The organism is Tardiphaga sp. 285_C5_N1_2 (assembly GCF_052076065.1).
Lineage (GTDB): Bacteria > Pseudomonadota > Alphaproteobacteria > Rhizobiales > Xanthobacteraceae > Tardiphaga > Tardiphaga robiniae.
Map to the genome: position 1 here is coordinate 4199398 of NZ_CP197241.1, position 57671 is coordinate 4257068.

General features: G+C 61.2%; 49 protein-coding genes and 4 pseudogenes (2 of these 53 only partly in view). 11 read left to right on the forward strand and 42 right to left on the reverse strand.

Annotation, left to right across the window (positions count from 1 at the left end; genetic code table 11):
* Positions 1–758: the 3' portion of a MurR/RpiR family transcriptional regulator gene (locus tag AB7951_RS19925; protein WP_439063207.1), read on the forward strand. The gene continues 85 nt to the left of window position 1, outside the view; 758 of the gene's 843 nt are visible here — the last part of the coding sequence; the start codon falls outside the window, past its left edge; the stop codon is at positions 756–758.
* Between the two features lie 32 nt (positions 759–790).
* On the forward strand, positions 791–1603 hold the full coding sequence (locus tag AB7951_RS19930; protein ID WP_441256030.1) for an SDR family NAD(P)-dependent oxidoreductase: 813 nt from the start codon (positions 791–793) through the stop codon (positions 1601–1603).
* 155 nt (positions 1604–1758) lie between these two features.
* On the opposite strand, the gene tcuB is transcribed toward AB7951_RS19930, so the two are convergent.
* The 8 genes from tcuB to AB7951_RS19970 all read right to left on the reverse strand — a co-directional run bounded on the left by tcuB (position 1759) and on the right by AB7951_RS19970 (position 9640).
* Complete coding sequence (gene tcuB / locus AB7951_RS19935; protein WP_439063205.1) at positions 1759–2970, reverse strand: tricarballylate utilization 4Fe-4S protein TcuB; 1212 nt, start codon at positions 2968–2970, stop codon at positions 1759–1761.
* A complete protein-coding gene (gene tcuA / locus AB7951_RS19940; RefSeq protein ID WP_439063204.1) occupies positions 2954–4402 on the reverse strand; it encodes an FAD-dependent tricarballylate dehydrogenase TcuA in 1449 nt (482 codons plus the stop codon). Before tcuA ends, tcuB begins: the two co-directional genes overlap by 17 nt.
* Before the next feature lie 44 nt (positions 4403–4446).
* The gene (locus AB7951_RS19945) at positions 4447–5199 is read right to left on the reverse strand and encodes an IclR family transcriptional regulator (protein WP_439063203.1); all 753 of its coding nucleotides are present in this window, start codon (positions 5197–5199) and stop codon (positions 4447–4449) included.
* Positions 5200–5211: 12 nt separating this feature from the next.
* Entirely contained in the window at positions 5212–6099 is an 888-nt protein-coding gene (locus AB7951_RS19950; protein WP_439082830.1) for an NAD(P)-dependent oxidoreductase, read from the reverse strand.
* Between the two features lie 80 nt (positions 6100–6179).
* A complete protein-coding gene (locus AB7951_RS19955) occupies positions 6180–7391 on the reverse strand; it encodes an ABC transporter substrate-binding protein (protein ID WP_439082831.1) in 1212 nt (403 codons plus the stop codon).
* Between the two features lie 26 nt (positions 7392–7417).
* Positions 7418–8263 carry an alpha/beta fold hydrolase gene (locus AB7951_RS19960; RefSeq protein WP_439082832.1) on the reverse strand — a complete coding sequence of 282 codons (846 nt, stop codon included), beginning with the start codon at positions 8261–8263 and terminating at the stop codon, positions 7418–7420.
* Positions 8260–8655 (reverse strand): hypothetical protein, encoded by a 396-nt coding sequence (locus AB7951_RS19965; protein ID WP_439063199.1) that lies wholly within the window; start codon positions 8653–8655, stop codon positions 8260–8262. Before AB7951_RS19965 ends, AB7951_RS19960 begins: the two co-directional genes overlap by 4 nt.
* The gene (locus AB7951_RS19970) at positions 8642–9640 is read right to left on the reverse strand and encodes a Bug family tripartite tricarboxylate transporter substrate binding protein (RefSeq protein ID WP_439063198.1); all 999 of its coding nucleotides are present in this window, start codon (positions 9638–9640) and stop codon (positions 8642–8644) included. Before AB7951_RS19970 ends, AB7951_RS19965 begins: the two co-directional genes overlap by 14 nt.
* Positions 9641–9909: 269 nt before the next feature.
* Here AB7951_RS19970 and AB7951_RS19975 point away from each other — a divergent pair, with 269 nt between their 5' ends.
* Positions 9910–11334, forward strand: a complete 1425-nt coding sequence (locus tag AB7951_RS19975) for an NAD-dependent succinate-semialdehyde dehydrogenase (RefSeq protein ID WP_439063197.1) — start codon at positions 9910–9912, stop codon at positions 11332–11334.
* A 519-nt stretch (positions 11335–11853) separates the two neighbouring features.
* On the opposite strand, the gene AB7951_RS19980 is transcribed toward AB7951_RS19975, so the two are convergent.
* The 16 genes and pseudogenes from AB7951_RS19980 to AB7951_RS20055 all read right to left on the reverse strand — a co-directional run bounded on the left by AB7951_RS19980 (position 11854) and on the right by AB7951_RS20055 (position 27242).
* Positions 11854–12777, reverse strand: a complete 924-nt coding sequence (locus tag AB7951_RS19980; RefSeq protein ID WP_441256031.1) for a helix-turn-helix domain-containing protein — start codon at positions 12775–12777, stop codon at positions 11854–11856.
* Between the two features lie 262 nt (positions 12778–13039).
* Entirely contained in the window at positions 13040–13681 is a 642-nt protein-coding gene (locus AB7951_RS19985) for a response regulator transcription factor (RefSeq protein ID WP_439063195.1), read from the reverse strand.
* Entirely contained in the window at positions 13678–14820 is a 1143-nt protein-coding gene (locus AB7951_RS19990; RefSeq protein ID WP_439063194.1) for a sensor histidine kinase, read from the reverse strand. Before AB7951_RS19990 ends, AB7951_RS19985 begins: the two co-directional genes overlap by 4 nt.
* Positions 14817–15971 carry a sensor histidine kinase gene (locus AB7951_RS19995; RefSeq protein ID WP_439063193.1) on the reverse strand — a complete coding sequence of 385 codons (1155 nt, stop codon included), beginning with the start codon at positions 15969–15971 and terminating at the stop codon, positions 14817–14819. The genes AB7951_RS19990 and AB7951_RS19995 overlap by 4 nt, the downstream gene beginning before the upstream one ends.
* A gap of 125 nt (positions 15972–16096) precedes the next feature.
* Positions 16097–17527, reverse strand: coding sequence for an alginate export family protein (locus AB7951_RS20000; RefSeq protein ID WP_439063192.1), 1431 nt, complete (start codon positions 17525–17527; stop codon positions 16097–16099).
* Positions 17493–18398, reverse strand: coding sequence for a glyoxalase (locus tag AB7951_RS20005; RefSeq protein ID WP_439063191.1), 906 nt, complete (start codon positions 18396–18398; stop codon positions 17493–17495). The genes AB7951_RS20000 and AB7951_RS20005 overlap by 35 nt, the downstream gene beginning before the upstream one ends.
* 20 nt (positions 18399–18418) lie before the next feature.
* Positions 18419–20053 (reverse strand): MFS transporter, encoded by a 1635-nt coding sequence (locus AB7951_RS20010; RefSeq protein WP_441256032.1) that lies wholly within the window; start codon positions 20051–20053, stop codon positions 18419–18421.
* Complete coding sequence (locus AB7951_RS20015; RefSeq protein WP_439062584.1) at positions 20050–20472, reverse strand: DoxX family protein; 423 nt, start codon at positions 20470–20472, stop codon at positions 20050–20052. Before AB7951_RS20015 ends, AB7951_RS20010 begins: the two co-directional genes overlap by 4 nt.
* Positions 20469–22355, reverse strand: coding sequence for an amidohydrolase (locus AB7951_RS20020; protein ID WP_439063189.1), 1887 nt, complete (start codon positions 22353–22355; stop codon positions 20469–20471). Before AB7951_RS20020 ends, AB7951_RS20015 begins: the two co-directional genes overlap by 4 nt.
* Positions 22356–22418: 63 nt before the next feature.
* Positions 22419–22709 carry a XapX domain-containing protein gene (locus AB7951_RS20025; protein ID WP_089267974.1) on the reverse strand — a complete coding sequence of 97 codons (291 nt, stop codon included), beginning with the start codon at positions 22707–22709 and terminating at the stop codon, positions 22419–22421.
* A 31-nt stretch (positions 22710–22740) separates the two neighbouring features.
* A complete protein-coding gene (locus tag AB7951_RS20030; protein WP_089267975.1) occupies positions 22741–23388 on the reverse strand; it encodes a hydrolase in 648 nt (215 codons plus the stop codon).
* A 436-nt stretch (positions 23389–23824) separates the two neighbouring features.
* Entirely contained in the window at positions 23825–24421 is a 597-nt protein-coding gene (locus AB7951_RS20035; RefSeq protein ID WP_439063188.1) for a tyrosine-type recombinase/integrase, read from the reverse strand.
* Between the two features lie 276 nt (positions 24422–24697).
* Positions 24698–25025 (reverse strand): annotated as a pseudogene (locus AB7951_RS20040) (CopG family transcriptional regulator); the annotation flags it as partial.
* A 4-nt stretch (positions 25026–25029) separates the two neighbouring features.
* Positions 25030–25768, reverse strand: a pseudogene (locus tag AB7951_RS20045) (type IV secretory system conjugative DNA transfer family protein); the annotation flags it as partial.
* Positions 25769–26293, reverse strand: a pseudogene (locus tag AB7951_RS20050) (type VI secretion protein); the annotation flags it as partial. It abuts the pseudogene before it with no gap.
* Between the two features lie 253 nt (positions 26294–26546).
* Positions 26547–27242, reverse strand: coding sequence for a lytic transglycosylase domain-containing protein (locus AB7951_RS20055; protein WP_441256124.1), 696 nt, complete (start codon positions 27240–27242; stop codon positions 26547–26549).
* Between the two features lie 222 nt (positions 27243–27464).
* Between AB7951_RS20055 and AB7951_RS20060 the strand changes: the two genes are divergently transcribed.
* Positions 27465–28496, forward strand: a complete 1032-nt coding sequence (locus tag AB7951_RS20060) for an IS110 family transposase (protein ID WP_441256125.1) — start codon at positions 27465–27467, stop codon at positions 28494–28496.
* Positions 28497–29008: 512 nt separating this feature from the next.
* Here AB7951_RS20060 and AB7951_RS20065 read toward each other — a convergent pair.
* The 3 genes and pseudogenes from AB7951_RS20065 to AB7951_RS20075 all read right to left on the reverse strand — a co-directional run bounded on the left by AB7951_RS20065 (position 29009) and on the right by AB7951_RS20075 (position 31762).
* A complete protein-coding gene (locus tag AB7951_RS20065; protein ID WP_441256033.1) occupies positions 29009–29521 on the reverse strand; it encodes a S26 family signal peptidase in 513 nt (170 codons plus the stop codon).
* Positions 29518–29918 (reverse strand): annotated as a pseudogene (locus tag AB7951_RS20070) (DUF2840 domain-containing protein). The gene AB7951_RS20065 and the pseudogene AB7951_RS20070 overlap by 4 nt, the downstream one beginning before the upstream one ends.
* A 512-nt stretch (positions 29919–30430) precedes the next feature.
* Positions 30431–31762, reverse strand: a complete 1332-nt coding sequence (locus AB7951_RS20075) for a tyrosine-type recombinase/integrase (RefSeq protein ID WP_439082839.1) — start codon at positions 31760–31762, stop codon at positions 30431–30433.
* 611 nt (positions 31763–32373) lie between these two features.
* On the opposite strand from AB7951_RS20075, the gene AB7951_RS20080 reads away from it, so the two are divergent.
* The 4 genes from AB7951_RS20080 to nadC are packed head-to-tail and all read left to right on the forward strand — an operon-like array spanning position 32374 to position 36797.
* Complete coding sequence (locus tag AB7951_RS20080) at positions 32374–33354, forward strand: NrtR DNA-binding winged helix domain-containing protein (protein WP_120288848.1); 981 nt, start codon at positions 32374–32376, stop codon at positions 33352–33354.
* 52 nt (positions 33355–33406) lie between these two features.
* Entirely contained in the window at positions 33407–34390 is a 984-nt protein-coding gene (gene nadA / locus AB7951_RS20085) for a quinolinate synthase NadA (RefSeq protein ID WP_441256034.1), read from the forward strand.
* On the forward strand, positions 34387–35916 hold the full coding sequence (locus AB7951_RS20090) for an L-aspartate oxidase (protein WP_120288846.1): 1530 nt from the start codon (positions 34387–34389) through the stop codon (positions 35914–35916). Before nadA ends, AB7951_RS20090 begins: the two co-directional genes overlap by 4 nt.
* A gap of 14 nt (positions 35917–35930) precedes the next feature.
* Positions 35931–36797: a carboxylating nicotinate-nucleotide diphosphorylase gene (nadC, locus tag AB7951_RS20095; protein WP_120288845.1), complete on the forward strand. Its 867-nt coding sequence runs from the start codon at positions 35931–35933 to the stop codon at positions 36795–36797.
* 212 nt (positions 36798–37009) lie between these two features.
* Here nadC and AB7951_RS20100 read toward each other — a convergent pair whose 3' ends face one another.
* From AB7951_RS20100 to AB7951_RS20160, 13 genes are all read right to left on the reverse strand, one after another.
* Positions 37010–37663, reverse strand: a complete 654-nt coding sequence (locus tag AB7951_RS20100) for a Crp/Fnr family transcriptional regulator (RefSeq protein WP_120288844.1) — start codon at positions 37661–37663, stop codon at positions 37010–37012.
* Between the two features lie 85 nt (positions 37664–37748).
* Entirely contained in the window at positions 37749–39743 is a 1995-nt protein-coding gene (locus AB7951_RS20105) for a S8 family serine peptidase (protein ID WP_441256035.1), read from the reverse strand.
* 47 nt (positions 39744–39790) lie between these two features.
* The gene (locus tag AB7951_RS20110) at positions 39791–40975 is read right to left on the reverse strand and encodes a phosphatase PAP2 family protein (protein WP_147421619.1); all 1185 of its coding nucleotides are present in this window, start codon (positions 40973–40975) and stop codon (positions 39791–39793) included.
* An 18-nt stretch (positions 40976–40993) separates the two neighbouring features.
* Positions 40994–42733 (reverse strand): adenylate/guanylate cyclase domain-containing protein, encoded by a 1740-nt coding sequence (locus AB7951_RS20115; RefSeq protein WP_231077732.1) that lies wholly within the window; start codon positions 42731–42733, stop codon positions 40994–40996.
* 197 nt (positions 42734–42930) lie between these two features.
* The gene (locus AB7951_RS20120; protein WP_147421618.1) at positions 42931–43266 is read right to left on the reverse strand and encodes a hypothetical protein; all 336 of its coding nucleotides are present in this window, start codon (positions 43264–43266) and stop codon (positions 42931–42933) included.
* Between the two features lie 146 nt (positions 43267–43412).
* Entirely contained in the window at positions 43413–44375 is a 963-nt protein-coding gene (locus AB7951_RS20125) for a hypothetical protein (RefSeq protein ID WP_120288839.1), read from the reverse strand.
* Between the two features lie 41 nt (positions 44376–44416).
* Positions 44417–47728, reverse strand: coding sequence for a carboxyl transferase domain-containing protein (locus AB7951_RS20130; RefSeq protein ID WP_120288838.1), 3312 nt, complete (start codon positions 47726–47728; stop codon positions 44417–44419).
* A 73-nt stretch (positions 47729–47801) separates the two neighbouring features.
* Positions 47802–49517, reverse strand: a complete 1716-nt coding sequence (locus AB7951_RS20135) for an AMP-binding protein (RefSeq protein WP_120288837.1) — start codon at positions 49515–49517, stop codon at positions 47802–47804.
* A 39-nt stretch (positions 49518–49556) separates the two neighbouring features.
* Positions 49557–50432, reverse strand: a complete 876-nt coding sequence (locus tag AB7951_RS20140) for an ABC transporter permease (protein ID WP_120288836.1) — start codon at positions 50430–50432, stop codon at positions 49557–49559.
* Positions 50429–51385, reverse strand: coding sequence for an ABC transporter permease (locus AB7951_RS20145; protein ID WP_068737345.1), 957 nt, complete (start codon positions 51383–51385; stop codon positions 50429–50431). Before AB7951_RS20145 ends, AB7951_RS20140 begins: the two co-directional genes overlap by 4 nt.
* A gap of 63 nt (positions 51386–51448) precedes the next feature.
* Entirely contained in the window at positions 51449–53002 is a 1554-nt protein-coding gene (locus tag AB7951_RS20150; protein ID WP_120288835.1) for an ABC transporter substrate-binding protein, read from the reverse strand.
* 19 nt (positions 53003–53021) lie between these two features.
* Positions 53022–54053 carry an oligopeptide/dipeptide ABC transporter ATP-binding protein gene (locus tag AB7951_RS20155; RefSeq protein ID WP_120289235.1) on the reverse strand — a complete coding sequence of 344 codons (1032 nt, stop codon included), beginning with the start codon at positions 54051–54053 and terminating at the stop codon, positions 53022–53024.
* An 8-nt stretch (positions 54054–54061) separates the two neighbouring features.
* Positions 54062–55120 carry an ABC transporter ATP-binding protein gene (locus AB7951_RS20160; RefSeq protein WP_199712038.1) on the reverse strand — a complete coding sequence of 353 codons (1059 nt, stop codon included), beginning with the start codon at positions 55118–55120 and terminating at the stop codon, positions 54062–54064.
* Between the two features lie 349 nt (positions 55121–55469).
* Here AB7951_RS20160 and AB7951_RS20165 point away from each other — a divergent pair, with 349 nt between their 5' ends.
* Positions 55470–56270, forward strand: coding sequence for a GntR family transcriptional regulator (locus AB7951_RS20165; RefSeq protein ID WP_120288833.1), 801 nt, complete (start codon positions 55470–55472; stop codon positions 56268–56270).
* Between the two features lie 80 nt (positions 56271–56350).
* The gene (locus tag AB7951_RS20170) at positions 56351–56593 is read left to right on the forward strand and encodes a hypothetical protein (RefSeq protein WP_120288832.1); all 243 of its coding nucleotides are present in this window, start codon (positions 56351–56353) and stop codon (positions 56591–56593) included.
* Positions 56594–56831: 238 nt separating this feature from the next.
* Here the strand turns inward: AB7951_RS20170 and AB7951_RS20175 are convergent, their stop codons facing one another.
* Complete coding sequence (locus AB7951_RS20175) at positions 56832–57068, reverse strand: hypothetical protein (protein WP_093761042.1); 237 nt, start codon at positions 57066–57068, stop codon at positions 56832–56834.
* Between the two features lie 111 nt (positions 57069–57179).
* Positions 57180–57359, reverse strand: a complete 180-nt coding sequence (locus AB7951_RS20180; RefSeq protein WP_093761044.1) for a hypothetical protein — start codon at positions 57357–57359, stop codon at positions 57180–57182.
* Positions 57360–57659: 300 nt separating this feature from the next.
* On the opposite strand from AB7951_RS20180, the gene AB7951_RS20185 reads away from it, so the two are divergent.
* On the forward strand, positions 57660–57671 hold the beginning of the coding sequence (locus tag AB7951_RS20185) for an aldehyde dehydrogenase (RefSeq protein ID WP_158596775.1). 1491 nt of this gene lie beyond the right edge of the window; only the first 12 of its 1503 coding nucleotides appear in the window; it begins with the start codon at positions 57660–57662; its stop codon lies beyond the right edge, outside the window.

A 57671-nucleotide genomic window follows, 5' to 3' on the forward strand; every position in this document is an offset into this window, starting at 1 on the left:
ATCGTCTCCGGGTGATCGCTGAGTTTGCACTCGAACATCCCACCGAGATGGCGCTCGGGACCGTGGCGGAAGTTTCACAGCGTGCGAAGGTGCAGCCGTCCGCCATTGTGAGATTTGCGCGCGCACTGGGCTATGGCGGCTTCACGGAATTGCAACAGGTGTTCCGTTCAAGGCTCGTCGCCAGCGTGCCACCGAGCTACAAGGAGCGCATCACCGGGCTGCGACGCGATGGCCGCTTTCAGGGTGCGAACAATCCACAGGCGGTTCTGACCCGCTTCGCGTCAGAAGGCATGGTCTCGTTAGAAAGCCTGCAGGACCGCGTCAGGCAGGCAGATCTTGCGCGCGCGATCGAACTGCTCGGCGCCGCAGAGACGATCTATGTCCTGGGCCTCGGCGGCTCTTTCCCGGTCGCAGCGCATCTGACCTATGTTCTGCGCAAACTTGGGCGCCGCGTCGTTATCCTCGACGGACTTGGCAGCGCGCTTGGCGACCAGGCCGCCTCGGCGACCCCTGCCGATGCGCTCGTTGCCATCAGCTTCAGGGTCTACAATCCCGACACAGCGCGACTGTTTCCGGAACTCGTAGCCCGCCGCTTGCCTGTTATCTCGATCACGGACAGCTTGCTCAGCCCGATTGTCGAGGGCGCCAGCGTCGTCTTCGAAATTCCGGACATGCCGGAAGCCGCACTCCGCACGATGGTTGCTCCCATGTGTCTCGCCCAGACACTGGCCGTCGGTCTCACGCTTACACTCGACTGAAGACAACTCTCATTAACTGACAGGATGAAGTCATGTCCGCTCGTATGCTGGAAGGCCAGGTCGCACTCGTCACGGGTGCAGGTCGCGGGCTTGGCCGCGCCTTTGCCGAACGTCTCGCAGCCCTCGGTTGCCATATCGCGATTCACGGCATGCGCGAGCACGGTCCTTCCGAATTTGGTGGCACCGAGACGCTTACGGATGTCGCTCGATCGATAGCGGACAAACATGACGTCCGCACTTTCAAGGTGCTCGGCGATCTTACTATATCGGAGGACATCGAGCGGGTCATTCAAGTCACCGAGACCAGTCTCGGCCCCATCGATATCCTCGTACACAATGCCGGCGGCGACATCGCGGCTGCAGGCGGAAAGCCAAACCCGAACGATGTCGTGAGTATCAAGGCAGAGGATGTGCGGGCCGTCATCGACCGTAATCTTCTAAGCACAATCTTAGTCTGCCAGCAGGTGGCGCGGGGCATGATGAACCGGCGCCGGGGACGCATTATCAACATCGGCTCAGTCGCGGCATTCAAAGGGCGCACGAATTCATCGATCTACGCAACGGCAAAAGCCGGCGCGATGCATTTTACGCGGTGTCTCGCCGACCAGATGCGGACCTGTGATGTCACCGTCAACACGATCGCCCCCGGCGACACACGCACGGAACGGTTTATGGCAACACGCACCGTCGATCCGGCGCGGCTGATTCAGGAAGGGTCGCTCGACCGGATTGCCACCATAGACGAGGTTGCGCGCGTCATTGAGTTATTTGCCGGACCTATGGGAGCGTTCGTATCGGGGCAGGTCCTTCGCGTCGACGGCGGCAGCCAGCTCTGGCCGGCATGAGCCTCAAACTCCCAATTCAGTGACCATTTGGAATGCAGGAACCGAATCCTCTTCGTTGTTATTTGCAAGCCGCTGCGCAATCTCGCCATGAAACCTGCGGCTCCTTTTTCACCAGAGTCCGCTTAGCGCCAGAAGCCGACATTCAGAGATTCTGCCTACTCTCCGCCAAGCCCCAGCCGGTTTGGCATGCGCTTCTCAATGTTGAACTTGAGCAGGGCCGCGGAGCGGAAAATGCCGTGGGCGAATTTGCCGTAAGGCAGCGTCAGGAACAGCGCCATTACGGTGCCGAGATGGATCGCGAGCCACAGCGCCATGAAGCGGGTATCGCGCAGCAGCAGCAGCGCGAAGCCGGTGGCGCTGACTAGCAGCAGCAGCATGATGAAGCCGCGGTCCATGGCGTTCTGTTTGACGTCGGCGCGCAGCGCGTCGCGCTTCAGGTTCAGCCACAGCAGGCCGGCCGGCCCGACGATCAGGCCGGTGCCGCCGAGTGAGCCGAGAATCACCGGCGCGCTGGTGAAGGCATAGGGTGCGTGCAGATTCCACAGATAGTGATAGAGCGTCGCCACGCAGGTCGCCGCGAAGCACAGCAGGAAGCCATAGAGCGTGAAATGGTGGAAGCGCCGCCGCCACGGCGTGAAGGCATCATCGTCCTCGTTGCAGCCCTCGCCATGGCCGCCGCCGAGATACTTCAGCCGCGCGACGTCGTGGACGGCTTCGGCCACCGCAGGAACGCGCGCCTGCGCGGCCGCCTTGATGTCGGCGGGATTGCCGTCCTTCGTCGGCGAGACCTCGCGCCAGAATTTGACCACGCCGATGGCGAGCGCCAGCATTGCGAACAGGAACACAGTGCCGAACAACAGCGCCAGGAAGTTGTGTGGGAAGATCGCATAGAACTGGCCCGCCAGCGGCTCATGGATAAGCCGGCCGTTCATCGCAACAGCAAGGATCATGAACAGCGCCAGACCACCCGACAGCGCGAACGCCACCGTCAGCCCGGCGCGCTCGTAGAGCCGGCCGAACGCGCGCGGCCACGCATAGTCCTGATAGGTGCGCACCCGCACCTTCGCCATCGCCTGCGGAACATTGACTGCAAACTCATGCGGCGGCGCATATTGGCACGCATAAAGGCACGAGCCGCAGTTGTGACAGAGATTCGCAAGGTAATGCGTATCGGCCGCGTTGAATTCGAGCCGACGCGTCATCGCCGGGAAGACGGCGCAGAATCCTTCGCAATAACGGCATGCGTTGCAGATCTGCATGACGCGGGCGATCTCCGCCTCGCCCACAGTCATCGCATCGGCAAAGTTCACGCCGCCTTCGCAGGCGCCGCCGGCGACGGGCGCTTCCAACTCAGTGACCGGCGGCATAGCGAAGCTCCTCTTGGAATGTCGGGTGGCGATGCCCGGTCGCAGCCGCCGCATTGACACCGGCGATGCGGCCGAACGCGGTGCCGATGCTCATGCCGACACCGGCGGTATAGCCCTTGCCGAGCACATTGCCGGCCACCATCTCGCCGGCGGCAAACAGGTTGCTGCTCGCAACGCCGTTGAAGCGGCAGGCCGCCGTCGCATCGGTCTTCATGCCGAGATAAGTGAAAGTGATGCCGGGTTTGAGCGGATAGGCGTAGAACGGCGGCGTGTCGATCACCCGCGCCCAGTGGGTCTTTGCGGGCGTGAGCCCGTCGGTACGGCAATCATCCAATGCGGTGTGATCGAACGTGCCGGGACGGCAGGCCGCATTATAGGCTGACAGCGTCTCGACGAAGATCGCGGGATCGACGCCGATCTTCGTGGCAAGTTCGTCCAGCGTATTGGCCTTGGTGCCATCGAACACCGGCGGCATGAAGCGACCGACCGCCTTCTGGTCGATGATCGACCACGCGGTCTGGCCCGGCTGTTGCGCGACAAGACGGCCCCAGATCGCATAGCGCTTCGGCCAGAAATCCTCGCCCTCGTCATAGAAGCGCTTGGCTTCGCGATTGACGACGACACCGAGCGAGACGCAATCGATGCGCGTGCAGATGCCGCCGTCATAGAGCGGCGCGCGCGCGTCGATGGCGACGCAATGCGCCTGGGTCGGATCTCCGATGCTGTCGGCACCGGCATCGATCATGAACTTGAGCAACACACCCTGATTGAAGCGAGTGCCGCGGATCAAGAAGTTCTCCGCGGTCCATTCGCCGCGCTCATTCTGGCCCCAGGCTTCACGCTGCCATTCCAGATTGGACTCGAAGCCGCCGCAGCCGAGCACACAGCTTTTTGCAGTGATGCGCTCGCCGGACTCGGTAATGGCAGCTATAAACTGGCCATCCTTCAGCTCGAGACTCTTCACAGGCGTGTCGTAACGGATTGCGACCCCGAGGGCCTCGGCTGATCGGTAATAGGCATTCACCAGCGCCTTGCCGCCGCCCATGAAGAACGCATTGGTACGCGCCACATGCAGCGCACCGGATAAAGGTGGCTGGAAATGCACGCCGTGCTTGCGCATCCATGGCCGGCAGCGCGACGAATGGCGGATCACCATCCGCGCCAGTGGCTCGTCAGTCAGGCCGCCTGTGACCTTCAAGAGATCCTGCCAATACTCTTCCTCGGGATAGGCCTCGACCAGCACGTCCTGCGGATCGTCATGCATGCAGCGCAGGTTGCGCACATGCATCGAATTGCCGCCGCGCCACGCCTGTGGCGCGGATTCCAGCATCAGCACCGATGCGCCTGCCTCGCGCGCCATTAGCGCCGAGCACAAAGCTGCATTGCCGCCACCGATGACGAGCACGTCCGATGGGGATGAAGATGTTGCCATGGATCAGGCCATTCCTGCGCAGCTTCGCGCCCCGTGTAAAATTGTCAGCGTCGATAGGCCGGCCATTCGCCACCCAGATTCATTGTGAGCTTTTTGGCAATGGGGCCCAGTACGCGTTTCATCTCGGCGATCTCTGCTGCGCCGAAGCGCTCGCGCGGCCCCGACAGCGAGATCACGCCGACGAGCATGCCGCGCGGGCCGAACACAGGTGCAGCCACCGCCGCGCAGCTCGGATCGCGTTCGCCGAGCGAGACATCAAAACCAGTGGCGCGAATGGCGTCATAGCGTTTTCCGGTGCTGCCGGCGTAAGCGAGAATGATGTGTCCGGCCGCGCCGCGCAGTAGTGCATAGCTGTGACCGGCCTCGACGCGGTCGAGCGTCGCGTGACGCGAATTCACCCGAAACAGGCAGACGCGGTTGTCGGCATCCTGCCGCACATGGAACGAGGCGCTCTCGGTGCCGCGATCGACCAGCTCCTGCAACGCCGGCACCACATGATGGCCGAGCGCATTCTTGCGGGTGAAAGCGACGCCAAGGCGAAATGCGGTCGGCCCGAGGTCGTAGCTACCATCCGGCAGCCGCGTGACATAACCGGTCGGGATCAGCGAGCTCAAAAGGCGCAGGATGGTGCTCTTGTAGAAGCCGGTACGAACAGCGAGTTCGGCCAGCATCATCGGTTGGTCAGCGGTTTCGAGCGCCGCCACAATGGACAAAGCCCGCTCGACGGCTGCGACGCCCTCGCCGGCTTCTCGCACCGGGACGTCCGTCGTTGCAGGTTTGGTCGCAGGCTTCTTCATGGGAGCTTCCGATCAGGCCGTACGCGACGCCTTGATGACGCGCGCCAAAACCGGCCAGTAGAGGTCGCCATCACCGGCGTCAATCGCCTCGCCCAGGATCTTGTCGGCAAGTTCCGCGCCTTGCAGCTTGATGTTCACCGACTTGGCAAGATCGAGCGCGTAGGAGATGTCCTTGCGAGCATATTCAGTCGAGAAGGCCCGCTCCGGGAAGGTGTCGGGCAGCATCGCCTTCATGCCGTGATTGCGCAGCGCAAAGCTGTCAGCCGAGCCCTTGGCGAGCGTCTCGAACACCAGCTTGGGATCGAGCCCGGCCCGTTTGGCCGTTTCCAGCGCCTCGCCGAGCGCGACGACGGTTTCCATCAGCACCATATTGTTGAGGATCTTGACCACCTGGCCGGCGCCGATATCGCCGCAATGGGTGATGTCGGTGGCGAAAGTGGCGATCAGGGGCTGCAGCTTGGCGAAGATCGCCGCGCTGGCGCCGACCATGACGCTCAGCGTGCCCTCTTCCGCGGCCTGTCGCGTCCGCGCGATCGGCGCATCGGCATAGGCCGCGCCCCTGGCGGCGAAGCGCTCGGCGAGTTCGCGGCTGGCTTCGACCGGCGAGGTGCCGAGATCGACGACGGTGTGGCGCGCACCGGCACGCGCGAGCAGCCCGTCATCGCCCTCGCACACGGCCTGCACATGCTTGCCGCTGGGCAGCGCCATGAAGATGACGTCGCACTGCTTGGCGAGTTCGGCCAGCGAGTTTGCGCGCTTGACGCCTGCTTCCGCGAGACGCTGCAGCGGCGCATCGGCGCGGTCGAAGCCGAAAACCGGCACGCCCGACTTGCGGGCCAGATTGCGGCACATCGGCTCGCCCATCACGCCAAGACCGATAAAACCAATGGCAGTCACCATGCCGGACTCCTTCGTCTTCATTCCAAGAGAGATCGAGAAGCGGGCGCAGCCAGGGCTGCACCCGCGATGTCGTGGTTCGCCTAGCCCTTGACCAGCGGGCAGTTGCCTTCGCTCATCGGCCGGAACGCCTGTTCGCCGGGTGACGTCGTGATGACCTTGTAGTAATCGAACTTGTACTTCGATTCTTCCGGCTTCTTCACCTGCACCAGATACATGTTGTGCAACACGCGGCCATCGGGACGCACAGTGACGTTCTTGTTGTACATGTCGTTGACCTTCATCTCGTGCATCATCTTGGCGACCACGGCCGGGTCCTTGGTGCCCGCGGCCTTCACGGCGGCGAGATAGTGATGCACGCCGCTATACACACCGGCCTGCACCATGCTGGGGACCCTGTTGTTGGTCATCGCGAAATAGCGCTTTGTCCAGGCGCGGGTCTCGTCATTGAGGTCCCAGTAGAACGAGGTCGTGACCTGAAGGCCCTGCGTCGCCTTGAGACCGAGCGCATTGACGTCGGTGATGAACACGAGGAGACCAGCAAGCTGCTGGCCGCTCTCGACGATGCCGAACTCGCCGGCCTGCTTGATCGCGGTCTGCACGTCGGCCCCCGAGGTGGCGAGACCGACGACCTTGGCCTTGGAGCCCTGCGCTTGCAGCAGGAACGAGGCCATGTCGGTGGTCCCCAGCGGATGTGCGGAGGAACCGATCACCTTGCCGCCGGCGCCCTCGATGAACTTCGTCGCATCACGCTGCAAGGCATGGCCGAAAGCATAGTCGGCCGAGATGAAGTACCAGGTGTTGCCACCGGCCTTGGTGATGGCCTCAGAGGTCAGCTTCGACAGCGCATAGGTGTCGTAGTTGAAATGGAAGCTCACCGGCGAGCAGGCCTTGCCGGTGAAGTCCGACGATCCCGGGCCGCTGATGGTGAAGATCTTGCCCTTCTGCTTTGCCACTTCGAGGATGGCGAAGCCGGCCGACGATGCGGCACCGTCGGCGATCATGTCGACGTTTTCGGTATCGAACCAGCGGCGCGCGGTGGCCGCAGCGACGTCCGGCTTGTTCTGGTGATCGGCGGTGACCACCTCGATCTTCTGCCCGAGAATCTCGCCGCCGAAATCCTCGGCCGCGAGCTTGGCAGCCGCCACCGAGCCGACGCCGCCATTGTCGGCGAACACGCCTGACTGGTCGTTCAGCACGCCGATCTTGATGGTCTCGGCAGCGCTGGCGACCTGCGCCGACAGCAAGAGTGCGGCGGATAGATAAAGACTTTTCGTGAATGCCCTGGTTGTCATGTGATGCCCTCTCCTCAGATTTTCTGTTATTGTTGGATTTTCTCAAGCACCGGCGCGATGTAACGCCGGAATTGCGCGGGATTCTCGCTCATCGGGAAATGGCCCAGCTGCTCCATTACGGTGACTTCCGCGCCCGCGATGCCGGAGGCCGTTCGCACGGTGTCTTCGGGCATGCAGGAGAAGTCGTACTCGCCGGTGAGCAGATAGAGCGGACAGATCTTGGTATCGATCGCCTTGGTGCGACCGCGCAGGTCGCCGTCGACGCGATAGAAATACAGATCGCCCTTGAACACGCCGGGGCCGCCCTGCTTGTAGGCCCACAGGGTCTCCATCCGCGCCTCCGCAGGAGACTGCGGCGCAACGAGACCGGATACCAGCGCGGCACAGACTTCGCCGCCATGGATATCCGGCCGATTAAGCCAGGTGGTGTCGTACCACGGCGCCTGGAAGTCCGCGGCTTCGAGGCCGATCAGGGCGCGGAATTCGCTGGCGTGATCGATGGCGAGATTGAGCACGATCCGGCCGCCGATCGAACAGCCCATCACGACGGGCTTGTCGAGATCGAGCGCCGCACTGAATGCGCGGATCGTCTGCGTATAGCGCGCGGTGGTGAGCTGATATTCGCTGCCGTCCCAATTCGCTGGCGGATTCGACTTGCCATGCCAGGGCATGTCGAAGGCAATGATGCGGAAGTGTTTGGTGAACTGTTCATCCGCAAGGAGATAGCGCCATTGCCGGTTGTCCGAGCCGGCGGTGTGCAGGCAGACCAGCGGAATGCCTTGGCCGGCTTCCTCGAAATAGATCCGGTGCGTGGTGCCGTCGATATCGACATGCACGTAACGCCCGATCATGGGTTCGATATATCCGGTCATGATGCAGCTCCCGACTTGCGCGGCAGTGCCAGCAGATCCTTGAAATACTGCAAATTGGTCATGAAGGGCTTGATGTCACCTTCGAGCTTGGCTTCGCCGCGCTTGGTCAGCGACAGAAGATCGTGCCACCCCGCCTTCGGCATCGGCTGCCAGAATGCGGTCCAGGCGTCAGGCGTCGCGCGATAGCCGAAAGTCCACGACCGCATCAGCACCGGCGCCGACACCATGTCGATGATGCGGCCGGCGCGAATGGCTACGTGGAACGCCTGCGTGGTCGAACCGAGCAGACAATCGACGTCGAGGAAGCGCCCGCGCTGGATCAGCGCAGCGTCGCGTTCGAGCAACGCCGGAATTTGCGAGAATGCCTCGCTGACCGGATCAGATCTTTTCAAGACCGGACTCCTTGATGATGCGGCCCCACAGTTCCGTCTGCTTGCTAACGTGGTCGGCAAGACCTTCCGGCGTGCTGGTATCCGGCTCGAGACCGATATCGGCGAAGAATTTTTTCGCCTCGTCGGTCGCCATGACCTGCAGGAAAGCCTTGTTGAGCTTCTGCACGATGTCGGCCGGCACATTCTTCGGCGCGAACAATCCGCTCCAGGCAGCGAAGTCGTAGCCGGGCAGACCGACCGTGGCCATCGGTGCCACCTCCGGTAGCGACGCGACCTTCTGCGGTGTCGTCACGCCGAGCGCGCGGAGGCTGCCATTGTTGATGAACTCACGCGTCACGGCCACGTCGGTAATGATGAATTCGATGCGGCCTCCGAGCAGATCGGTGATCGCCTGCGGCGTGCCGGGATAGGAGATGCGTACCGCGTCGATGCTCGCCATGGATCTCACGAGCTGCGCCGCCGCCATACTGCCGGTATTGCCGCTGCCATAGCTCAGCTTGCCTGGATTGGCCTTGGCGTAAGCGATGAATTCCTTGAGGTCCTTCGCCGGAAAATCCTTGGCAACCACCATCACCAGTGGATTGCGCGTCAACCGCGCGATTGGCGTGAAGTCGGCGACGGGATCGAATGGCATCTTGTTGTAGAGATGCACATTGGCCGAATGGGTCGAATTGGTCGCGAGATACAGCGTATAGCCGTCGCCCGGCGCGCGCGCGACTTCGGCCGCGCCGATATTGGCATTGGCGCCCGGCTTGTTGTCGACGAGGATCTTCTGGCCCAGCACTGCGCCGACTTTTTCGGCGAGGAAGCGCGCTTCCACGTCGGTGGCGCTCCCGGCCGGGAACGGCACCAGCAACCGGATCATCTTGCTCGGATAGGCGTCCTGCGCCTGCGCCGGTGTGAACACCGCTGTCGTCACCGCCAGCATGCCTGCCATCGCGACGCGCCGCGTGAGCGACCACGCCGCAGCCCACTGCTCTCTCATGTTTCAACTCCCAATCGATATTCTTGATGATTTTGTTGTTCAGCGCGCCCGACGCATGATCACCGACACGCAAGTGGCGCGCGCCGCGGCATCTGCCGCTGCGTTCACCGCCATCTCGTGGCATCCAATCGTACGCATCTTCGATCTCATCCAATTGCAGCACGTTCTGTCTGACAGAACAGTTGTTCTATTATATCAACATATGATTGGATGCCGCGCAAGTGAGGCGGAGTCAACCGCTTCCGACGACCAAGAAAGTGGACTTCGACATGGCCTATCCCAACATCGAGCTTTACGTGGACGGACAGTGGCGCCGGGCTCCCGGCGCACCGATCATCAATCCCGCCGATGAGAGCGTGCTCGGCACCGTGCCGCACGCGACCAGAGCCGATCTCGATGACGCACTGGATGCGGCGGTGCGCGGCTTCAATGTCTGGCGCAAGACGGCACCGAACGGGCGCGCGCAAATCATTCTGAAGGCTGCGGCGTTAATCCGCTCGCGCGTCGACGAGATGGCGACGGCGATGGTGCTCGAACAAGGCAAGCCGCTCGATCAGGCGAAGCTCGAAATCCTGCGCGGCTGCGAGATCATCGAATGGGATGCAACCGAAGGCATGCGCATGTATGGCCGCGTGATCCCGGCCGGTCCCGGTCTGCAACACACCGTGTATCGCCAGCCGATCGGCCCCGTTGCAGCATTCTCGCCGTGGAATTTCCCAATGAGCTCACCGGCGCGCAAGGTTGCCGGCGCGCTGGCGTCCGGCTGCTCGATCATCCTGAAAGCATCGGAAGAAACCCCGGCCGGCGCGGTGCAGCTGGTGCGCGCGTTCCATGATGCAGGCCTGCCCGCGGGCGTGCTCAATCTGGTGTTCGGCGATCCCGCCGAAATCTCCGGCTATCTGGTGCCGCATCAGGCGATCCGGCTTATCACCTTCACCGGCTCGGTGCCAGTCGGCAAACATCTGGCCGCCATGGCCGGTCAGCACATGAAGCCGGCGATCATGGAGCTCGGCGGCCACGGCCCGGTCATCATCTGCGACGACGCCGATCCGGTGACTACCGCAGCAGCATCGGTCGTCACCAAGTCGCGCAATGCGGGCCAGGTCTGCGTCGCGCCGACGCGCTTCTTCGTGCACGAGAAGAACTACGAGATCTTCGCAAAGAGTCTTGCCGAAGGCGCTGCCAAGCTGAAGATCGGCAACGGCATGGATCCGTCGACCCAACTCGGTCCGCTGGCGAATGGCCGTCGTATCGAGGCGATGGAGCGGCTGGTGTCGGATGCGACGGCGCGCGGAGCCCGCGTACTCGCCGGCGGCCAGCGCGTCGGCAATCGCGGCTATTACTTCCCGCTGACCGTGCTGGCGGACGTGCCGGACGATGCATTGGCGATGAACGAGGAGCCGTTCGGTCCGCTCGCTCTCGTCAATCCGGTGCGCGATCTCGACGAAGGCATCGCCAAGGCCAATGCATTGCCGTTCGGCCTTGCCGCCTATGCCTTCACGAAGTCAGCCGACAACGTGCAGCGGATCTCCAACGACGTGGAAACCGGTAACCTCACCATCAACCACTTCGTCGCATCCACAGCGGAGACGCCGTTCGGCGGCGTCAAGGACTCAGGCTATGGCCGCGAAGGCGGTACCGAGGGCCTCGCCTGCTACACGGTGACGAAGAACGTGTCGCATAAATTTGCGTGAGACATTCGTGGAGGCTGGGAAGCACTCTGGTTCTTCAAACGACTTTTGAAGAACCAGAGTCGCACGGGTGCAATCTACCGACACGATCTGCTCTCGTGCGATTGGTTTAAGCGACGGTACCGCTCCCAAAAATACATCGTCCGCGAAGTGGATCAGTGGCGAGAAGTTGTCATGCAAACGGAAGCTTCGGCGAGCGCCGGGCCTGCGAGTGGGGAAAGGTCACCCCAGCCTGCGCGCCTGAGCTCGCACCGAGATCGTAGACCTGTAGAACGCTACGGCCGCGCGTGCAGGTGACACGCCGGCCGCGGCCATCCTTCCGGATCTTGATGCCTACGCGCCGCCCCCGACGATCGTGGCGCTCGCGACAACCATATAAAGAAGCAGGTTTAAGAGCATCCACGCCTCCGCACCGCCCCCCAAGCGGAACTTCCGAAAAACTCATCCATGTCCGCTTTGCGCCAGGAGCTGACATTGTCGGTAGCGCGTAACATGGACGCGCGGCACGCCACCTCACTCAAACTATTTCTTACATTCAGAAAATCGCACTGGAGAACCTGCATTGCCAGTTGCGCGGCGCCATGCCCCCGGCGGCAGTCCAGTCGCGGCGGAAAAGACGCGGGTGAAGTGGCTTTGATCGGCAAAGCCACAGGCCAGTGCGACATCGGCCAACGGCGTATCGGTCTTCATCAGAAGACCTCGGGCCTGCTCGACGCGCTGGGACAGTATCCACTGGTGAGGCGCCTTGCCCGTCGCTTTCTTGAAGCCGCGAATGAAATAGCCGCGCGACAAGCCGCAGGCCTGGGCAACATCAGCAACGCGCACATTACTGGCAGCGTTGTTGCTCAGCATTTCGATGGCGAGCGCCAGTTGTGGCCGCGATAACGCCGCGCCTTGCGACGTGGGTTCGAGACTGGTCGCATTGTTGTATCGCTCGATCAGATGAATACCGATCGTCGTTCCAAGCTGGTCGAGGAACAACGGACTCGCCTCGCTACTCTTCTGCAGAAAGGGCTCGACCACGCTGACGAGTCGCAACAAGACCGGATCAGTGTCACCGGCGTGGCACGCTAGGTCGACCGCGCCGCGCCACCCATGCTCCTGCGCCAGTTCGATCAAGAACGGCCGCGACACCTCCATCAGGAGAAAATCGAACGCGCCGCGCAGATCGGCACGATAATCATCCGCTAGGTTTCGGATATAAATCGAGCCTTCCTCGAACTCCTGGCCCGTGGCGTGATGCTCGTGAAAAACACGCCGCCGATGACCACGACCTTGCGAGATGCCGATCAGGAAACCGCGATCGTCGGCTGCGGTCGCGACCTGCCCGAGATGCGGATAGTCGCTCCCTTTGCGGAAAAACTTGATCCCGGCGCCGCGCAGCTCCTGATCCTGGTGGAGTTTGCTGGCGGGACAGCCGAACACATCGATCTTCGATTTCGGCATCGGCGAAACAGGCAACGGTTCAAGCATGTGGACCGGTCCCGCATATGATGCACCATCGGGAATTCGAGTACCCGCCATCATACACCCCCATCGCTGCACGCTGCAGATCGCCCGGACGTTCTCATACGTCCCAACGAACTACCTCAGATTTCAGTTTTGCCACGCACATGGTTGCACATGGCTGCGGCTCAATAATTTCCAGAATGCGGAATTTTATGCGGACAGACAATTGGAGCATGGTGGAGGCTGACTAGACCTTGGTCTAGGCGAGCGACGGCGGCTCATATCCCAACTGGTCGGCCATCCGCACGATGTCAGCGAGCGAGTTCGCCCGCATCTTGCGCATCATCGTGCCGCGATGGAGCTTGATCGTGGCCTCGCTCAGGTCCAGCGCAGCCGCAATCTGCTTGTTCATCAAGCCGGCGGCGACATACGCGAACACCTCGCGCTCCCTGACCGTCAAGGTGTCGAAATCCGCCTTGAGGCCAGCGATTTTCTCGGCCGCCTGCTTCGTCACACGGTCGCGTTTCACGGCCGCCTCAACCGCAGCAAGAAGATCCATCGCGCGAACGGGCTTGGTCAGGAATTCGATGGCGCCGGCCTTCATTGCCCGCACCGACATCGGCACATCGGCAAAGCCACTGATGACGATCACCGGCGTTGTGACATGCAGGGCAGCCAGATCATCGAGAAAATCGAGACCGTTACGACCGGGCAGATGCACATCGAGAACGATACAGCCAAATTTGTCCCGGTCGTCTTTGGCTAGGAACTCCTGCGCCGAGGCAAAGCACTCGACCTGAAGACCGACAGAGCGCAGCATGCCATCCAGGGCCTCGCGAATACCCTTGTCATCGTCAATGACGGCGACAACTGCGGTAACTGGCTCCGAAGTTGCGATCACGGTGTCACCTGCAGCGTACGTGGCGGCAGCGTGAAGCGAAAGCGCGTGCCGGTAGGCACGCGTGGCTCCGCCCAGAGCCTTCCGCCATGGGCATCGATGATGGAACGGCAGATCGACAGCCCCATGCCAATGCCATCCCGTTTGGTCGTGAAGAACGGATTGAAGATCATATCGAGGTGATCGGGATCGATACCCACCCCCGCATCTTCGACGGTGACGCAGACCTCTCCCAACGGATCCATCGCCGACACGACAGTCACACGCCGTTGTTGATTCTCCGATGAATTGATGGCATCGGCCGCGTTGGACACCAGGTTCAACATCACCTGTTGCAACTGCACCCGATCACCACCGATCGATGGCTGGTCGGGCTGAAGATTGACTTCCAGCGCAATCCCCTGCCGCGACAGTTCCGGCTGCACGATGGAGAGGACGCTTTCGATCATATCGTTCAGGGCGAGCTCTTCGAACACCACCGGCGCGTTGCGCGCAATCGCGCGGACGCGCTGGATGATCGCTCCGGCGCGATGCCCCTCCGCGATGGCTCGCTCCGCGGCGGCGCGGGCCTCGCCGACATTGGCCTTCTCGCCCTTGAGCCATTGCACGCAGGCCTCGGCATTCATGACAACGGCCATCAGCGGCTGATTGACTTCATGCGCAATGGACGCGGTGAGCTGCCCCATCGTGGTGATCCGCGACATGCGCGCCAGCTCCGCATGCGCCACCTGAAGCGCCGCCGTGCTCTCGCGCAGCTTGCGGTCGGCGCGGTCCTTGTACAGGGCCATTTCGATCACGGTGCGCAGTTGCAGATCCTCGAACGGCTTGAGCAGATAGCCGAATGGCTCGGCTTGACTGGCGCGCCTGACCGTCTCGTCATCGGCATAGGCCGTGAGGAACACTACCGGAATTTGGCATCTGCCGCGGATCTGTCGGGCGGCATCGATGCCGTCTATATCGCCTTCCAGACGGATGTCCATCAGCACCAGATCGGGGCGATTGCTGATCGCAAGCTCAACGGCCGCCTCGCCGCGGGCCGTCACCCCGATCACGGAATGACCGATCCGGCCGAGTTGCTCGCTGATATCGCGGGCAACGATGCGATCGTCCTCAACCACCATCACGCGAGCGCGCGTTGTCATGGCGCAAGCCTCGCGCTACGGCCAGCCTGGAATGTAAGGGTGCAAGTGGTGCCGCCGGTGCGATCGACAGAGAACGTCCCATGCAACTGCTCGACGAGATCGCGCACCAGCTGCAGACCGAGTGATCTGGTTTCGATGAAGTCGAACTGCTCCGGCATCCCGATGCCGTCATCCGCGACGGTCAGAATACATGTCCCGTTTGCGCTGCGGCCGAACCTGACCTTGATATATCCGCTGCGTTTGCCGGGAAAGGCGTGTTTGAACGCATTGGATACGAGCTCGTTGATGATGAGGCCGCAGGAGACAGCGCGATCCATATCAAGCGTGACGTCATCGCTTTCGGCCGTGATCTCGACGCGAACCCGCCCATAGGCGCGGCGCAGATGCGTGCACAGACTGAGCACATGGGTCTGCATCTGGATCTCAGCGAAGTTGCCGGCGCGATACAGATTTTCATGCACCAGCGCCATCGACCGCACACGGTTGCGGCTATCCGCAAACAGCGCCGCGGTGATCGGGTCGGTGATGCGCGACGCCTGCAGGTTCAGGAGACTACTGATAAGCTGCAGGTTGTTCTTGACGCGGTGATGCACTTCCTTGAGCAGCGCTTCCTTTTCGTTCAGCGATGCTTCCAGTCTTTCCCGTGCAGCGTTTCCGGTTGTGATGTCCATCATCGCGCGGCGGAGCTCGAGCTGGTTCATGATCTGCCGCGCGAGCGCCTGCAGCGTGAAGCGCTGGCGTGTCGACAGACCATCCGGGCGCGGCGTGTGATCCAACACACAAACGGTACCGATCGGCAGTCCGTTCTGTGTTTCCAGCAGCGCGCTGGCATAAAAGCGGAGCCTGGGACCCCCGCTCACCAATGGATTATGCTGGAAGCGTGTATCCGAAGACAGATCGGGGATCACGAAAAGATCCGTCTGGCGGATCGCCTGCGCGCAGATCGAATGATCGAGCGGCAGTTCCCGATCGCCGTGCCCGATACCGGTAAGGGTCCAGTGCCGGTCGCCATCTATCAGATTGATGGCCGCGATCGGCGCATCGCAGATATCCGACGCGATCTGCACGAAGTCTGCGAAATCCACATCAGATGCAGAATCGAGAATATCGTATCGATGCAAGGCCGCGATGCGATCGCGTTCATTCCACATGTCAGGCACTTATGTCGGCATCATCCGAACCATCACGCCAAAACGGGACCGATGGCGGGCGAGCGTGTAACCTATTCCGCCGCGGCACAAAATGAAACCACGCCTCATGGCCTCCGGACGTCCGGTTACCACCCATATTTGAGCTCCAAACCCAGATAATTGCTGTCGTGCCCGCCGGCGTTCCGCACCGTGTCGCCAATGGCGTAATGCACCGCCTCGACGGCTCCGGTCAGGTTGGCGTTGAAGACGTAATCCGCTCGAAGCTGCGAATAGACCCCCGTCCAGCGGCTGCCCTGCCCAGCCGTGCCCGCGACGGCAACGTTGGGCTGAACATAAACGGCATCGGCAACCGTCTGGCGCCACTGCATGCCGAGCCCGGCGGTCACCGTCAGATTGGCAATGGGCTTCACCGTCAGTGTCGGCTTGAGATGGATCAGGTTGGCGTAGCCGGTATAGCCTGCCAGCGAGAAATAGTAGCCGTTCGGGAACAGCGGATTGAACGTAGCGATCGTGTTGTCACCCGCACGCCCGTCACCTGACGCCGCATCCGCCTGCAAGCCGATCCTTGGCGTCCATGCGGCGTTAGAGAATGTGTAACCGGTGCGGCCGCCCAGTGCCCAGGCCTCGATCTCCTTAGGCCCGACATGCCCTGTCTGCCCCATCGCCTCGAGATCCCAATCGAAGCCATTGGCATTACCGGCAAAGCGGACGTCGAAGATGTGCCGCGTCTCTTCGCCCAGGGCGTCGAGATAACGCGCAGACGACCGCTCGAACAGGGAGTAGTAGCCGGAGAGTTCGTTGTCGCCGAACACCTTGCGTTCGATACGCGCAGTGCTGAAGCGGAAATTCTGGCCGGAGAAGTCGTCGAACACATCGCCAAAGCGATATTGCACCGGCTGGCTGACAAAGCCGATGAAACGCCACAACCCGGTCTCGTAATCCGCCCACACCGCATCGAAGGACTGCCGCACATTCGGCCCGTCGCGCGAGGACACAAAGCGTTGCAGATCGAAGGCAAAATCCTGCCGGCCGACGCGCGCCTTGAAGATGCCATCACCCAGCGCACCGCTATAGGCGATAAATGCCAGTCTCAGATCGAGCTGGTTCTGGTCGACCGGCGAGACGCTCGCCTTGTCAATGGTGCGGACATCCTCCAGCTGCGTGAAGATCTGCCAGTTCTCGTTCAGCCGGATGTCGACATGCATCTGCAGCCGTTGCAGCAGATAGGAATCGCCGCGCGTATTGCCGACGCCGAAATTCGGAGCGTCGTTGAACTCAAATCGCTCGCGCAGACTAGCACCTAGCGAGATATAGCTTTTCGGATCGGTGACAAAGAGCGGGATATATTTCAGAGCGTCGAATGGCTCGGTGCGCAACGCCGAAGTGGCGAGCGCAGACCAGTCTTCCTGCCAGCGATTGGTTAGAAGCTTCGGGCGCGCTGGCGTTAGCGCTGAATCGTCCGCATGCGCAGGCGGCAGCAGGACCGCGCTAAAGGCCAGCGCGGTCGCGGCTATCCAAGCCTTACTTGCCGACGGCAGAGTGAATCTCGGCAACATAGCCTCCGGGGAATTTTACCAGCGCTGCGCGGCGCGCATCCGCGACATAGGGCTCGACCAGCACCGTGGCACCGACCGTCTTCGCCTTGGCCAGCGTCTCGTCGAGCGACGGCACTTCATAGCCGGTCAGCTCATGGCCATAAGGATAAGGAAGCACGCCGTCGGTCACCAGCACAGTCATCTTGCCGAACTTCGACGTGATGCGAACCCGACGGTAGGTATCGTTGGGTCGGCCGATCTCGATGCCCGGCGCCTTCGCCGTGTCGGAGACAACGTTGCCTTTCGAGAAAGCGACAAAGCTCTTCACGAACTGATCGGCCCGGCCGGCCGGAACGTAGACGCGGTTTTCCGGGACCGTCTGCAGTTCCGGATAGGACGGCGCCGTCGTGTGCCAATAGAGCTGCATGTTGATGCCGCCCGGCCATTGCACAACGACGTCGCGGCCGATCGGATCGGGAAACGTCTTGACCAGCACGTCGGCGCCCGCGCCTTGCGCGGCTCTGACGGCGGCATCGATATCTGTAACGAGATAGCCGGTGCGCTCATGGCCGAATGGATAGGGAATCGGAGTCTTGAAGCCAAACACCGAGACCGACCCTGCCGGGGTCAGCAGAAGCTGCGACGTCGTGCTGCTCGGCGTCGGCGTCATTGTCGCAACTACCTGTTTGGTGCTCTTGCCACCAAAAGTCGCGATGAAGCTTTCGACAAAGCGATCGACCTCGTCCGGCGCAACATAGACGTGCGTCGTGTCATATTGCGCGCCGACGGCAAAGCCGACCTTCGCCGGCGCCTCGCGCGACCATGCATCTTGCGGCGCGGCCGATAGCAACGCGATGGAAAGAATGGCGGCGGTGAATTTGAACAAACGCATCATGGCAGTCCTTGTGGCGACTAGTGCTGATTGACCAGTTCGGGCTTCGACGTCGGGTTTTTCAGATCCAGCGTCAGAAAATGCCGGACCACGGGGGCGTCGGGCCCGATGTGATATTGCGTCATCTCGCGCTGCACATCGGCATCAGCCTTCGAGACGCGGTGATGCTGCCGCAGATGCTCCGCCCATGATTCCACCAGGAACCATTCGACGATCTTCTCCGGATCGGCGGCATCCTCGGTGATGCCCCAGCCATAAGCGCCATCGCGACGACGCGCTTCGGAGAGGCGCTTGAGCCCGGTGAAGAACGGCGCGCGGTTTTGACGCGCGATTCGATATTCAATCAGGATCAGGACGGGCCCCCGGTCATGTTCGACCTCGTCCGACGTCAGCGGCTCCGGCCAGTAATTGGACGGCGTGAGATCGGCTTCGCCTGTCGGCAGCTTCACCCGGTGCATGATGAAGGCGGCGACGGCGAGACCCCATGCGCTAACCAGCAGCGTCGCCGGCAGGCTCAGCGCTTGGGCCACCGCGCCCCAGCCGAGGCTTCCAGCAGCCATGGCACCGTTGAACACCATCAGATAGACAGCGAGACCGCGACCACGCACCCAGTTCGGCAGCACCGCCTGCGCGACGCCACTGAACGTCGTCAGCGCCGTGATCCACGCAGAACCGAGCAGCAGCAGAACCGGCAGCGCAACCCATTTCGGCGGCGCGAAGGACAGTACAGCCATCACACACGCCGACAACAGCGCGGCGATCAGCAGCAGCGCGTCGGAGTCGAGCTTCGCGCGGAGCCGCGGCAGCACCAGCGCGCCACCGATCGCGCCTGCACCAACCGCACCAAGCAGCACGCCGTAAAAACTGGCATCGCCACCCAGCAGATTACGCGCCACCAGCGGCAGCAGAGCCCAGATCGAGCTGGAGAATGCAAAGAAGATCGTTGCCCGCAGCAGCACGATGTGCAGTTCACGGCTAGAGCGGGTGTAGCGCAATCCGGCCCGGAACGCGCCGAAGAACTTCTCTGACAACACGTCATTCTCGGCCTTGGCGCGTGGCCACCACAGCAGTGCTGCGATGACGAACATGTAGCTGATGACATCGGCGCCATAGGTGACGGCGGCGCCGAATGTCGCCAGCAGGATGCCGCCGGCGGCCGGGCCGATCGAGCGCGAGACATTGATGCCCAGTGAATTCAGCGCGACCGCGCTCTTGATGTCCTGCCGCGGCACGAGCTCCGGCACGATCGCCTGCCATGTCGGCCCGACCAGTGCGGCGCCGATGCCGCCGATGAAGGTCAGCCCGATCAGCAGATTGACCGTCAGCAGCCCGTAATAAGACAGCATCATCAGCGTCGCGCTCACCAAGGCGAGCAGCACCTGCACCGCGATCAGGAATTTGCGGCGATCGAGAATATCGGACAGCACCCCGGCGGGGATCGCAAACAGGAAGATCGGAAGCGTGCCCGCGGCCTGGATCATGGTGACCGCTGCGGGCGCCGCCGACAGGTCTGTGACGAGCCAGGAGCTCGCCACGTCGCGCATGAAGCTGCCGGTATTGCCCATCACCGTCGCGACCCAGATCACCGCGAAGATGGATTGGCGGAATGGCGCGAAGGCGCTGGTTGCCTTGGCCGGCTCGGCGGCTCCGCTCATGGTTTTGCCTTCCTGGCCCGGTCATTAAGGTCATGCCATGCGACGAGCAGGAAGCCGCCGCACAGGCCGATATGTTCGAAAAACGAATTGGCGCTCATAAAGCGCTCTGGCGGAGCCAGCTCCCAGAACCGATTCGCCAGAAATGTCGCCATCAGCGTAAAGCCTGCCAGCGAGAGTGCACCGAGCCAGCGCCACACGCCACCAAGAATCAATAGCGAGGCAACCAGTTCGAGCCCAATCGTCGCCAGCGCGAAGGGCGCCGCCGGCTGCAGTCCGAAATGGTTCATCTCGGCAATCGCCCCCGGAAGGTCGAACGCCTTGACGAGCCCGCCCTGCAGATAGGCCGCACACAGGCAGAGCAAACCCAGCCAATGCATAACGGGTGCCCCGATCACGCGACGTGCGAGATTCGTGATCATACCGCCCAGCACGCGCAGCCGATTGCGCCCCAGAAGCTTTTGAGATCGGCGATGGGCAGCCTGCTGGACCACGCTGTCGCGTGATCGTGGCCGTGCACGCCGCAGGAATTGGCGCAGCCGCAGGTCATCGCCATCTTCTGCGCGACGACCTGTCCATTCGCATCGGGTGCAGCCCATGCGCCGTAGCCGCCGAAGGTGCGTACAGGTGACCAGTCCGGCATCGCCGGCGGCGGCGCATTCTCGTCGAGCTTGGCGAAATCACCGACGGCATAGACAACCTTTCCGCCGACGATTGTCAGCACTGCGCTCGTGTCGGCAATCTCGTTCTCCGCGCAGGAGAAGAAGTCACGATCGGGTACGACGATATCGGCGAGCTGGCCAACCTGGATGCGGCCCTTCTTGCCTTCTTCGTTCGAGAACCACGTTACGTTTTCGGTCCACATGCGCAACGCCGTTTCGCGGTCGAGGCAGTTGCGCTGCGGATAGAGCTGCATGCCGCCGACGGTACGGCCGGTGACCAGCCAGGACAGCGACACCCACGGATTATAGGAGGCCACGCGCGTGGCATCAGTGCCGGCGGAAACCTTGACGCCCTTGGCGAGCATCTTCGACACCGGGGGCGTCGCTTCTGCGGCGCCATGGCCGTAGCGCTCGACGAAATATTCGCCCTGATAGGCCATGCGGTGCTGCACGGCGATGCCGCCACCAAGGGCGGCGATACGGTCGATCGACTGATCCGAAATCGTTTCAGCGTGGTCGAAGAACCAGTTTAGCCCTTCCAGCGGCATCTCCTGATTGACGCGCTCGAACACATCCAGCGCACGGCTGATGGTCTCGTCATAGGTCGCGTGCATACGCCACGGCCATTTGTTCTGGACCAGAACGCGCACAACATCCTCGAGCTCGCCTTCCATTTCCGGCTCCATATCCGGGCGCGGCTGGCGGAAATCCTCGAAATCGGCAGCAGAGAACACCAGCATTTCGCCAGCGCCGTTATGGCGGAAATAGTCGTCGCCCTGCTTGTATTTGGACGTCTTGGTCCAGTTCAGGAAGTCGTCCTTCTCGCCCTTCGGCTTTTGGGTGAAGAGGTTATAGGCGAGACGGATCGTCAACTGATTCTCGTCATGCAGCTTCTGGATGACGGCATAATCCTCGGGATAGTTCTGGAAACCGCCGCCGGCATCGATGGCGCCGGTGACACCGAGGCGGTTGAGCTCGCGCATGAAATGGCGGGTGGAGTTGACCTGATAGTCGAATGGCAGCTTCGGCCCCTTGGCCAGCGTCGCATAGAGAATGCCGGCATTGGGCTTGGCCAGCAGCAGCCCGTTCGGATTGCCGTTAGCGTCGCGAATGATCTCACCGCCTGGCGGGTTTGGCGTGTCCTTCGTATAGCCGACGGCGCGCAGCGCGGCGCCATTGAGCAGTGCGCGATCATAGAGATGCAGCAGGAATACCGGTGTATCCGGCGCGACGGCATTCAACTCATCGATTGTCGGCAACCGCTTCTCGACGAACTGATGCTCGGTGAAGCCACCGACAACGCGCACCCATTGCGGCGGCGGGGTGATGGCGACCTGACGTTTCAGCATGTTCATGGCGTCGGAAAGCGAGCGCACGCCATCCCAGCGTAGCTCCATGTTGAAGTTCAGGCCGCCGCGAATGATGTGCAAGTGATTGTCGATCAGGCCGGGCAGCACGCGCTTGCCCTTGAGGTCGACGACCTTCGTCTTCGGTCCCGCCAGGGGCAGAATGTCCGCGTTATGGCCGACATGGGTGAAGCGACCATCCTTGATGGCCACCGCGCTGGCGACGGGATTGGAGCGATCGAGCGTCGTGAACAGGCCACGATGGAGAATGAGATCGGAGGTCTGCGGCTCGGTCATGGGGAGTTCCTTCGGCGATAGTGAATTGAACAGGCAATGTGATCGTGAGGCGGGTGCCGGAGACTAACCGCCGGCGGGCGGCTGCGGCGCCTTCTCGGCCACGACACGCGTATCGGAGCGCTGGCCCTTCGGCAGATGGCCGAACATGTGTGGCTTCACCTGTTCGAGCCAGGACTGCACCACCGGCTCCTTCTGCCAGAGGCTGCGTACCAACGGCGGCAATTGCTCGCCGACGAGAATGCCGAGCAGGCCGACCAGCGCCACCACCGGTGGCGCCGGAGAGCGCACATTGATCAGACTGTAGATGACGCCCACCAGCAGGCCTGCGCCAAGGGAGATCATGTGCGCTTTCATGTCGTTGTCCTCGGTTGTGTGACGTGACGGCCTACTTGGCCGGGCCGCCTTCGGAAGCGTGCTCGCCGAGCGCCCACTTCGAGAAGCGGATCTGGATGCCGTAAGGCGAATGCGCGCGCTGGATGTCCATCATGCCCTCATAGGTCTCGCTGCGCGCCCAATCCTGCTGCAGCTCATACGCATATTGCGAGGACGTGATCGGCACCGCGCCAGCCTGGATGGCGCGCTGCATGGCACGCTCATGCGCTTCCGGCGAGAGATCGCCGCAGGCGTCGGCAGCAATGTAGATTTCAAAGCCTTCGCGCAGCATGTCTAGGGTCGGGAAGATCACACAGGCTTCGGTCCACAGACCGGCGATCACGAATTTCTTGCGGCCGGTGGCGGCGACGGCTTTGCGGAAGTTCGGATCGAGCCACGAATTCATTGAGGTGCGATCAATGATCTCCTGTCCTGGAAACAGCGACACCACCTCGGGGATGAACGGGCCGGAAAACGACTCTGCCGCAACGGTTGTCAGAACGGTCGGAATCTTGAAGAGCTTCGCGGCTTTTGCAAGAATCTGGACGTTGTTCAATGTGACAAGGCGATCGTGCGACTGGACGCCCTGGAACATCGCGGGCTGAAAATCGATCAGCGCGATGGCGCTATTCTGCGGGGTCAGCATTTCCTGAAATGACATTCTGGTTCTCCGTGAAAGGATTGTGACGATTTCAAACTCGCGCACGCCGCAGGCGAATTTTCTTCAGCTGATGACGGGCGCTACTTCTGGTTTTACGAGCGACCGGTCTGGACCGCGAAGTCTCCACGCTATGTGCGCGAGAATGGCGGACAGCGTCTTGTCTGGAAGTCATCGACTTTGAATGATCGGTCACGGCACTATGTCGTAGGTGACTTACTGCGGTCTATCGTGTCTCGCCAAACCGCGCGAACAATTACCGACCAAAGTTGTGCCAACTCCAGGATAGCTCGAACCTCGCGCCGAGGCCTCCGCTTCCTTTCAAATGAATTCAAGACGGATTGAGCTGCATCCCCGTCTTGATTCACAAGCGACTATTTCGTAGTGGCTGCTTCGCGCCAAAAAAAGCGCGTCACTGCATGATGCGCCTTAGATCGCTTTAGAGGTCCACCTGCTCAGACATGACAAGTGCATCATCTACCTCAATTCCAAGATACCGCACCGTACTTTCGAGTTTTGTGTGGCCTAAGAGCAATTGCACCGCTCGAAGATTTCCGGTTTTCTTATAAATCTGAGATGCTTTTGTCCGACGCATCGAATGCGTCCCATAGCGTCTTCGGTCCAACCCGATACTGGTGACCCATCGATCTACGATTCTCCCGTATTGTCGGGCGGACAAATGAAGTTTTGAGCACATCCGACTCGGAAACAGGTGGTCTGCCGATGTCAGTTCTCGTTCAACGATCCATTTCTCCAATGCGGACCTTGTGTGCTCGGAGAGCTCGAACTGGACCGGCCGTCCGGTCTTTCTTTGGATGACCGTCGCCCGATCGCGTAGGACGCCCGATATCGTCAAATTGCTCACTTTGATCGACGTCAAATCGCAAGCGCGAAGCTTACTGTCGATCGCAAGGTTGAAGAGAGCAAGCTCTCGGAGATTCGAGGCAACCTCCAATCTGGTTCGTATTCCCCAGACTTCTTTCGGTTTTAACGGAAGTTTTTGACCAACGATCTGCCCCTTATTCCAGACAGGCATAGCAAGACTCCATGCCACCCGTCCCAGCCCCACCACTCCCATCGAGCAAGAGGAATCTACGCTATAGGGCTAAATGGCGCCTTAGCGCCATAAGCGGCCGCCAAGTGTATGTAATTCTCCGATTGACGAGATATAAGCGGGCCGTGAGTTCTTTCGGTGTCTGTCCCCCGTTACGAATGCCTCCGGAAGACGGAACCGCTATTTTGGTCAGATCGTCTCGGCGTGGCAGCCGCTATCTGTGCAACGTTACTACAAAAAGACTCTTTAAAAGCAGGTGCCGCCAAACCGCTCGCGGCCCTTGATCTGGGCGGCAGCCTGCGCATCGTTCGGCAAGGGCGGCGTGATCGTCAGCCAGAAGCGGACGAACAGGGCCAGCGTTTCCGCGGGTAACCCCAAGATCGCGTTCGAGACGTTGGACTTGGCGCGACAGCCGGTCGAGACGGCGCGCGAACGCCGCCTCGCGCCGATCCTCCCCATCCGGAGACAGAAACGAGGTGACCGCCGCTTCCACGATCGCCGATCGGGAAAGCTTCTTGCGGTCGGCAAGATCGGCGATCTGCTTCAGAAGGTCCGGCGGGAAATACACGTTCATCCGGTCGCGCATGGTCTCACAACTCCATACCGTCATTCGGGTCGAGCGAGACCTGGCGGGCGATGCCACGCATCTGCTGGTGCAGGATGCGAGCCTGACGGGCTGCATCGTCCGACTCGTCGTCGAGCACAGCGGCGAACTCTTCCGCAGGCCTCGGATCAGTCGCCTCCTTGGCAATGGCGACATGGTCGGGAAGCTCGGGTTCGCGACGCAAGCCGCTATTGGCGGCATCCTGTTCCGCCTTCTGGATCTCACCAAGCAACACGGCGTCCGGTGCCTGCGGCGTTAGAGCTGACCACCCATCCGTCCGTGACGACCGGCCAGACTTCGCCGGATCGGGCGGCGTCAGCACCCGTTCGGTGAAACGGTGATCCTCGTAATAGCGAGCTTTCTTCGCCCGGATCGGGGGCGTGCCGGCAACCATGACGATCTCGTCAGTGGGCGGGAGCTGCATCACCTCGCCCGGCGTGAGCAGCGGCCTTGCCGTCTCCTGCCGCGAGACCATGAGGTGACCAAGCCACGGATTCAGCCGGTGACCGGCATAGTTCTTCATGGCGCGCATCTCGGTTGCTGTCCTCAGCGCATCGGAGACACGCTTCGCCGTGCGCTCGTCCATGGCAGTTGTCGAGGATCGCGTTGTTGGGCCCGTAGGCTTTCTCGATCTGATTCAGCGACTGCGCGATCAGGAGGCTTTTGATGCCGTAACCTGCCATGAAGGCCAGCGCGGATTCTAAGAAGTCGAGCCGGCCGAGCGCGAGCCGGGTGCCGAGATCGACTTCCATTTGCCGGGCGAGATCGCGCGTGAAGGCTTTGAGATCGGTCATCTCGCCGGCGTCCTCGGGCCAGGCGATGAAGCGGAAATGATGCCGGTCGTCCTTGCAGCGCTCCGCGAAACCTGCGTCGTCAGTGCGGTCATGACCGGCATCGAACATCACCGCCTTCTCACTGTTGCGGGTGACACCGTCGCGCTTGAGGTACGAGAGATGGACGGTCAGCGGCGCGGAACGGAAGGATCGACCTTGGTGACGGACGATGCGCGCCTTCACCACCACGCGCCGCGCCGGGCTGAACAGGCGACTGCGGCTAAAACTGATCCGGCCGCGCCCGAAGGTCGAGCGCCCATAGCTAGAGGAGCGTTTGCCCGACGCGGCATGCGAAGGGCTGTGACCAGCCTTCTTCGCCGCACGCAGCACCCGATTGATGAAGCTCTTCGGCCTTGGGGCTCGCGTGCCGCGGATGCGGCCAGGCCGGATGCGTAAATCGCTGTCGCCTGCGCTCACTGCAATGGCTCCGCGAGCAAGCAAGAACGGACAGTGCCGAAAACATTCTTGAGTTCATTGGCGAAAGCCTGAGGCGCGGCACGCGCCCCGACCGAACGGCACGCCCGAACCCAAGCCATTCCAATGGCTTGTGGTTCGGCCGGCGAGCCGCTTTTATCTCGCCGTCCCGCTGTCGTGCTTCCCTGCTGCTCTCGCCTTCCCAGCCATTCTATCCCGGAGCACGCCATGGCGCGCCAAGCTGCACATCCCGTCATTACAGGCCTCCCGCACTGGATCGAGCAACAAACAGGCTGCGCGCTTGCGGCAGGATTGCAGAGATATTGCGCATCGGATCGCCCGCCGGAACGCGGTCCGATCGATGTTCAGCCGACACACGATCGGCAGCGGTTGCGCGTTCGGGTCGCCCGATGAACAGCGGCGCCTCGGTCCATGACTTCGCGTGAACTGTTGCGACTGAGAGCGGACTGGTGAGTTCGGCGCCACCGAACGATGGAGCAAGCGTTGTCACATAAGCGCGGGTCTCGGCCGGCAACGTGCGGCCCGCGAGATATTGTTCGTAGCGACCTGGTCCCGCATTATAGGCCGCGAGGAAACCGGGCGAGCCATAGCGGTCATGCAGCTCGTGCAGGTACGCAGCACCGGCCAGAATGTTATCGCGCGGATCGTAAGGATCGCCGCCGAGGCGGTGACGGATGCGCAGGTCTGCCCAGGTCTCGGGCATGATCTGCATCAACCCCATCGCACCTTTTGGCGACCTGGCGCGCACATCACCGGCACTTTCGACGGTCATGACGGCGCGTATCCAGTGCGCGGGCACACCGAAGCGACGTGAGGCCTCTTCGATCAGATTCGCAAACGATCGGGAAGACCGTGCGCTCGCCGAATGTCCGGTTGATGCGTTATAAGCTTGCGCGGTATTCACCAGCACAATCGCAAACGACAACACCATTGCGACGGTACAAGCTGCCGTCTTTAGACGACTCAAGCATGCCACCGTACTCGCGCCCGTCCAGGGTAAAGCTGCTTCGCGCCGGCCTTGCGGCCGCCCTGGACCGCCGCTGCGCGCGGCGGCGTTGCGAATGTTGGTCGGGACATAGGGTAATCGCGGAGCGCTGTCGTTGCTAGTCTTTGCGCTCTGATTCCCGATGACAGGAGCAGCAAAATGCAGCCGATTGCCCAATATGTTGGTCTTGATGTTTCTCTTGAGGAAACCAAAGCTTGCGTAGTCGACGAATCCGGCCGTCCGATCTGGCGCGGTAAGTGCGCCTCTACACCGGACGATATTGAGAAGCTTGTCAGCAAGCATGCGCCAAGCGCGGCTCGCATTGGCCTCGAGACGGGCATGCTTTCGGTCTGGTTGTTCCATGAACTCAAGAGCTATGGACTGCCGGTGGTTTGTATTGATGCGCGTCACGCTAAAGCGGCGCTGTCGCTGCAGATCAACAAAACAGACGCGAACGACGCGCACGGCATTGCCCAAATCGTGCGCGTCGGTTGGTATCGGCAAGTGCTGGTAAAGAGTATGCAGACGCACGCCGTCCGTGCCATGATCACCGCACGAGCGCAGCTCGTTAGCACGGCTTTGAAGATCAAAAATACAGTCCGTGGGTTGCTCAAGACCTTTGGAGTAGTGCTCAAGATCGGCAGCCAGCGCCGGTACGTTCAATTGGTCCGGGTGGCCATCCAGGATAACCCAATTCTGCTTACGATCGTTGAGCCGATGCTGATCGCACTTACCTCTTTGCAAGAGCAGATAACGGTCTTCGACAGCTCTCTCTACCGTCGTGCTTACGCGGATCCGGTCGCAAAGCGACTCATGAGCACCCCGGGCGTCGGCGTCATTGTTGCGCTGTCCTACATCTGCACGATCGAAGATCCCCTGCGCTTTCGACGTTCGCGAACCGTCGCTGCTTATCTGGGCTTGACACCAAAACGCTTCCAATCCGGAGAGTCTGACCGAACTGGACGCATCTCTCGGGCAGGCGATCAGAGCATGAGGACGCTGCTCTACGAGGCGGCATGCGTTGTGCTCCGTCGCTGCTCCCGGCCATCTCCTCTTAAGGAATGGGGAAAGGCGCTGAGTGAACGGATAGGAAGCAAGCGAGCGATCGTTGCTGTCGCACGAAAGCTGGCCGTCATCCTGCATCACATCTGGCGCGATGGAACATCCTTTCAGTGGAGCGTCCGACCGATGATTACCTGAACTCTGCGATAAATAGCGAGATCCGCTGTCACTGACGGCGGTAAGAGGTCCCTGCCGGGACGAGCGCCGGCGACCGCGCCATTCCTCCTGCGGCTGCATTGATGCAGACCGCGTTCGGGACATAGCGGCGCCGACCTCCTGACGCAAACGTGCAGCCGCATTATCGATCGGACTGCGAAGAGAACGGTGGACCCGGCAGCGACTGACAACTTTGTCAGTGACAAATTGAAACGACAACGTAGTCGAATGCAGGCGGCAAGTGTGTTCGCGTGCGTCTGCGACCTCAAGCCTGGCGCTGCGCGCCACCGCCTTTGGCGGCTTCGGGCTTGACCTCGCTGCCGCACACGAAAGTGGGGCCGCCATGACTTCGACGGTAAGAACTGCCGTGTTGGCTATTGCTGAAAAAGAGGAAGAAGGGGCTTGCATGATAGACCGCGATTAGAGAACGGAGGAATGGTGCAGCATCCGGTCGAACAGAGGAATGGCAGATCGAGAAAGAGAGATGCGCACCATCACTCCTCCTTGGTCCAGACAGGGAATGCACGGCCAACAACTGCGGATGCCGCGATCGGCCCGAAGTAGCGACCGTCCAGCGAGTCCCTGGACTGCCAGTTCATGAGAAAGAGTTCGTCTTCGCCGACAACACGACAGCCGTGCCAGACTGGCAGCGGCCGGCCGCGACTGTCTCGCTCGCGCGCCTCTCCCATGTCGATCGCATCGACCGAGATAGTGTGTCCGCTTCTGCAAACCGTTTGCCTGGGCAGCGCCAGCACGCGCTTCAACATGGGAATGCCGACCGGCAGATAGCCGTTCAGGTCAAGAAAACTCGCCAGCGGCTCTGGTGGCTTGATGGCGACGAGTTCGGTGACAAACAGTCTGTCTGCGGGCCGTAAGCGATAGAGGCCAAGCGGTACACTTTCGGAAGCATTCCACAGGTAGAGTGGAACCGGCTCCGCGACGACCGGTGCAACGAGAACGGCGACCCCAACAAGCATGACTGCGAGCGTCGAGAACCGGCCATTCATGGCATAATCCTCCGCCTGTGAAGCCAAGCTTGGTGACGCGACTTGGTGTAGGTTCGCGGAGCTTCATTAACGGAGAGGCGGTTATGGACGTGATGCCAACAATCAAGTGCAGCGTCCGCGGGATCGATGCCAAGCGCTTCGATCGCATCGATCAGTTGCAGCACTCGCTCGACCTTGGGCCAGCCCGACAACCGCAACAGAATATCGCCGCCGGGCGTCACATAGGGCACCGTGGTGCAACGCTGACCGGCCGCGACTGCCCGCAAGATGTCGATCCGCGAGATGACCGTGCCAAAGTCATTTGAGGTCCAGCGGACGAACGCGAAGAGCTGCCGGGTGTGAACGACACAACGCGCCGACGGCGATCTAGGATCGGCTCCGAACAGTGCCCCCACAGATGCCAGGTCCATCAGACAATTAGGATGCCGATCGCCCCCTACGATTCACAGTTGCTCGTCAACTTCGCGGCAAAAGGGGGCGATTCGTCCTATTTGTACGCCACAACTACACAGCAGCCATACCAGCGCTTTATATTTCTTTGCTGGAGAAGCCTACGATCTTATTGTCTGAGACCGATGGTGGTTCGGGGCGGAGGCATGGGCGGCAAGAACGAAAAGACTCGGATCGAGGCATTTGCGTCGCCAGGTAGGGGGAAAATGCCGCGTGCCACGAAGCGCCCTCGCAAGAAACGTGGCATGCCGCCGCCAGCGACGTTCGATATCGATACGCTGCCGGGCAGCTCGAATTTGACGGCATTGGAAGCGGCCGCGGTCATCCGGCGCACGCCCGGAGCGCTGGAGCAGTGGCGGCGCGATCGGAACCATCCCCTGAAATGGCGCCATGTCGATGGTCGCCCGCTCTATCGGGTCGATGCGGTGCGCGACTATCTAGCCAGATGCGATAAAGCCACTAAGACGCCTCCGCCGCATAATGCTCGCGAAGACGACCGAGCAGCTCAGCCTTGATGGGGTCAAGTGGATTCGTCCGTTGCAGGCGCACGACCCCTCCGACCCGTTGCGCACCGACCAACTGCGCGATGTAGTCATGAGCAGCTTCGAACGCCATCTTGCGGATGATCCACTGTTCGTCGTGATTGTAGACCTGATCGATTCCGCGCGGCTTTTGCCCGACACATAACCGCTGGATTTCGTTGTCGTAGCCGCACCGTGACATAACGGTGCGCAAGCTGCGCCTCAAATCGTGCATGGTGAACCTGGCGACACCCGCTTCCTTAACCAAACGGTTCACCATCTTGGTGAAGCCCGACAACTGGCCGCCGGTCTTTGGTGACGGGAAGACGTAGTCGGACGTTGCGCGCTGGAAATGCTTCGCAGCTGTGAGCACCTCGTCAACGAGATGAGTGCGCGGCACGTCGTGATGCAGGCCCATCTTGGTCCACGCCGCATCGAAGGTGATGCGGTCATCCATGATGTGCTTTCGCCACTCAATGATGGTTGGCTCGCTGCGGCGCGGACCGCCGAGCAGGCACATGCGTGCTAATTGTCCAAAAGCCCCGAGCTTGCCGGATGCGTGCCAGACCTTGATGATCTCCTCATCCATCAGCGCGCGGCCCTTCGTTCGGCGCCCGACCCTCTGCGCACGGGTCTCTTTCGGCGCGCGATAGCCGGCAAGCACGTTGTGCTCGACGTAACCTTCGCCGACACACCACTCGAGGAATGTGTGGGTGTGCTTGCGCAAGTCCCTGGCTGCACCGCGCTTACCGGTCTTGGCGGTCTTGTCCACTGCCGCCATGATTTGCCGGCGCGTCAATTCGCCGATGGCGAGATCGAAATGATCCTTGAGACCGCGCCGCAGCGCCGACATCGCAGGCTTCCAGTTCACGACTTGGCGTCCGGTCAGGGATGTCTGATAAGGGCCGTCTTCACTGATCAAGGCCACCAGCGTAGTGCGCTGCATCTCGGCCAGTTGCTGGCGCTTGGCTTCTCGTTTGGCGTCGTTCGGATCGACCCCTGTGACCACCTCACCAGCGGTGATGGTGGCGGCCTTCCGAGCCGCCCGCTCATTGAACCTTGGCCAGGCCCCGAGGGTCTTGCGCTGAGTGCCTCTCACTCCCGGCTTGGTGAACAGGTAAACCCAGGTCCGGCCGCCCGTCGCGCGCATGCGCAGCGCCAGACCGGGCAGCTTGTCGTCGTGGAGGTAATGCTGCGCCTTGCCCGGTGGCATTGTCGTGTCGCGGATGACCGTGTCGGTCAGCGTCAAATAGTTGATCGGCTCTCCCACGGTCCCTGCCCTTCCGTCTTGTGCCCACGCGGGAATGATCGGACCGGCAAGAACCGGGTCTCAGACCTTCCCTCGACTGTGTGCCCCAAGGGAAAATTCGCGGGGGGCACAACAGGGGCACACAAGATGCGCTATGGCCCACCATGGTCAACTATGGTCACACACGACAAAAAAACCATAATTAACAGGCTCTTCTGCAATTTTACTATGGTTAGGGCTGGCTGGCTAGGGTCTACAGATTGTGGTTCACACGGGAGAGGTCCAAGGTTCGATCCCTTGTGCGCCCACCATGTCTTCGTCGAATTCAATGACTTAACGGTCCAATTCCCTTGCGGGGTGCCCCAGAAGAGCGGGGGCACAGTGCGGCACATCGGTACGACACGGTTGCCAAAAATGACTCGGCCACCACGCCCACCCAACTGCCGCTGTCGGGCTCAGGCAAGTCGGTGTTGTGGTCAGACTGCATTCCGACATGAATTAGCGAATGGTCAGCGTGAAGGGCGCCCGCTCTTGCCGTGCGCGTCGCGTTGCAGCCTCATGTTAAAATATCAGCGCGGATTCGCGATGCAGCCTTTCACCCTGTCCCTATGAACACTTAAGCAGACCAGCTCATGGACCCGCTCGACAGCCCCAATTTCAGGCCAGCGCATTCATCACCGCAAGGAATTGCGGCTGATCTTGTTGCGGTGCTCGTAGCCGTTACCTCGGGTGAGCCTCGTGTCCTAACGATCCAGGATCAGCGCGCCCTGCCCTCCGGGCCTTTCGAACTCGCCCATCGTTCGCTGCAATCGGGGCTGCGTGCCTGGGTCGAACGGCAGACACGGCTGCCGCTCGGTTATGTCGAACAGCTCTACACCTTTGCCGATCGCGATCGCGCTGGCACCACTGCGCAGCATGTCATCTCGATCAGCTATCTTGGCCTGACACGAGAACAACCGGCATTCGGCGCACACGAGGCCAGATGGCGCGGCTGGTATGATTACTTCCCCTGGGAGGATCATCGCGACGGCCCATCGCCGCTGATGGAAAAAGCTCTGCAGCCAGGGCTCAAAGCCTGGGCTTCTGCAGCATCCGACCGGGCGGCGCAGCGCGCTCGTCGGCAACGCGCCGCAATGCTCTTCGGTTTCGAAGAACACAGTTGGAACGAGGAACTGGTTCTGCAGCGGTACGAACTATTATATGAGGCGAAACTGATCCCCGAGGCGACACGCGGAAATTCCTCAGCATCCACGTCGACCCATGCGGCTCTATCGAACACGCCGGGTCACCCCATGATCCTGGACCATCGCCGGATTCTGGCTACCGGAATTGCAAGACTCAGGGCCAAGATCAAATACCATCCTGTCGTATTTGAATTGATGCCGGACACATTCACGCTGCTGCAATTGCAACGCTGTGTTGAGGCGCTGGCGGGACGGCAAGTGCACAAGCCGAATTTCCGCCGTCTGATCGAGCAGCAGGAACTTGTTGAAGAAACTGGCGAAACGAGCCAGGACACCGGCGGACGCCCTGCAAAACTCTTCCGCTTTCGCCGCGCCGTCCTTGCGGAACGCGCCATCGCCGGAACCAAACTTCCCGTCTCGGGGGCTTGACAAGCCTTATACTCGATTACAGTATAACATATGCTCAACGAGAGTATATATCATGCTGTCGATACCCGAACTGGGTCCTTCGGAACATCTCTATGCGAAAGTGCGCCACGCGATCCCCGCGATCGAATGGTCGATGCTGTCAGAAGATATCGACGCGATCATCGCGTTGAAGAAGAGCCGCAACGCCGTCATCCTTGCCCACAATTATCAGACACCGGACATCTTCCACTGCGTCGCGGACATAGTCGGCGACAGCCTCGCGCTGGCGCGTGAAGCGATGCATGTGGAGGCCGACGTCATCGTTCTCGCCGGCGTTCACTTCATGGCCGAGACGGCCAAATTACTCAATCCGTCGAAGACCGTGCTGATCCCCGATCGCGGCGCCGGCTGCTCGCTTGCCGACTCCATCACGCCCGAGAACGTGAGGCTGCTGCGGCAAAATTATCCCGGCGTTCCGATCGTGACCTACGTGAACACCTCGGCAGCGGTGAAGGCCGAGTCGGATATCTGCTGCACCTCGGGCAATGCCAAGGCGGTGATCGAGTCGCTTGGCGTTGAACGTGTGATCATGCTGCCGGACGAATATCTGGCCAGGAACATCGCTGCCGAGACAGCCGTGAAAGTGATTACCTGGACCGGTCATTGCGAGGTGCACGAGCGCTTCAGCGCCGAAGAGGTGCGTCAATTGCGCGAGAACCACCCGGGTGTCGTCGTACTGGCGCACCCGGAATGCCCGCCGGACGTCCTGGCAGAGGCTGATTTCTCAGGCTCGACGGCCGCCATGTCGTCCTATGTCGCAAGCAACCGACCACCGCGCGTCGTGCTTCTGACGGAATGCTCGATGAGCGACAATGTCGCCATCCAGTATCCGGACCTCGAATTCATTCGTCCGTGCAATCTTTGTCCACACATGAAGACGATCACGCTCGGCAATATCCGTCACGCGTTGGAGACGATGCAGCACAAGGTCACGATCGACGACGGTGTCGCAGCGCGCGCACGCCTCGCAGTCGAGCGAATGCTGGCCGTCACATGACAGCATTGCACGATACGGACGGCGCTCCCGTCATTATCGGCGGCGGCATCGCCGGCCTCATGACCGCCCTGGCGCTGGCGCCGCAACCGGTGCTGCTCCTGACCGGCGCGCCGCTGGGCATGGGATCGTCGAGTGCGCTTGCGCAAGGTGGTATCGCTGCCAGTATCGGGGCGGATGATAATGCTTCGCTGCATCTGGCGGACACACTCGCCGCCGGTGACGGCTTGTGCGACGAAACCATCGCGGCCTCTATCCTCGCCGCAGCGCCCGCAGCGATCGAACAGCTGGTGCGGCTCGGCGTCATTTTCGACCGGGATGCCTGCGGCAAGATCATCCTCGGCCTCGAGGCCGCGCATTCGCGCCGCCGGATCGTCCATGCCGGGGGTGACGCAACAGGCCGGGACGTTATGCGAGCCCTGGTCCGCAAGGTCCGCAAGACGCCTGCAATCACGGTGATCGAGGGAGCCACGGCACAGCGCCTGGTCGTCGAAGACAATGCAGTGGTGGGTCTTCTCGGCCATACCGGCCGGGGACCCGTGCTCTTTGCCACCGATCGTGTCGTCATCGCGACCGGTGGCATCGGAGGTCTGTTTCTGCATGGAACAAATCCGGCTGGATCCTTTGGCCGGGGCCTCGCGCTCGCAGCACGCGCCGGCGCTGTCATGGCCGATCTTGAATTTATCCAATTCCATCCGACGGCGCTCGACAGCAAGTCCTCTCCACTGAAGCTCATCAGTGAGGCCGTACGCGGAGAAGGCGCGATCCTGGTCGATGGGAATGGCGATCGCTTCATGGCCGGTACCCTCGGCGCCGAGCTTGCGTCCCGCGATATCGTTGCACGTGCCGTCTGGCGGCACATCGCGGCAGGGCATCGGGTTTTTCTCGACGCAAGGGGCGTGACGGGACTGGACTTTGCGCGGCGTTTCCCGGCCATCACGGCTCTTTGTCGCGACGCAGGAATCGATCCGGTTACGCAGCCGATCCCCGTCCGCCCCGCTGCGCACTACCACATGGGCGGCATACTGGTTGACCGGACCGGGCGGAGCTCCGTCGACGGTCTGTGGGCCTGCGGCGAAGCTGCCTGCACCGGCCTGCATGGGGCAAACCGGCTTGCCAGTAATTCACTCCTCGAGGCGGCCGTGTGTGGCGGCTGGGTTGCCCAGAATATTGCCGCAACGACCTCCATCCGGCGGCGTCAGCCAATGTTGCCCGGCGGAGTAACGGACAGCGACCCAAGTTCGGTGCGCCCTATTCTGTCGCGTGCCGCAGGCGTGTTGCGCGATGGCGAAGGCCTGCGTGCCGCCGCCCGCGCGCTCTATCCTCTCGCGATCTCGCAGCAAGCTGCAAGCGATCCCGCAATTGTCGGCCTGATGATCGTGATCGCTGCCTTGCGCCGCCAGGAAAGCCGTGGCGCGCATGCACGCACCGACTTCCCGAAGCACGCGAGTCTAACACAGCGTTCGACGCTGCGCCTTGATGATGCGCTTCAAGCCGCGCGAGACGACATCCCGGAACTCGTCGCCTAACCCACAGGAACGCCATGACACCCTCTCCCCTCCCCCATGTCATGATCGAGCCACTGGTTCGCATAGCGTTGCTTGAAGATCTCGGACGAGCTGGAGATCTCACGACCGATGCGATCGTGCCAGCCGACCGACGCGCCACGACACTTCTTGTTGCGCGCCAGCCCGGCGTGGTGGCCGGGCTCGACCTCGCTCGACTGGCCTTTCAACTGATCGATCCCGCGATCGAGATGCATATCGAGCGCAACGACGGCGCAGTCCTGGCGCCCGGCGACGTGATCGCCGCGATCACCGGCCCCGCGCGAGGTATTTTGACCGCTGAACGGGTTGCTTTGAATTTCCTGTGCCGCCTGAGCGGAATCGCGACGGCAACGGCGTCTGTGGTTGCAGCGGTCCGAGACTACCAGACGAAAATTGTCTGCACGCGCAAGACAACGCCAGGGCTGCGCGCCATCGAAAAATATGCGATCCGCGTTGGCGGTGGCAGCAATCACCGGTTCGGCCTCGACGATGCCGTGCTCATCAAAGACAATCACGTCGCCATCGCCGGCAGCATAGCCGAGGCGTTGAAGCGGGCGAGAGATGGCGTCGGCCATCTGGTCAAGATCGAACTCGAAGTCGACACGCTCGATCAGCTGCGCGAGGCACTCGATCACGGTGTAGACGCCGTGCTTCTCGACAATATGGATCCAGCGACGCTCACGGAAGCTGTCGCGATGGTCGCAGGTCGGGCGGTTACCGAAGCCTCTGGCCGCATCACACCCGCGACAGCGCCGCACATCGCTGCGACCGGCGTCGATCTGATCTCAATCGGATGGCTCACCCATAGCGTCGGTGTTCTCGACATCGGGCTCGATTTCAAACCGGACGATTTGAAGATGTGAGTCAGGCTATTGATGTTGTTGTGATCGAACTCAATATCAACAGAACGCCTCAGCAATTATCCCGATTGCAACTTTGTACCAGTAGCTTCGTCGATCCCGCGTCGCGCGATCTTCGTCCTCTAGCCCGCTTCTCTCGGGAGATCGAAAGCATCAAATGCTTTTCACTGCTCCGCGACAAAAGCACATCCGATCGGTGAAGGCATCGTCACGTTCTAACTTCGCGTGGCGATATCTCTCAACGCCTGAGCATCGAGAAGGACAAGTGTACGATTTTTGACCAGAACCCAGCCGCGTTCGGCCCAAGCGGATATGATTTTGTTTGCGCGCTCCCGCGAAATACCCACCATCTCGCTGACGCTCTGTTGCGTCATATTCACCACAAGGGATCCATCCATTTGCTCATTCGGCTCTGCAAATTTTACGACGATATGGGCAAGACGAGCCTCGAGACCGTGAAGGATCACCTCTTCCAGATGCTCGCTCGTCCATCTCAGGCGCGCGCATAACAAGTCAATGAACTTTGCAGCCAAAGCCGGCTCGGTTCTAACCAGGGGGATCAGATCGCGCCGCGCAATTCCCCAGATCTCACAATCGCTATTCGCGATTGCATCCGTTGTTCGGTCGAGGCCATCCAAAACAGCAATCTCGCCAAATGTCTGACCGGCACTGATCAGATTTAACACCGCGCTCTTACCGTCAGGGGAGGATGCACACATCCTCACCGAGCCTTCCACAACTCCGAACAGGCACGTCCCAGGGTCACCGCGTCGAAAAATGTAGTCTCCCCGTTCGAAGGTCTGGAAAGACGCGCGATGAAACAGCTGGGCAACCGCCTCGGGCGCGAGGTCGCTGAAGATCGCGTTCATACGTATGGCCGCCTGACGGCCCGCTGATCTCGCTGGCTTCGCTTTCGACACCGCGACGTTCCCTGTGCTCCGCACCGGTCCAAAATTAAGGTCTGTTTGGACGTCCGCACCGATCCAGCCGGCCAGCCCCGATCCGTACAGCCAATGGTGAGCCGGGACCTGGCGCCTTTGTGTCTCCTGTTTTCGCGATGCGCTGTACGTCCGGACGATCGCAAGCAAGCTGCGAGATCATCAATTCCGAGATCAATCGTGTCACCTGCGGAGCCGCGACACTTGTCCCATTCATCGTCACAACGGAACCGCTGCGCGTACCGGCGGCAAGCAGATTCCTGTGTACTGGCGACTCGTCTCCAACTGCCGACACATCGGGGCTTCGGATTGGGGATGCGCCATCTGCTATCTCGCGCCCCCCGGCCCCCGAATACTCACTGACGGCCTTGTCGCTGCGAAGATAAGCACCCACGACGATTGCGCGCGTCCCTGTCGCCAATGCGTTGATCGTACTTTCTCGCCGGACCGGGCTGGAGCCCTTGTCATCTTGCTCCAGTCGCCCGGCAAGATCGAAGCGCACGTAATTCTCGTCTTCAAGCCGAGATTGCCGCCCTGACAACGGATAGCCAAATGGCGTGTCGCCGCGCTGAACCCAGACATCGACTGTCGTGGCTGCCCCCTTGTTTTTGAGTTCGATCAACCACGTCCCGGACGGCGCAGTCAGCGAGGGCATTGCGAGATCAGCCGTGGGCGCCATCGCAAGGAATATCTGCGATCGCTCTCCGACTGCAGTATAGTATTTCCCGAAAAACCGGAGCTGGCCTGATATGCGCCACTGCCAGTTCTGGTTAGCCCCAATCCAAGGACTGCGCTGGTTGGTCGGGGTGGTAATCCTTATGGCGATTTCGGGCTGGGACTTCTCTGTTGCCTGTTTGGGCAGCCAGAGCTCCATAAAGCTGTTGGCCTTATCGTCGGGCTGCACGCGCCACCGCAAGCGCTTGGGCGACTGGCCAGGGACTGATGCCTGAGACAGTTCGACCAAGGCATGACATCGCGCCAGATAGTGATTTCCGGCTGGCAGAACGACCCTGAGCGGTGCGGTGCGTGACGCTATCAACTGATCGATCGCAGCTTCCAGCTGTGACGTACCATCGTGCGGGCCGGCAATGGTCCCATAACTCAAATTGATGACCACAGGGATTGGCCCCGTCCCTTCGGCGGCCGAAATCTGATCCGCACGACTGAGTACATAAGAGATGGCGGCGTAGACATTCGGAGTCAGGAATGCGCCCGACGTCTCCTCTGTCACCCACTTTGGCAATTGAACTCCGATAATATAGGGAAGGCTGAGATCTTCAGGAACCGCATGCTTCGGATCGCGCCCGCAGGCGATATCCATGACATGCGTTCCGTGCTTGGCGCGGCGAGCAGCCAGCTTCTGGCCGGCCAACCGATAGAACTCATCCTCATCCAGCAGTCCAGTATGCGTGGAGGACGTCAGCAGCCGATTGATCTCGTTCTCCTGCAGCTCGCGCCCCCAGCCGAAGCCCGTCGGCATGCCTGTATTTGTGTGATCATCCTGGTTCCAGAAGTACTTCACCCGTGATCGGCCATTCCGAAAGCGGAATCTCTCATGCGCGAATGCCAATCCGTCATCGATGATCGCAACAATTGCCCGCCGCGACGGCCTTGTGGCAAGCAACGGCTGCTCGATCGGGTCCGTCTTCTCGAACAGATGTGTCGTCGGCGTTCCAAGCTCGATTCGATTGATCGAGGGCAGCAGGGGCGCAAACCGTTTGGCCTCTACGCGCGATACGTTGCCGCCAACAATTGCGGAAAGAGCCTCACGTCTCGCAATTGCCATACAGCACGTTAGATCGGCACCTCTCAGCGAGGGTGGTGCCCCCTGATAGACCGCCGGAATTCGAATGAACTGATCCAGCCCCGAGCGCACGACGGAACGGGCAAAGGCTTCCGCGGGTTCATCAAGCTCCAACAAGACCCAGAACCACTCACCCGGGAGATAAGCGAACTCCGTCAGCACCGCCCATTCGAGATAAGGTGAAACCCGCTTCCATTGTTCTGCCATAACGCACACCTCGCGAATGCGATCGCCCTACCGCCATTTCCCAGCAGCTACTTCACCTCTGCAAGCGCCGCGTCCCACAGCCACTTCATAATCGGTGATACAGCTGGCGGCGTGGAGGCGAGAAAATCGACATAGGGCGGATCAATCACGGGGCTCAGCTTTTCCTGTCCATTTGCTGGATTATAGAAATCATGGAAATTGAAGTCCTGAGTAGCTCCGTATCGTCCGCCGTCAAAACGCCAGGCGTTGAACCTCGGCCCACCTTTCGCCCGCAGAATGAAATAGCGGGCAAGTGACAGTCCAAGCACCTGACCGGCCGCAGTGTCGACCGGGAAATGGACACCTGCCACTGTGCGGTTGACCGCGATCCGCGCCGCCTGTCGCATCAACTGCTCGCCAAGTTTAGGCTCGCGCCCGTACAGCTCCCACAGGATGCGCGCAATCATGTGATTTTCGGTGGAATGACCGCTCGGAAATGTCCCGTGGCCCGGCGTCAGAATGATCGGTTGAACCTGAGACGACAGTTCATATGGTCGCCAGCACGCCAGAGCATGCTTGATGCGCATTTCCACCGCGGTTGCAAACCGAAGAGCAGCATCAAGCAGCTCGATCGTCTTCTTGGTACGATCCGGATGGAGGTTCACGACCGAACTCCAGAACGCATATTGAGGGCCGAGCTGGGTCACGATTTCCGAAACACGATCCTCGCGAAGATCGGAATATTGATCCAGAAAATCCAGCTGGCCTTTGAAAGTCTCGGCCGGCGGGCGGATCAAAGTCGCAATCCGGCTCGATTTCGCTTTGGGAGACGGATCTGTCGCTGTGGTTTGAACGTGGAACTGCCAGACCGTGACCGACTTCTCGCTCGGTGTCCGGGAGACGTTCTTGCCCTGATGCTTGTAGCTGAATCTCTCTGAGTGGCTCGTAAAATGGAGGTGCGACAGCAGTTCGAAGTCTATGACGGCCGCCCGCACCCACGGCTCCCAAAGCGCCAGGTTCTTCTTGTCGTCCAGCCCACGTGGCGACCGATTGACGGTCTGACCGAGCCAGCTTCCGACGATACCGTCGCGGTGCTTGACGAGTGCATCGGCAACCAGCGGCGACCCGTAACTGCCGTAGGGCCCAGCTCCAGCACCGCCCGCGCCTCCGGCACCGCCCGCTCCCCCAGCACCACCGGCGCCGCCTGCGCCCCCCGCACCTCCTGCGCCGCCTTCAGGACCCATCGTGCACATGTTTTTGCTCCCGTTCTGCTAATTCGGTACGCCAGCTCCCTGCAATGCGCTCGACCAAATGCGGCCAGTTTCATATCCCCCACTGGGGTGACGCTCGCGATATTTCGCGACCGTCAGGCCCGGCTCGAGTTTCATCAGTTCGGTCACCGTCTTGCGCGCCTCTTGCTGAAGGCCGAGCTGCCATTGCGCGATCGCCAGCGCGCGAAACGTGGATGTATGCGTGCGATTGGCGCGCAACGAACGGTTGGCAAGATCGATGGCGCGCTTGTATTGCCCGGCGGAGAGAGCAGCCGTTGCGGCCAGGGAATCGTAGAAGTATCTGTGAGGGTCGAGCGGCGACAGTTTCAGCGCGTGCTCGGTGTGTTCGACTGCCGACTTTCCTGCATCCTTGAAGGCGAGAAGCGTTCCCTTTAGCAGCCACGCCATCCCATCGTTAGGATTGACGCGCAGCGCGAGGTCATACTGCTCCTGCGCGACGTCAAATTGTTTCAGCAGATTGGTATGAGCAAAGCCCATAACCACCAGCGCGAGGGAACACCGCGGGTCGGCACTCAGTGCTCGCCGCCCGCAATCGAGCGCCAGTTGCGTATCCGCACTCCAGTCATCGGTCCATCCCTGCTGGACCCGCAATATGTGCCACTTGGCCATCCATGCCCATGGTACGGCCTGTCGGGGCATGCGCTCGGTCAAGACCTGGAGCATCTGGCGCGACCTGTCAAAATCCTGCACCGAAAGACGATGCATGAGCGCGATCGCCCCCATCAACAACGTGTAGCTCTCGACGGTCGGGAGTGATTGCGACTGCGCGCGTTCAAGCTCGCGCGCCATGATCGCCAAGCTGACCGCCGTCACAATACCCGCGACAGCACCGTCCTTTCCGCTGATCAAAGCTGTCGCGCTACAAACGAACGAGTCAGACCAAACGATTGTCAGATTCGACGACGATGCCAGTTCGAGGTTCACCCGCAACTTACTTCCGGCCTTGCGGTAAGAGCCCGACAGAACGTAGTTCGCCGTCAAATAGCTACTGATCTCCTCGACCGAACTATCCCGCCCGCGAAAGACAGACGTCGACAGGCGCGAGATGACGTTCAGCTCCGATGAACGCGAAAGCGCGGATATGATTTCGTCGGCGAGCACTTCGCCAATGACCCGATGTTCCGGACCATCATCCAGCCCGGTAAAAGGTACGACCGCGACAGTGGCGCGCAACTTCGGCATTGATACAGTACCTGGCTCGATCACGGGTCGCGGCCCTGGTGGGCCGACACGATACGCTCGAACGGGTTCATGCACATGTTTAAGGTAACAAGCTCCCAAATCCTCGACGTCGGCATCCAATACAGGCACGAGTTGGTCGCGAACATCGGCCGATACAACAATTTCCCCTGGCCCCGCTAAACCTGTGAGCCGGGCTGCAAGGTTAACGTCAGCCCCGTAAACATCGTGCTCGTCCGCAAGAAGATGACCGACGTGAGCTCCTTCACGGACGAGGATATACTGATCTTGCGGAACGCCTTCATTGATAACCGCACACGCATTCTGGACTGCAAAGGCAGCTCTCACCGCGAGGGGAGATTGAGGGAATTCCATCAGGAGCCCATCCCCAAGGCTCTTTACAAGCCGCCCCTCGAACCGCGGCAGGACATCTTCATCTATCGTTTTAACGAGTTTACGCCATCGCTGTACGGTGCTGGCCTCGTTCTCTTCCATCAGTCGCACGGACTCGACCACGTCCACGAAGAGCAGTGTGCGCACCACCCATTCCGGATTCTCGAATGCGAGTGAAGCGCTTGATCTAGCCATCAGCCACGCTGGTCACTGTTCTGATCCGCACTCTTGTGCACTAATGCGCACAAACTCGGTATCGCGGACGGATCACACTCAATTTTGCCCGCCAAGAACTTGTTAGCTAGACTTGAACAACGGCGATTTCAGGACGCCGCTCCTGACGACTAGATTGCAACCACGTCGCCACGTGACTCGATTTTGATACGCCAGCCGTTGTCTTCAATACTTGCCGCCGGACCGAATGGTGCTATCCCGATCATAGACCAGGAGTTCTTCAGCCGGCAACTGCGACCTGCGCGTAGCGATGGCGCCTCCGCCCCTGGCGATGGATGCATATCGTTAAAGCCTGAAACGATTTGCTTCACGATGGCGGGGACTGCGGCGGTCTGCCCAACCACGATCGCACAGATGAGGACGACGCAAACCACTCCGGCCCTGATCATCAAGCGGTGGTATAATCGACGATAGGATTGCTCCAGTTCATCTTCCGATGCACTCATGATCGCCTCCAGATAAGGCACATAGCCTTACTGCTTCCCGCTGGAGGTGGATGTGACGAGCGTCACATCTCGAGATGATTTTGTCTGATTGCCGACGCTGTTGTCCCGGCCTCGCCGCCCCTTGAACCCAAAGATGGCATATCAGGCTACGCGTGGCTTCGAGGAAGCGCAGCGTACTCCTGGTCGTAGCTAGCGTAGGATTCCTTGAGCGTCGCCAGATTGAGCAGCATCGTCGCGGCCACCGCGTTCGAGCTGTCGAAGACTTCGGTGCGCACCCACAGACTCTCGGTGCGCTTGCTGCCGGACATCGCGACGACCTTGCGGTCTATGCGGTAGTCTTCTCCAACGAACAGCGGACCTCGTAGCAACCGGATTTCCTGATCAGCGAACAGGCCGACTGCCGGCCCCTTGACCGGCAGACGATCCTTCTTGCTGCCGTGCTGAAACAACACACTGAGCATTTCCATCGGAATGATCGCACGTCCCCATGGTGAGCTGCCTGCGCTCTCTGGCGCGTAATAGGGCGACGGCTCACTGATGACCTTGAGCTTCTGTTCAAGCGAGAATGGATAGAGCTCGCCCATGTTCTGATCGAAATCCATCCGAACCGTCTGCGATGCGGTGGTCATGCCGAGCTTGATGTCGCGCAGGATTACGGCATCACTCAGCGGCTTCAGTTCGGTCAGCCGTATGTCGAGGGCAGAGGCTGGCGCATCGCGGCCAATTGAGGCACTGCCGCGCAACACTTCGGTGCCATCACGCTTCACCATCCTGATCGTGCAATAATGCCCGCCATCGATCGGCTTTTCGACAATGGCCTGTACCTCCTCGCCCTCAAAGGCGGCAGCACGATAATGCGCCGAGATACAGCCCGTCTCGAACCAGTCCTTGCCCCACAGTCGTTCGCAGAGCGGTGCAAACTGGCTGAAATGGGTCGGGCCCTCGATGGTCCCGCCCTTGAAGCCGAGCTTCTGCGCGGTGGCATCGTCATGGATGGATGCGTGAGAGTCGTAAGTCTGCGCATGGAGCATCTGTCGGGGCTGTCGCCACGGACCGATCAGTGCATTTCCGGCGTCCTCAATCACCGTATCGAATGCTTTTGATATCATTGGAAACTCCTCCGGGAATGTGAGCCTTCGGTTCGTTGTGGCTACCAGGTATCGACACAGGGGCGCTTGCGACCCTCGCGTTGCGGCGGCTTCGGCACGGAACGCAGGCCGGCCATCACCCAGCGCCGCGTCTCGGCGGGGTCGATGACATTGTCGATCTCGAACACCGAGGCGATCGAGGTCGCCTTGCCGTTGGCATAGAGCTCGGCGACCTTGTTCTTGTAATAGGTCTCGCGCTCCACCGGATCGGCGATCGCCTCCATTTCCTTGCGGAAGCCGAGCCGCACGTAGCCTTCCAGCCCCATGCCACCGAATTCTCCGGTTGGCCACGCCGCCGTGAAGAACGAGGCGTGGAAACCGCCGCCGATCATCGACTGCGCGCCGAGTCCATAGCCCTTGCGCAGCACGATGCCGAACAACGGCACTGTGATGCTCGCGCCGGTGACGAACATACGCGCGACATGGCGCACGATCGCAGTCTTCTCCGCTTCCGGCCCGACCATGAAGCCCGGCGTGTCGCAGAGCGACACCATCGGAATGTCGAATGCGTCGCAGAGCTGCAGAAAGCGCGCGGCCTTGTCGCCGGCTGCGGCGTCAATGGCACCGCCGAGATGTTTCGGATTATTGGCAATCAGGCCGAATGGCTTGCCCTCGATACGAATGAACGCGGTGATCATGCCGACGCCGAAATCGCGCCGGATTTCGAGCACGGAGTCCTCATCAGCGATCAGATCGATTACCGCGCGGATGTCATAAACGCGCAACCGGTTCTCCGGGATCGCGCGGCGCAGCAGCCTCTGATCGGGCGCACGCCATTCGGTGACGGCGCCCTGGAAATAGGACAGATATTTCTGCGCGGCCCGTGTCGCTTCCTCTTCGTCCTCGACGAGAACATCGACGACGCCGTTCGGCGACTGGAACGACACCGGTCCGACTTCGGCCGGATGATAGACGCCGAGGCCGCCGCCTTCGATCATCGCAGGACCACCCATGCCGATCGAGGCGTTCTTCGTGGCGATGATAACGTCACAACAACCGAGCATCGCGGCGTTACCCGCGAAGCAATAGCCGGACACCACACCGACCACCGGGACGAGACCCGAAAGTTTGGCGAATTGCACGAAAGATGGCCCGTCGAGACCCGTCATGCCGAGCCGGTCGGTATCGCCGGGACGACCGCCGCCGCCTTCGGCATAGAACACTAGCGGCATTTTCCACTGCTCGACCAGCGACAGCATGCGGTCGATCTTCTTGTGGTTCATATGACCTTGGGTACCGGCCAGCACGGTATAGTCATAGGAGATCACCATACAGCGTGCTTCGTGCTCGCCGAATTTCGCAGCATTGACCGTGGCCGTACCGGCGACCAGACCATCGGCCGGCGTGTTCTTGATGAGATCATCGACCGCGCGGCGGCGCCGCTGGCCGGCGATGGCGAGGCTGCCATATTCCATGAACGAGCCGTCATCGACCAGTTGCGCAATATTCTCGCGCGCGGTGCGCTGATTGGTCTTGCGCCGGCGCTCGACCGAAGAGGGCCGGTTTTCATCGAGCGTGATCCCCTGGCGAGCGATCAGTTCGGCAAGGTCGGGACGAATGTGGTCGAGATCGATATCGGCTTCTTCCGTGGCGAGGTCGCCGGCCACGTCCTGAGGTTCGATATACAGAATGGGCTCGCCCTGCATCAACGTGACGCCATCGGATGCCGCGATCCGGATGACGCGACCGCCCTGCTCCGCAGTCACCAGATGCTCCATCTTCATGGATTCGATGATGGCGAGTTGCTGGCCGGGCCTGACAACATCGCCTTCGGCCACCGGAATGGACACGACCGTGCCCTGCAGCGGCGCCGCGACCGGGATAGATCCTTCCGGCGCGGGCTGTACGACGCCGGCGGATGTCCGTGCATCACCGGTTGATCCGCTGGCGGCGAATAGCGGCTTGCCCGCTGTCAGTGTGGCAGCGACCAGATCGGGGACGTTGCGATCGATGAAGCTGGTGTTGATCCGATTGGCCTGGAAATCGGCGTTGGCCAGGATCGCCCGCATCAACGGGATATTGGTGGCGACGCCCTCGATGCGGAATTCGCGTAACGCCCGCGTGCCCTTGGCTATGGCGTCGGACCATTTCGACGACGGCGTGTGGACGATCACCTTGGCCAGCAACGAGTCGAAGGCCGCACTGGTCTTGTAACCGGCATAACCGAACGTATCGACTCGCACGCCTGGGCCCGACGGTGGCTCGAAAATCGCGAGCGTGCCGCCGGTCGGCTTGGTGGCGCCGGTGGCATCCATGGTCTCCATATTGATGCGGAGCTGCATGGCGAAGCCGCGCGGACTCGGCACCGAGGCCTGATCGAGACCGAGCGACGCCAGCGTGGCGCCACCGGCGACGGCGAGCTGCGACCGCACCAGATCGACCGACAGCACTTCCTCGGTCACGGTGTGCTCGACTTGCAGCCGCGGATTGGCCTCAATGAAGGCGAAGGCGCCGTCGCCCTCGCCGGCTTCGCCATCGACCAGAAATTCGAACGTGCCGAGGCTGTCATACTTCGCCTCCGCCGCAAGATTTTTGGCGGCTTCAACGATGCGGCTGCGCAATTTGTGTGACAGCGACGGACTCGGCGCAACTTCGACCAGCTTCTGATTGCGGCGCTGGATCGTGCATTCACGCTCCCAGAGCTGGCTGATATCGCCGTGACGATCGCCGATGATCTGCACTTCGATATGACGGGCATTGCGAATGAGACGCTCGACATAGACGCCGTCGCTGCCGAAGGCCGCCTTGGCTTCGGACTGGCAACGCGCATAGGCGTCGTCGAGATCCTCCGCGCGCTCGACAACGCGCATGCCGCGGCCGCCGCCGCCAGCCATGGCCTTGATCATCACGGCGGCATTGCTACCCAGCGATGTGAAAAACGCTTTCACCTCATCAAGCGTCGAGGGGCCCGTGGTGCCCGCGATGATCGGCACACCACAGCGCTTTGCGAGTTGCTTGGCCGCGACCTTGTCGCCGAACAGCTGCAATGCCGCGGATGACGGGCCGACAAAGGTAATGCCCTCTTCGGCGCAGCGGCGGGCCAGATCGGCGTTCTCGCTGAGAAAGCCGTAGCCCGGATGCAGCGCGTCACAGCCGGTGGCTTTCGCGGCACCAATCACACCTTCGATATCGAGATAAGCACGCGCACCACGGCCGGGGATTTCCGTGGACTCGTCGGCGATCCGTACATGCAGCGACAGCGCGTCATCGGCCGGATACATCGCGACAGTGGCAAGGCCGGCGTCCGCCGCCGCGCGTGCGATACGAATGGCGATCTCGCCGCGATTGGCAATCAGCAACTTGCGAAAGGGCATCAAAACTCTCCGTGAACAACAGACGCGATCCGGGGTGGCATCATCCACACCCGGGGCCATGTAACGTTTCGATTTACTGCGGCGCGTTGGCGTCGAGTTCCTGCTTCTTCACCTTGCCGGTGGCCGTCATCGGCAGCGCGTCGATGATGCGGATCTCAGGCACCTTGTAGACGGCCATTCGTTCGGCACACCACGCCTGCAGTTCTGCTGGCGTGATGGTGCCCCTCTCTTCGGGCTTGAGCTGGATGAAGGCAACGGGCACCTGTCCCTTGCTGGCATCTTCGCGACCGACCACGCCCGATCCGAGAACCTTCGGATGCTGACCGAGCAGCGCCTCGATCTCCGGCGGGAATACGCTCATGCCCTTGACTTTCAGCATCTCTTTGCGACGACCGAGGAAATGCAGGAAGCCGTCGGTATCGATGGTGCCGATATCACCCGTCCGCAGCCAGCCATCGATCAACGACTCCGCTGTTGCTTCCGGCTTATTCCAGTAGCTCTTTAGCAGCGATGGTGTCCGCACGCGGATCTCGCCCTCGCCACCGAGCGGCACGAGTTCACCTGTCTCGAAATCGGTGATCTTGAACTCGGCGCCGGGCACCGGGAGCCCAACGAAGATCGGCTGCGACAGAAGGTCGAAATCATCGTCCTGGAATCCTGCCGTGAGGGTGTTGGACGTATGCGTTTCCGTCATCCCCCACGAAGCCTCCGTAAGGATCGTTCCGGTGAGATCCTTCCAGCGTTTGCGATAGGCCGGATTGAGCTTCTTCACGAAGGACACGACGCGCACCTGATTGAGCGACGACAGGTCGAATTCCTTGAAGCGCGGATGGTCCATCAGTTCGACAGCGCCATCGACCGGCATCGCAGTGACATTGACCTTGTAGCGAGCGATGGCCGACAGTGCCCCGATCGCATCCCAGCGGGCCAGCAGGACAAGCGTTGCGCCCGTAAACATCGGAAAGATCAGGCCGAAATTCTCGCCGGCAATCCAGAACTCCGGGAAGAACGACAGAAAGACGCTGTCTTCATTGGCGACGACGGAGATGCCGTGATTGGCGGCGGCCGTATAGACCATATCGCGCTGGGTGTGCACGCAGCCTTTGGGCATGCCGGTGGTGCCACCGGTGTAATTCAGCGCAGCGATATCATCGAGCCCGGCGGGCGGCAGCGGCTTTGGCGCGGGCAGCGCAGCCAGCGCCGGTAACAGATCGGTCGCACCGGATATGGCAATGCGCGGCGCACTGATCGAGTCTGGAACGGGAATGGTCGGCTTGGCCGGAAGCACATCCGCAAAACTGGTAACGATCACTTCGCGCAGCTTGGACTCGCTCCGCACCTGGTCGACCACAGGCGCCAATTGATCCAGCGCCACGATGACCTCGGCGTCGGTATCATTCAACTCGTAGGACAATTCGAACGCGCGTGACAGCGGGCTCACTGGCACATGAATGGCGCCGAGCTTGAGGATGCCGAAGAACACGATATGGAATTGCGGGCAGTTCGGCAGGAACACCGCGACACGGTCGCCCTTGCGGACGCCCTTCTCCATCAGCAACGCTGCGAAGCGATCACTCTGCGCGTCGAGTTCGGCATAGGTGGTGACGTGACCGTAAAAGATCACCGCAGGCTTTTCAGGATTACGCTTGGCCCACGCGCGCAAATATTCGGTGAGCGCCACCTCGCCATGCAGATATTGCGGCTTGTCCGGCGTGCCCTTCGGCCAGGCCTTAGCCCACAGCTCGTGCAGCATGGCGAGATATTCAGTTTCTTTGGCGCTTGCGGTCATCACCGTCTTCCTTGTTCTTGGTCTTGGTCTTGGTCTTGGTCAATTACGTTTCATGGTCGGGTCGAGCGCTACGCGCAGCGATTCACCCAGTGTGTTGAAGGCCAGTGCGGTGAACAGGATGGCGAGGCCGGGCGGATACATCTGCTCGGGCGCGATTTCCATGTTCTGATAGGCGCGCGCCAGCATCGAGCCCCAGCTCGGATCCGGCGGCTGGATGCCGAGGCCGAGGAAACTGAGGCTCGCTTCCGCCAGCAGCGCCGCGGCCAGCAACAGCGTGACCTGTACGATAACGGGCTGGATCGCGTTCGGCAGCACGTGACGCCACAGGATGCGTGGTGTTGATCCGCCAAAGCAACGCGCGGCATCGACATAAAGCTCATTGCGCACCACCAGCGTGCGCGCCCGGACGAGGCGCGCCAGTTGCGGCGAAAACACGATGCCAACCGAGATCATGCCGTTGGTGAGGCCGATGCCGAGCGCACCTGTCACGGCGATCGCCAGCACGATGGCCGGGAACGACAGGAAGCTGTCGATAACACGGCTGATCACCGTATCGACCCAGCCGCCAAGATAGCCGGCGAGAATGCCGACAGGCACGCCGATCAGAACGGCGATCGTGACCGCAAGGAAGCTCGCATAGAGCGACGCCATACCGCCATAGATCAGGCGGCTGAGCGTATCGCGACCGAGATCGTCGGCGCCCAGCCAATGTTGAGTCGACATGGTCGCCAACGCCGCGTCGAGATCCTGTGCGGCCGGCGCATATGGCGAGATCCACGGGCCGAGGACCGAGATCGTGAACAGCGCGACGAGGAAAGTCAGGCTGAAAGCGCCGCGTAGATCACTGACGAACCAGCGTACAAAACCCGAGAAACGTCCCGGCCGGCGCTCGGGCGCCATCACAGCATCCGTCATGATGAAATCCTCGGATCGAGGACGCTGTACAGAATGTCTGTGAGCAGATTGAGCGTGACGACAATCAGGACCATGGTGAACACCACGCCCTGCACCACCGGGAAATCGCGGTTCATCGCGCCGTTGACGATCAACCCGCCCATGCCGGGAATCGCGAACACGGCCTCGACCACGACGGTCGCCGCGAGCAGGCGGTTCGCGAGCAGGCTGACGACGGTGAGCAGGTTGACGCTGACATTCTTCAAACCATGACGCCACAGGATCGACGATGGCGGCAAACCCTTGGCGTGCAGCGTGCGAACCTGTTGCGACGACAGTATCTCGACGAGTGACGACCGCAATTGCCGCGCCACCTCGGCAATGCCGCCGGACGCAAGCGCCACCGCCGGCAGGATGGCATGACTGAGCGACGCCCACGGATCTTTCATGAGCGATACTGCACCTGTGGCCGGCAGCCAGTTCAGCTGCAGCGAGAAGAACGCCACCAGCAGCATGCCGAGCCAAAAATTCGGCACGGCGACACCGAGTGAGGCAATCGCCATGACGAAGCCGTCGATCCACGAGCCGGGCTTGGTTGCCGCGGCAATGCCCAGGGGGATGCCGACCAACATCGCCATGAACAGCGCGAGTGCGACGATCAGCAGGGTATGCGGCAGGCAGCGCTGGATCGAGGTCAGCACCGCTTCGTTGGAGATCAGTGAACTCGAGAGATCGCCATGCGCCGCCTTCCAGAGCCATGAGCCATATTGCAGCAGGAACGGCTGGTTCAGACCATAGAGCTCGCGGATTTCGGCGATCCGCTGCTCCGACGCATTGTCGCCAGCAAGCGTCACCGCAACATCGCCCGGCACCAGCTTGAGCAGGCCGAACACGATGAAGGTCGACAGCACCACCACCGGGATTGCCTGCAGCAGGCGACGACCGATGATGCGGAGGCGTCCGGAATTCAACATGCGCAATTTACACCAGTTAAGGGCGCCGCGATGATCGCGGCGCCGGTTTCTGTGTCGGGCGGATTAGCCGAGCGAGATGTTTTCGAATTTCGGCTTGCCGAGCAGATTGGGCCTGAAGCCCTTCACCTTGGCGGACAGCGCATCGAGTTCGAACTGGAATGCGAGCGGTGCCGACAGAGCGTTCTCCACCGTGAATTTCTGGATCTTGGCGAACACTTCGGCGCGCTTGGCGAGGTCTTCGCTGACGCGGCTCTCCTGGATCAACTTCGACAACTCCGGCTCGCCGCTGCGGCCCGCATTGTAATAAGCGCCTTTGTCGAAGCTCAGCCCGTAGGTCATGCTCGGATCTGGACGCCCGGTCCATGCCGAGACAAGAAGGTCGAACTTCTTCTCGGTGGCGAAGAACTGCGCGCTGATTTCGGCAATGGTGCCGCGGGTGAATTTCAGGCGGATGCCAGCCTTGCCGAGCTGATCCTGGATCACCTCGCCACGCCGCACGGAATCCTGATCCATATAGCCGCCTATGGTCAGTTCGAGACCATCCTTGTAGCCGGCCTCGGCGAGCAGCTGCTTCGCTTTCTCCGTATTGTTGGGATACATCCCCGCGACGTCCTTGTTGAATGCCCAGTGCGAGCTCGGCAGCGTCATGCGCGCCGGTTCGCCAAGGCCGTTGAGCGCCGCCTTGACGAAAGCATCGCGGTCGAGCGCGAAGTTGATCGCCTGACGGACCTTGACGTTGTCGAGCGGTGCGCGGCCGTAATTGAAGTAGACCTGAATGCAATACAATGTCGGCGAGCTGACGGTTTCCAGATTCTTGGCGCGCTCGATCACCGGCTTCAATCGCGCCGGCAGCTGGAACGCCATATCGTTCTGGCCGGCGACGACCGAACGCAAAGCGGTAGCGTTTTCCGGAATGATGTTGAATTCGATGCCGTCCAGATAGGGCCGCCCCTGGCGCCAGTACTGATCATGGCGGGTGACGACGATGATCTCGTTGTCGTTCCAGCGTACGAATTTCCACGGCCCGGCGCCGACCGGCTTGCGGTCGGTCTCATTGCCGAGCGCCTTGATATTGGTCGGCGACACCATCATGCCAGCACGGTCCGACAGAATGGCCGGCAGCGCGGTGTCGGGATTCTTCAGCTTCAGCGTCACCTGCAGCGGACCGGTGACCTCGACCGCATCCACACTGGATAGATCGGGCTTGACGTTGGAGCGCTGGTCGGTGCGGTTGCGCTCGAGGTTGAATTTGACGGCCTCGGCATCCATCGGTGTGCCATCGTGGAATTTGATGCCGGCGCTGATGTCGATCACCATGGTCTTCGGATCGGGGAACGCCCATTTCGCCATCCCCGGCTTCGGTTTCAGAGTCTCGTAGTCCCACTCCACCAGCGTGTCATACATGGTCCAGAGGATGCTGTGGTCGGAGCCGGCGCCGCCGGTGGCGGGATCGAGCGACGACGGATTGGCCGGCGCGGCGACCTTCAGCACGCCGCCCTTCTTGGCCTCTAGCGCCCAGGCCGGCAGGCCGAGCGCGCCGGTGGCGGCAGCGCCGCCCATCAGCGCCAGCATGTCACGGCGGCGCAATGTTTTCTCGCCCAGATCAATTGTCTTCATTTGAAAATCCTCCCGATGATTATGATGCGCGTTGCGCTTTTTGATTGTCTGGTGGTGGCCCGTCCGCCGTGGCGAAATGACAGGCCACGCGGTGTCCCGGCTTGACGTCGCGCCAGGCTGGCACTTCTTTGGCGCAACGCGGTTGCACCGACGGGCAGCGCGTGCGGAAGCGGCAACCCGACGGCGGCGCCACCGGGCTCGGAATTTCACCTTCGAGAATGATGCGGCGGTCGACCCGCAAATGCGACGGCAACGGGATCGGCTCGGCCGACAGCAGCGCACGCGTATAGGGATGCAGTGGCCGCTCGACCACGTCCTCGGTCGGACCGAGCTCCATCAGCTTGCCGAGATAGGTGACGGCGATGCGATCGGAGATGTGCGAGACCACCGAGATGTCATGGGTGATGAACACATAGGTCAGGCCGAATTCGCGCTGCAGATCGGCAAACAGATTGAGCACATCGCCGCGGATAGAGACGTCGAGCGCCGCCACCACCTCGTCGCAGACGATGACCTTGGGTCGCAGCGTCAGCACGCGCGCAATGTTAACGCGCTGTTTCTGGCCGCCGGACAGCTGATGCGGATAGCGATCGGCGGCTTCGGCGGCGAGGCCTACGCGCTCCAGCACCTCGATGCCACGGCGGTGGCGCGAGGCATGATCGCCCTCGCCCATGATCTCCAGCGGCTCTACCACGCTGTCGATGATCGTCATGCGCGGATTAAGCGCGGCATTCGGATCCTGGAAGATGATCTGGTAATCGCGGCGGTGCTTACGGAATGCGCTGGTGCTGAGGGCAGCCGGATCGGTGCCGTCATGCAGGATCTGGCCATGACTCGGCGGCAGCAGCGACACCAGCGCACGGCCGAGTGTGGTCTTGCCCGAGCCGGACTCACCGATAATGCCGAAGGTCTCGCCAGCGCGAACCTCGAAATCCATGCCGTCGATCGCCTTGACGGTGTCGCGGCCATCGCGGGTCGGAAACAGGATCCGCAAATCACGCACTGCGAGAATCCCGCTGAGAATGCCGCTGTTCCGATTGTGGTCCCGCATGCCTGACATCAATTCACCGCCCCCGGCAGCACGAGTTCGGGAGCACGCCAGCAGCGCGCGGCACGGCCATTCCCGCTCTCGACCATCGGCTGTTTCTGCTCGCAGCCCGCAACGGCGTGGCTGCAGCGCGCGCGGAAGCGGCAGCCGGCCGGCATCGCATTGGGCGACGGTACGCGGCCGGGGATCGAGGCCAGCACACCGCGGCGCGGGCTGAGGCTAGGCAGCGAGCGCAGCAGTCCGGATGTATAGGGATGACGCGGCCGCGTCAGCACGTCGTCCACCGGCGCGTCCTCGACGACCTCACCGGCATACATGGTGATCATGCGGGTGCAGGTTTCGGCGACGACGCCAAGGTCATGGGTAATGAAGATCAATGCCGTGCCGGTGCGCTCGCTCAACGAACGCAAGAGATCGGTGATCTGCGCCTGCACGGTCACATCGAGCGCTGTGGTGGGCTCGTCGGCCACAAGCAGCTTCGGCTTGCAGATCAACGCCATGGCGATCATCACGCGCTGGCGCATGCCGCCCGAGAGTTGATGCGGATATTCGTCGCAGCGCCGCTCCGGCGCGGGGATACCGACTTCACGCAACGCAGCGATGGCGCGCTCGCGCCCCTCCGCGCGACTGACCGGAAAATGGATGCGATAGGCTTCGCTGATCTGATCGCCGACCGTGAAGACAGGATCGAGCGCGCTCATCGGCTCCTGAAAAATCATCGCGATCTCACGGCCGCGCACGGCGCGCATGCGCCGCGGCGACAGCGTGGCCAGATTGGTCCCGTTGAACAGGATATCGCCTTGGATCCGCGCCGATTGCGGCGGCAGCAGGCGCAGTAGCGACAGACCAGTGACGGTCTTGCCACAGCCGCTCTCTCCGACCAGACCGACGCGCTCGCCCGGCGCGATGGTGAAATTTACGTTCCGGGTGATTGGCAATGCGCCACGCGCCGTCGCGAATGACAGCGAGAGATCGCGTACTTCCAGCAGCGGCTGCGGCGAAACGCCCGCGTCGGGCATTCCAGCAACGCGCGTTGCCGTGGGAGCGGAGATGTCGATCGCACCTGTCATTGCGCTTCGCCAGCCAGAACACGACCAATGAAGCCGCGCCTCATCCGCTGCTGCAGGGTTTGCCGGTGCTGCACTTGCACATACGGATGAAAGCCGCAGACGCATGTCTGTTGGGCTGTTGTCAGTCGGACATGCGCCGACGCAAACAGAGCCGCCATGTTCACCTCCCTTGCCATCCCTGTTCTGCAGATCTTGCATCGGGACGTTCCATCGCGGTCCGGCTTGAGCCGGTATGTATTGAAGCGACAGTAACCCAATGAAAGGTCATCGACTGTCAATTGTCAACAATTGACTTCTGCGGTAGACAGGACCGTATGACGCGGCAAGCGTGCATCGACAGGAGGCAGCCATGGCAGCGACACTTCGCAGGCCATTCAACGATAACCAGCACGACGTCGAACGGAGATTTGCACCGCGTACGATCCCCGACCAGGTTGCGGAGGAACTCGGTGCCGAAATCGTCTCCGGCCGTCGCAAAGCGGGCGAGCGTCTTGTCGAACTCGACCTGGCGCGCGATTTCGGCGTCAGCCGTGGCCCAATCCGTGAAGCGATCCGCATTCTCGAGCGCCGGCGCCTGGTCGACATCTTTCCGCGGCGCGGCGCCTATATCAGACCGCTGTCACTCAAATCGGTGGCTGACCTGTTTAATGTCCGCACCGCACTGTCGATGCTGGCGGTGCGCACCATGGCGACCACGCCGGTCGAAAGCTTCATCGACACACTGGCGCGCCGCTGCGACGAGTTGAGAGTCGCAGTCGAGGTCGATGATCCAATGGCTTTCGCACACACCACGACGCGCGCGGTAAAGACCATTGCGCGCGGCTCGGGCAACGAACTGCTCGTCGAACTGCTCACCGACCTTGCCAATCAAACCGTATGGGAAACCATATGGAAGACGCCGCTGGACTATCAGACCCGCGACATCCGCCGACTCAGCGCCGACCTAATGGCGTCGACATTGAAGGCGATCCGGCAGCGCAAGCCAAACGCTGCTGTCACACATCTCGGTCAGCTTCTGGAAAGTGATCGCGACCGCGCCTTGTCCACCCTATCGCGCATTCGCGGAGAGACATTCGACCTGAGTGCGCTAACACATAGCGATGGGCACGATATTATGCCGGCTGAGATTGCGCCTGCTCCGCGCGGGTGAAATTCGACGGGTCGGCAGGCTCAGACGGCAGCTACCGCAATTCATCAGCGAAAACGTAACAGGCGATCGGAGAAGGACTGGTGCTCGCCATCAAGCTGAAGGCGCCGCTTTCGCCGGAGATCGTCGCCGCGGCCGGGTATTTGCGATATCACGAGAGACCGAAGCCGACGCAGATCGAAGAGCTGCGCAAGGAGCTCCGTACTGTCGTCGAGGTGTTCGGCAAGATGCAGTCCGCCCTGCGTCGCAGGCAACTGGGTGACGATCAGATCGCTGCCGACTGCACAACTGGAAACGATAAGCCGACAATGATGAAGGCCGCCTGACAGCCCAATCCACTGCTCTTGCTGCTCCACTGAACCCGAGCCGCGCTAGCTGCGACTAATCGGTATGCCACATGCCCTGACACGCGCCTGGACGAGATTGATGGACTGGATCGAGAATGCGGTCCACTTTGTGGACTGGCTGACGGACGACCCATCCCCGACCAACAAATTTCTGGAAGAGCCGCCAATTAAGGAACGAGCCACACCGGACAAACGCTCGACACGCTAGCGCGCAACGTCACACGGATTTCAGTTGACCGAGACCGATCGCCGGCCACGGGAGCCGCGCCAACTTGCTGGCGCATAGGGCAGCGCCGTGTATGCCGATGAGCGCCTCACCGGTGCGGCGCCACGCGACACGCGGTTCTTCGGCGCAAACATCCATCCGATCAGGCCAAGCGTCGTTTTGCACGCCGTCGCGGGCGTTGACGCTGCAATCGATGTCGCCTTCAATCCAAATTGTCTGGGCATTCAAACCTCCATCCCGGAATTCCGATTACGCCAAAAGGGCGCTCCGAATCCCAGCCGAGATTGAATTTATACACCGCGAATCTTGTGGCGCACTTGCGCTGCATCAAGTCACCAATCAGTGCAGAACGGCGTGCACCATCTGCTCATCGAACGGCCGTGCGGCCATCTGCGCACGCAGCTCGGCCAGTTCGGTCTCAAGTTGCTGATTGACGAGAATAAGTGCTGCCACGGTACCGCGGGTGTCGCCGTGGCAGGCGGCGATGAGATCGTCGACTTCCGCGTCTAACTTGGTCATTGAAAAAATCTCCTGCCGCGCTTTCGGTTGCCTTCAATAATCGGCTGAGCGTTGCATCAATATTAAACGATACCGGAGTCGTTGGCGTCATCGCCAACGTGCATGAATACCGGTTAAGAGCGCCTTTCCGGGCTCAAAGAATCCACAAGCGACTTTCTGCAATCGGTTTAAGCGACCCGTTTCAATCACCGCGCTGCAACCGCGCGTTGATCGCAAAATCACCTGTTTCTGATTAGTCATAGTCCGCCGAACCGGCTACCGCCGTCAGGCCGATCACGATGCAAATTCAAGGACATGCCAATGATGAACGAT

Coding starts and splice junctions, on each gene's coding strand:
- AB7951_RS19930 (WP_441256030.1), top strand. CDS start 791: ATGTCCGCTCGTATGCTGGAAGGCCAGGTCGCACTCGTCACGGGTGCA.
- tcuB (WP_439063205.1), bottom strand. CDS start 2,970: ATGCCGCCGGTCACTGAGTTGGAAGCGCCCGTCGCCGGCGGCGCCTGC.
- tcuA (WP_439063204.1), bottom strand. CDS start 4,402: ATGGCAACATCTTCATCCCCATCGGACGTGCTCGTCATCGGTGGCGGC.
- AB7951_RS19945 (WP_439063203.1), bottom strand. CDS start 5,199: ATGAAGAAGCCTGCGACCAAACCTGCAACGACGGACGTCCCGGTGCGA.
- AB7951_RS19950 (WP_439082830.1), bottom strand. CDS start 6,099: ATGGTGACTGCCATTGGTTTTATCGGTCTTGGCGTGATGGGCGAGCCG.
- AB7951_RS19955 (WP_439082831.1), bottom strand. CDS start 7,391: ATGACAACCAGGGCATTCACGAAAAGTCTTTATCTATCCGCCGCACTC.
- AB7951_RS19960 (WP_439082832.1), bottom strand. CDS start 8,263: ATGACCGGATATATCGAACCCATGATCGGGCGTTACGTGCATGTCGAT.
- AB7951_RS19970 (WP_439063198.1), bottom strand. CDS start 9,640: ATGAGAGAGCAGTGGGCTGCGGCGTGGTCGCTCACGCGGCGCGTCGCG.
- AB7951_RS19975 (WP_439063197.1), top strand. CDS start 9,910: ATGGCCTATCCCAACATCGAGCTTTACGTGGACGGACAGTGGCGCCGG.
- AB7951_RS19980 (WP_441256031.1), bottom strand. CDS start 12,777: ATGCCGAAATCGAAGATCGATGTGTTCGGCTGTCCCGCCAGCAAACTC.
- AB7951_RS19990 (WP_439063194.1), bottom strand. CDS start 14,820: ATGACAACGCGCGCTCGCGTGATGGTGGTTGAGGACGATCGCATCGTT.
- AB7951_RS19995 (WP_439063193.1), bottom strand. CDS start 15,971: ATGTGGAATGAACGCGATCGCATCGCGGCCTTGCATCGATACGATATT.
- AB7951_RS20000 (WP_439063192.1), bottom strand. CDS start 17,527: ATGTTGCCGAGATTCACTCTGCCGTCGGCAAGTAAGGCTTGGATAGCC.
- AB7951_RS20005 (WP_439063191.1), bottom strand. CDS start 18,398: ATGCGTTTGTTCAAATTCACCGCCGCCATTCTTTCCATCGCGTTGCTA.
- AB7951_RS20010 (WP_441256032.1), bottom strand. CDS start 20,053: ATGAGCGGAGCCGCCGAGCCGGCCAAGGCAACCAGCGCCTTCGCGCCA.
- AB7951_RS20015 (WP_439062584.1), bottom strand. CDS start 20,472: ATGATCACGAATCTCGCACGTCGCGTGATCGGGGCACCCGTTATGCAT.
- AB7951_RS20020 (WP_439063189.1), bottom strand. CDS start 22,355: ATGACCGAGCCGCAGACCTCCGATCTCATTCTCCATCGTGGCCTGTTC.
- AB7951_RS20025 (WP_089267974.1), bottom strand. CDS start 22,709: ATGAAAGCGCACATGATCTCCCTTGGCGCAGGCCTGCTGGTGGGCGTC.
- AB7951_RS20030 (WP_089267975.1), bottom strand. CDS start 23,388: ATGTCATTTCAGGAAATGCTGACCCCGCAGAATAGCGCCATCGCGCTG.
- AB7951_RS20035 (WP_439063188.1), bottom strand. CDS start 24,421: ATGCCTGTCTGGAATAAGGGGCAGATCGTTGGTCAAAAACTTCCGTTA.
- AB7951_RS20055 (WP_441256124.1), bottom strand. CDS start 27,242: ATGGTGTTGTCGTTTGCGATTGTGCTGGTGAATACCGCGCAAGCTTAT.
- AB7951_RS20065 (WP_441256033.1), bottom strand. CDS start 29,521: ATGAATGGCCGGTTCTCGACGCTCGCAGTCATGCTTGTTGGGGTCGCC.
- AB7951_RS20080 (WP_120288848.1), top strand. CDS start 32,374: ATGGACCCGCTCGACAGCCCCAATTTCAGGCCAGCGCATTCATCACCG.
- nadA (WP_441256034.1), top strand. CDS start 33,407: ATGCTGTCGATACCCGAACTGGGTCCTTCGGAACATCTCTATGCGAAA.
- AB7951_RS20090 (WP_120288846.1), top strand. CDS start 34,387: ATGACAGCATTGCACGATACGGACGGCGCTCCCGTCATTATCGGCGGC.
- nadC (WP_120288845.1), top strand. CDS start 35,931: ATGACACCCTCTCCCCTCCCCCATGTCATGATCGAGCCACTGGTTCGC.
- AB7951_RS20100 (WP_120288844.1), bottom strand. CDS start 37,663: ATGAACGCGATCTTCAGCGACCTCGCGCCCGAGGCGGTTGCCCAGCTG.
- AB7951_RS20105 (WP_441256035.1), bottom strand. CDS start 39,743: ATGGCAGAACAATGGAAGCGGGTTTCACCTTATCTCGAATGGGCGGTG.
- AB7951_RS20110 (WP_147421619.1), bottom strand. CDS start 40,975: ATGTGCACGATGGGTCCTGAAGGCGGCGCAGGAGGTGCGGGGGGCGCA.
- AB7951_RS20120 (WP_147421618.1), bottom strand. CDS start 43,266: ATGAGTGCATCGGAAGATGAACTGGAGCAATCCTATCGTCGATTATAC.
- AB7951_RS20125 (WP_120288839.1), bottom strand. CDS start 44,375: ATGATATCAAAAGCATTCGATACGGTGATTGAGGACGCCGGAAATGCA.
- AB7951_RS20130 (WP_120288838.1), bottom strand. CDS start 47,728: ATGCCCTTTCGCAAGTTGCTGATTGCCAATCGCGGCGAGATCGCCATT.
- AB7951_RS20135 (WP_120288837.1), bottom strand. CDS start 49,517: ATGACCGCAAGCGCCAAAGAAACTGAATATCTCGCCATGCTGCACGAG.
- AB7951_RS20140 (WP_120288836.1), bottom strand. CDS start 50,432: ATGACGGATGCTGTGATGGCGCCCGAGCGCCGGCCGGGACGTTTCTCG.
- AB7951_RS20145 (WP_068737345.1), bottom strand. CDS start 51,385: ATGTTGAATTCCGGACGCCTCCGCATCATCGGTCGTCGCCTGCTGCAG.
- AB7951_RS20150 (WP_120288835.1), bottom strand. CDS start 53,002: ATGAAGACAATTGATCTGGGCGAGAAAACATTGCGCCGCCGTGACATG.
- AB7951_RS20155 (WP_120289235.1), bottom strand. CDS start 54,053: ATGCGGGACCACAATCGGAACAGCGGCATTCTCAGCGGGATTCTCGCA.
- AB7951_RS20160 (WP_199712038.1), bottom strand. CDS start 55,120: ATGACAGGTGCGATCGACATCTCCGCTCCCACGGCAACGCGCGTTGCT.
- AB7951_RS20165 (WP_120288833.1), top strand. CDS start 55,470: ATGGCAGCGACACTTCGCAGGCCATTCAACGATAACCAGCACGACGTC.
- AB7951_RS20180 (WP_093761044.1), bottom strand. CDS start 57,359: ATGACCAAGTTAGACGCGGAAGTCGACGATCTCATCGCCGCCTGCCAC.